Source organism: Streptococcus infantis (assembly GCF_000960085.1).
GTDB lineage: Bacteria > Bacillota > Bacilli > Lactobacillales > Streptococcaceae > Streptococcus > Streptococcus infantis_C.
Genome location: NZ_JYGT01000003.1, coordinates 1 through 57,671 on the forward strand (window position 1 = coordinate 1; position 57,671 = coordinate 57,671).

General features: G+C 37.8%; 45 protein-coding genes, 5 tRNA genes and 3 rRNA genes (1 of these 53 running past the window's edge). 29 read left to right on the plus strand and 24 right to left on the minus strand.

Going from position 1 to position 57,671, the window contains the following annotated elements:
• Position 1: 1 nt before the first annotated feature.
• From rrf to TZ94_RS00760, 20 genes are all read right to left on the minus strand, one after another.
• Positions 2–117, minus strand: a 5S ribosomal RNA gene (gene rrf, locus TZ94_RS00665).
• Positions 118–194: 77 nt separating this feature from the next.
• Positions 195–3,096, minus strand: a 23S ribosomal RNA gene (locus TZ94_RS00670).
• A gap of 125 nt (positions 3,097–3,221) precedes the next feature.
• A tRNA-Ala gene (locus TZ94_RS00675) sits at positions 3,222–3,294 on the minus strand.
• Positions 3,295–3,344: 50 nt separating this feature from the next.
• Positions 3,345–4,892: ribosomal RNA gene (locus TZ94_RS00680) — 16S ribosomal RNA — on the minus strand.
• Together the 16S, 23S and 5S rRNA genes with 2 tRNA genes alongside form the textbook arrangement of a ribosomal RNA operon.
• 229 nt (positions 4,893–5,121) lie before the next feature.
• A tRNA-Glu gene (locus TZ94_RS00685) sits at positions 5,122–5,193 on the minus strand.
• Between the two features lie 163 nt (positions 5,194–5,356).
• Positions 5,357–7,315, minus strand: coding sequence for an ATP-dependent zinc metalloprotease FtsH (gene ftsH, locus TZ94_RS00690; RefSeq protein ID WP_045613234.1), 1,959 nt, complete (start codon positions 7,313–7,315; stop codon positions 5,357–5,359).
• Between the two features lie 16 nt (positions 7,316–7,331).
• On the minus strand, positions 7,332–7,874 hold the full coding sequence (gene hpt / locus TZ94_RS00695) for a hypoxanthine phosphoribosyltransferase (protein WP_006150551.1): 543 nt from the start codon (positions 7,872–7,874) through the stop codon (positions 7,332–7,334).
• Between the two features lie 4 nt (positions 7,875–7,878).
• The gene (tilS, locus tag TZ94_RS00700) at positions 7,879–9,156 is read right to left on the minus strand and encodes a tRNA lysidine(34) synthetase TilS (RefSeq protein WP_045613237.1); all 1,278 of its coding nucleotides are present in this window, start codon (positions 9,154–9,156) and stop codon (positions 7,879–7,881) included.
• Positions 9,153–10,421 (minus strand): serine hydrolase, encoded by a 1,269-nt coding sequence (locus TZ94_RS00705; RefSeq protein WP_045613239.1) that lies wholly within the window; start codon positions 10,419–10,421, stop codon positions 9,153–9,155. The genes tilS and TZ94_RS00705 overlap by 4 nt, the downstream gene beginning before the upstream one ends.
• Complete coding sequence (locus TZ94_RS10110) at positions 10,414–10,536, minus strand: SP_0009 family protein (protein WP_004250924.1); 123 nt, start codon at positions 10,534–10,536, stop codon at positions 10,414–10,416. Before TZ94_RS10110 ends, TZ94_RS00705 begins: the two co-directional genes overlap by 8 nt.
• A 6-nt stretch (positions 10,537–10,542) precedes the next feature.
• Positions 10,543–10,911, minus strand: a complete 369-nt coding sequence (locus tag TZ94_RS00715; protein ID WP_004250925.1) for a septum formation initiator family protein — start codon at positions 10,909–10,911, stop codon at positions 10,543–10,545.
• Positions 10,904–11,170 carry an RNA-binding S4 domain-containing protein gene (locus tag TZ94_RS00720; RefSeq protein ID WP_024053357.1) on the minus strand — a complete coding sequence of 89 codons (267 nt, stop codon included), beginning with the start codon at positions 11,168–11,170 and terminating at the stop codon, positions 10,904–10,906. The genes TZ94_RS00715 and TZ94_RS00720 overlap by 8 nt, the downstream gene beginning before the upstream one ends.
• Before the next feature lie 65 nt (positions 11,171–11,235).
• A complete protein-coding gene (gene mfd / locus TZ94_RS00725) occupies positions 11,236–14,739 on the minus strand; it encodes a transcription-repair coupling factor (RefSeq protein ID WP_080929457.1) in 3,504 nt (1,167 codons plus the stop codon).
• Complete coding sequence (gene pth, locus TZ94_RS00730; protein WP_045613244.1) at positions 14,732–15,301, minus strand: aminoacyl-tRNA hydrolase; 570 nt, start codon at positions 15,299–15,301, stop codon at positions 14,732–14,734. The genes mfd and pth overlap by 8 nt, the downstream gene beginning before the upstream one ends.
• A gap of 72 nt (positions 15,302–15,373) precedes the next feature.
• The gene (gene ychF / locus TZ94_RS00735; RefSeq protein WP_045613246.1) at positions 15,374–16,489 is read right to left on the minus strand and encodes a redox-regulated ATPase YchF; all 1,116 of its coding nucleotides are present in this window, start codon (positions 16,487–16,489) and stop codon (positions 15,374–15,376) included.
• A gap of 84 nt (positions 16,490–16,573) precedes the next feature.
• On the minus strand, positions 16,574–16,768 hold the full coding sequence (locus TZ94_RS00740; protein ID WP_000285188.1) for a DUF951 domain-containing protein: 195 nt from the start codon (positions 16,766–16,768) through the stop codon (positions 16,574–16,576).
• Positions 16,769–16,834: 66 nt separating this feature from the next.
• Positions 16,835–17,971 (minus strand): DNA polymerase III subunit beta, encoded by a 1,137-nt coding sequence (gene dnaN, locus TZ94_RS00745; protein WP_045613248.1) that lies wholly within the window; start codon positions 17,969–17,971, stop codon positions 16,835–16,837.
• Positions 17,972–18,129: 158 nt separating this feature from the next.
• The gene (gene dnaA / locus TZ94_RS00750) at positions 18,130–19,488 is read right to left on the minus strand and encodes a chromosomal replication initiator protein DnaA (RefSeq protein ID WP_045613381.1); all 1,359 of its coding nucleotides are present in this window, start codon (positions 19,486–19,488) and stop codon (positions 18,130–18,132) included.
• Positions 19,489–19,699: 211 nt separating this feature from the next.
• The gene (locus TZ94_RS00755; RefSeq protein ID WP_045613250.1) at positions 19,700–20,461 is read right to left on the minus strand and encodes a ParB/RepB/Spo0J family partition protein; all 762 of its coding nucleotides are present in this window, start codon (positions 20,459–20,461) and stop codon (positions 19,700–19,702) included.
• A 56-nt stretch (positions 20,462–20,517) separates the two neighbouring features.
• Entirely contained in the window at positions 20,518–21,702 is a 1,185-nt protein-coding gene (locus TZ94_RS00760; RefSeq protein ID WP_045613252.1) for a S1C family serine protease, read from the minus strand.
• Positions 21,703–21,886: 184 nt separating this feature from the next.
• Here TZ94_RS00760 and rlmH point away from each other — a divergent pair, with 184 nt between their 5' ends.
• The 6 genes from rlmH to TZ94_RS00790 all read left to right on the plus strand — a co-directional run bounded on the left by rlmH (position 21,887) and on the right by TZ94_RS00790 (position 24,921).
• Entirely contained in the window at positions 21,887–22,366 is a 480-nt protein-coding gene (rlmH, locus tag TZ94_RS00765) for a 23S rRNA (pseudouridine(1915)-N(3))-methyltransferase RlmH (protein ID WP_006150541.1), read from the plus strand.
• Positions 22,367–22,407: 41 nt separating this feature from the next.
• A tRNA-Arg gene (locus tag TZ94_RS00770) sits at positions 22,408–22,481 on the plus strand.
• Between the two features lie 169 nt (positions 22,482–22,650).
• Positions 22,651–23,970, plus strand: coding sequence for a competence system sensor histidine kinase ComD (gene comD, locus TZ94_RS00775; RefSeq protein ID WP_045613254.1), 1,320 nt, complete (start codon positions 22,651–22,653; stop codon positions 23,968–23,970).
• Positions 23,967–24,719, plus strand: coding sequence for a competence system response regulator transcription factor ComE (comE, locus tag TZ94_RS00780; RefSeq protein WP_045613256.1), 753 nt, complete (start codon positions 23,967–23,969; stop codon positions 24,717–24,719). The genes comD and comE overlap by 4 nt, the downstream gene beginning before the upstream one ends.
• A gap of 51 nt (positions 24,720–24,770) precedes the next feature.
• Positions 24,771–24,842: transfer RNA gene (locus tag TZ94_RS00785), tRNA-Glu, on the plus strand.
• Positions 24,843–24,847: 5 nt separating this feature from the next.
• Positions 24,848–24,921: transfer RNA gene (locus tag TZ94_RS00790), tRNA-Asn, on the plus strand.
• Between the two features lie 39 nt (positions 24,922–24,960).
• Here TZ94_RS00790 and TZ94_RS00795 read toward each other — a convergent pair.
• Positions 24,961–25,503, minus strand: coding sequence for a TetR/AcrR family transcriptional regulator (locus TZ94_RS00795; RefSeq protein WP_045613258.1), 543 nt, complete (start codon positions 25,501–25,503; stop codon positions 24,961–24,963).
• Positions 25,504–25,632: 129 nt separating this feature from the next.
• Here TZ94_RS00795 and TZ94_RS00800 point away from each other — a divergent pair, with 129 nt between their 5' ends.
• A complete protein-coding gene (locus TZ94_RS00800; protein ID WP_045613261.1) occupies positions 25,633–28,275 on the plus strand; it encodes a YhgE/Pip domain-containing protein in 2,643 nt (880 codons plus the stop codon).
• Positions 28,276–28,364: 89 nt separating this feature from the next.
• On the opposite strand, the gene TZ94_RS00805 is transcribed toward TZ94_RS00800, so the two are convergent.
• On the minus strand, positions 28,365–29,987 hold the full coding sequence (locus TZ94_RS00805) for an ATP-binding cassette domain-containing protein (RefSeq protein WP_045613263.1): 1,623 nt from the start codon (positions 29,985–29,987) through the stop codon (positions 28,365–28,367).
• A gap of 205 nt (positions 29,988–30,192) precedes the next feature.
• On the opposite strand from TZ94_RS00805, the gene trpS reads away from it, so the two are divergent.
• On the plus strand, positions 30,193–31,218 hold the full coding sequence (trpS, locus tag TZ94_RS00810) for a tryptophan--tRNA ligase (protein ID WP_045613266.1): 1,026 nt from the start codon (positions 30,193–30,195) through the stop codon (positions 31,216–31,218).
• Between the two features lie 163 nt (positions 31,219–31,381).
• Positions 31,382–32,860: an IMP dehydrogenase gene (gene guaB, locus TZ94_RS00815; RefSeq protein WP_006154819.1), complete on the plus strand. Its 1,479-nt coding sequence runs from the start codon at positions 31,382–31,384 to the stop codon at positions 32,858–32,860.
• A gap of 54 nt (positions 32,861–32,914) precedes the next feature.
• Here guaB and recF read toward each other — a convergent pair whose 3' ends face one another.
• Together recF and yaaA are read right to left on the minus strand one after the other, a co-directional pair.
• A complete protein-coding gene (recF, locus tag TZ94_RS00820; protein WP_045613268.1) occupies positions 32,915–34,006 on the minus strand; it encodes a DNA replication/repair protein RecF in 1,092 nt (363 codons plus the stop codon).
• A gap of 2 nt (positions 34,007–34,008) precedes the next feature.
• A complete protein-coding gene (gene yaaA / locus TZ94_RS00825; protein WP_045613270.1) occupies positions 34,009–34,377 on the minus strand; it encodes a S4 domain-containing protein YaaA in 369 nt (122 codons plus the stop codon).
• Between the two features lie 159 nt (positions 34,378–34,536).
• On the opposite strand from yaaA, the gene yfmF reads away from it, so the two are divergent.
• The 20 genes from yfmF to purD all read left to right on the plus strand — a co-directional run.
• Complete coding sequence (gene yfmF, locus TZ94_RS00830; RefSeq protein ID WP_045613273.1) at positions 34,537–35,787, plus strand: EF-P 5-aminopentanol modification-associated protein YfmF; 1,251 nt, start codon at positions 34,537–34,539, stop codon at positions 35,785–35,787.
• Positions 35,784–37,064, plus strand: a complete 1,281-nt coding sequence (yfmH, locus tag TZ94_RS00835) for an EF-P 5-aminopentanol modification-associated protein YfmH (protein ID WP_045613275.1) — start codon at positions 35,784–35,786, stop codon at positions 37,062–37,064. Before yfmF ends, yfmH begins: the two co-directional genes overlap by 4 nt.
• Positions 37,065–37,104: 40 nt before the next feature.
• Complete coding sequence (gene rodZ / locus TZ94_RS00840) at positions 37,105–37,929, plus strand: cytoskeleton protein RodZ (protein WP_080929459.1); 825 nt, start codon at positions 37,105–37,107, stop codon at positions 37,927–37,929.
• An 11-nt stretch (positions 37,930–37,940) separates the two neighbouring features.
• Positions 37,941–38,480, plus strand: a complete 540-nt coding sequence (gene pgsA, locus TZ94_RS00845; protein WP_045613279.1) for a CDP-diacylglycerol--glycerol-3-phosphate 3-phosphatidyltransferase — start codon at positions 37,941–37,943, stop codon at positions 38,478–38,480.
• Positions 38,481–38,482: 2 nt separating this feature from the next.
• Positions 38,483–39,310, plus strand: coding sequence for an energy-coupling factor ABC transporter ATP-binding protein (locus tag TZ94_RS00850; protein ID WP_045613282.1), 828 nt, complete (start codon positions 38,483–38,485; stop codon positions 39,308–39,310).
• Positions 39,295–40,134 (plus strand): energy-coupling factor transporter ATPase, encoded by an 840-nt coding sequence (locus tag TZ94_RS00855; protein WP_045613284.1) that lies wholly within the window; start codon positions 39,295–39,297, stop codon positions 40,132–40,134. Before TZ94_RS00850 ends, TZ94_RS00855 begins: the two co-directional genes overlap by 16 nt.
• Entirely contained in the window at positions 40,127–40,921 is a 795-nt protein-coding gene (locus TZ94_RS00860; protein ID WP_045613286.1) for an energy-coupling factor transporter transmembrane component T family protein, read from the plus strand. Before TZ94_RS00855 ends, TZ94_RS00860 begins: the two co-directional genes overlap by 8 nt.
• Before the next feature lie 31 nt (positions 40,922–40,952).
• A complete protein-coding gene (gene mreC / locus TZ94_RS00865) occupies positions 40,953–41,774 on the plus strand; it encodes a rod shape-determining protein MreC (RefSeq protein ID WP_045613289.1) in 822 nt (273 codons plus the stop codon).
• A complete protein-coding gene (gene mreD / locus TZ94_RS00870) occupies positions 41,771–42,265 on the plus strand; it encodes a rod shape-determining protein MreD (protein ID WP_045613291.1) in 495 nt (164 codons plus the stop codon). The genes mreC and mreD overlap by 4 nt, the downstream gene beginning before the upstream one ends.
• Positions 42,266–42,358: 93 nt before the next feature.
• Entirely contained in the window at positions 42,359–43,576 is a 1,218-nt protein-coding gene (pcsB, locus tag TZ94_RS00875; RefSeq protein WP_045613293.1) for a peptidoglycan hydrolase PcsB, read from the plus strand.
• A 212-nt stretch (positions 43,577–43,788) separates the two neighbouring features.
• The gene (locus tag TZ94_RS00880) at positions 43,789–45,000 is read left to right on the plus strand and encodes an aminoacyltransferase (RefSeq protein WP_045613296.1); all 1,212 of its coding nucleotides are present in this window, start codon (positions 43,789–43,791) and stop codon (positions 44,998–45,000) included.
• A 269-nt stretch (positions 45,001–45,269) separates the two neighbouring features.
• Positions 45,270–46,052, plus strand: a complete 783-nt coding sequence (gene rpsB / locus TZ94_RS00885) for a 30S ribosomal protein S2 (RefSeq protein WP_045613298.1) — start codon at positions 45,270–45,272, stop codon at positions 46,050–46,052.
• A 78-nt stretch (positions 46,053–46,130) separates the two neighbouring features.
• On the plus strand, positions 46,131–47,171 hold the full coding sequence (tsf, locus tag TZ94_RS00890; protein ID WP_045613302.1) for a translation elongation factor Ts: 1,041 nt from the start codon (positions 46,131–46,133) through the stop codon (positions 47,169–47,171).
• Between the two features lie 448 nt (positions 47,172–47,619).
• A complete protein-coding gene (purC, locus tag TZ94_RS00895; protein WP_045613304.1) occupies positions 47,620–48,327 on the plus strand; it encodes a phosphoribosylaminoimidazolesuccinocarboxamide synthase in 708 nt (235 codons plus the stop codon).
• Positions 48,328–48,393: 66 nt separating this feature from the next.
• Positions 48,394–52,119, plus strand: coding sequence for a phosphoribosylformylglycinamidine synthase (locus tag TZ94_RS00900; protein WP_045613305.1), 3,726 nt, complete (start codon positions 48,394–48,396; stop codon positions 52,117–52,119).
• Positions 52,120–52,287: 168 nt separating this feature from the next.
• Positions 52,288–53,730 carry an amidophosphoribosyltransferase gene (gene purF / locus TZ94_RS00905; RefSeq protein WP_045613307.1) on the plus strand — a complete coding sequence of 481 codons (1,443 nt, stop codon included), beginning with the start codon at positions 52,288–52,290 and terminating at the stop codon, positions 53,728–53,730.
• A 218-nt stretch (positions 53,731–53,948) separates the two neighbouring features.
• Complete coding sequence (purM, locus tag TZ94_RS00910; RefSeq protein WP_045613309.1) at positions 53,949–54,971, plus strand: phosphoribosylformylglycinamidine cyclo-ligase; 1,023 nt, start codon at positions 53,949–53,951, stop codon at positions 54,969–54,971.
• The gene (gene purN / locus TZ94_RS00915) at positions 54,971–55,525 is read left to right on the plus strand and encodes a phosphoribosylglycinamide formyltransferase (RefSeq protein WP_045613311.1); all 555 of its coding nucleotides are present in this window, start codon (positions 54,971–54,973) and stop codon (positions 55,523–55,525) included. The genes purM and purN overlap by 1 nt, the downstream gene beginning before the upstream one ends.
• A 70-nt stretch (positions 55,526–55,595) precedes the next feature.
• Positions 55,596–57,143, plus strand: a complete 1,548-nt coding sequence (gene purH, locus TZ94_RS00920) for a bifunctional phosphoribosylaminoimidazolecarboxamide formyltransferase/IMP cyclohydrolase (protein WP_045613313.1) — start codon at positions 55,596–55,598, stop codon at positions 57,141–57,143.
• Positions 57,144–57,264: 121 nt separating this feature from the next.
• Positions 57,265–57,671 carry the beginning of a phosphoribosylamine--glycine ligase gene (gene purD / locus TZ94_RS00925; protein ID WP_045613315.1) on the plus strand. 859 nt of this gene lie beyond the right edge of the window, so only the first 407 of its 1,266 coding nucleotides appear in the window; its start codon is at positions 57,265–57,267; its stop codon lies off the right edge, out of view.

Sequence of the window (57,671 nt, forward strand, 5' to 3'; positions counted from 1 at the left end):
AGCTAAGCGACTTCCATATCTCACAGGGGGCAACCCCCAACTACTTCCGGCGTTCTAGGGCTTAACTTCTGTGTTCGGCATGGGTACAGGTGTATCTCCTAGGCTATCGTCACTTAACTCTGAGTAATACCTACTCAAAATTGAATATCTATCAAATTCCAAGAAAACCTTACGCTTTCATATTCTCAGTTACTTTGGATAAGTCCTCGAGCTATTAGTATTAGTCCGCTACATGTGTCGCCACACTTCCACTTCTAACCTATCTACCTGATCATCTCTCAGGGCTCTTACTGATATAAAATCATGGGAAATCTCATCTTGAGGTGGGTTTCACACTTAGATGCTTTCAGCGTTTATCCCTTCCCTACATAGCTACCCAGCGATGCCTTTGGCAAGACAACTGGTACACCAGCGGTAAGTCCACTCTGGTCCTCTCGTACTAGGAGCAGATCCTCTCAAATTTCCTACGCCCGCGACGGATAGGGACCGAACTGTCTCACGACGTTCTGAACCCAGCTCGCGTGCCGCTTTAATGGGCGAACAGCCCAACCCTTGGGACCGACTACAGCCCCAGGATGCGACGAGCCGACATCGAGGTGCCAAACCTCCCCGTCGATGTGAACTCTTGGGGGAGATAAGCCTGTTATCCCCAGGGTAGCTTTTATCCGTTGAGCGATGGCCCTTCCATACGGAACCACCGGATCACTAAGCCCGACTTTCGTCCCTGCTCGAGTTGTAGCTCTCGCAGTCAAGCTCCCTTATACCTTTACACTCTGCGAATGATTTCCAACCATTCTGAGGGAACCTTTGGGCGCCTCCGTTACCTTTTAGGAGGCGACCGCCCCAGTCAAACTGCCCGTCAGACACTGTCTCCGATAGGGATCACCTATCCGGGTTAGAGTGGCCATAACACAAGGGTAGTATCCCAACAACGTCTCCTTCGAAACTGGCGTCCCGATCTCATAGACTCCTACCTATCCTGTACATGTGGTACAGACACTCAATATCAAACTGCAGTAAAGCTCCATGGGGTCTTTCCGTCCTGTCGCGGGTAACCTGCATCTTCACAGGTACTAAAATTTCACCGAGTCTCTCGTTGAGACAGTGCCCAAATCATTACGCCTTTCGTGCGGGTCGGAACTTACCCGACAAGGAATTTCGCTACCTTAGGACCGTTATAGTTACGGCCGCCGTTTACTGGGGCTTCAATTCATACCTTCGCGTTACCGCTAAGCACTCCTCTTAACCTTCCAGCACCGGGCAGGCGTCACCCCCTATACATCATCTTACGATTTAGCAGAGAGCTGTGTTTTTGATAAACAGTTGCTTGGGCCTATTCACTGCGGCTGACGTAAAGTCAGCACCCCTTCTCCCGAAGTTACGGGGTCATTTTGCCGAGTTCCTTAACGAGAGTTCTCTCGCTCACCTGAGGCTACTCGCCTCGACTACCTGTGTCGGTTTGCGGTACGGGTAGAGTATGTTTAACGCTAGAAGCTTTTCTTGGCAGTGTGACGTCACTAACTTCGCTACTAAACTTCGCTCCCCATCACAGCTCAATGTTATAGAACTAAGCATTTGACTCAGTTCACACCTCACTGCTTAGACAGACACTTCCAATCGTCTGCTTTAGTTAGCCTACTGCGTCCCTCCATCACTACATACTCTAGTACAGGAATATCAACCTGTTGTCCATCGGATACACCTTTCGGTCTCTCCTTAGGTCCCGACTAACCCAGGGCGGACGAGCCTTCCCCTGGAAACCTTAGTCTTACGGTGGACAGGATTCTCACCTGTCTTTCGCTACTCATACCGGCATTCTCACTTCTATGCGTTCCAGCGCTCCTCACGGTACACCTTCGCCACACATAGAACGCTCTCCTACCATACCTATAAAGGTATCCACAGCTTCGGTAAATTGTTTTAGCCCCGGTACATTTTCGGCGCAGGGTCACTCGACTAGTGAGCTATTACGCACTCTTTGAATGAATAGCTGCTTCTAAGCTAACATCCTAGTTGTCTGTGCAACCCCACATCCTTTTCCACTTAACAATTATTTTGGGACCTTAGCTGGTGGTCTGGGCTGTTTCCCTTTCGACTACGGATCTTAGCACTCGCAGTCTGACTGCCGACCATAATTCATTGGCATTCGGAGTTTATCTGAGATTGGTAATCCGGGATGGACCCCTCACCCAAACAGTGCTCTACCTCCAAGAATCTTTATGTCGACGCTAGCCCTAAAGCTATTTCGGAGAGAACCAGCTATCTCCAAGTTCGTTTGGAATTTCTCCGCTACCCACAAGTCATCCAAGCACTTTTCAACGTGCCCTGGTTCGGTCCTCCAGTGCGTCTTACCGCACCTTCAACCTGCTCATGGGTAGGTCACATGGTTTCGGGTCTACGACATGATACTAAAGCGCCCTATTCAGACTCGGTTTCCCTACGGCTCCGTCTCTTCAACTTAACCTCGCATCATATCGTAACTCGCCGGTTCATTCTACAAAAGGCACGCTCTCACCCATTAACGGGCTCGAACTTGTTGTAGGCACACGGTTTCAGGTTCTATTTCACTCCCCTCCCGGGGTGCTTTTCACCTTTCCCTCACGGTACTGGTTCACTATCGGTCACTAGGGAGTATTTAGGGTTGGGAGATGGTCCTCCCAGATTCCGACGGGATTTCACGTGTCCCGCCGTACTCAGGATACTGCTAGGTACAAAGACTATTTTGAATACGAGGCTCTCACTCTCTTTGGCTGATCTTCCCATATCATTCTTCTATAATCTTTGAGTCCACATTGCAGTCCTACAACCCCGAAGAGTAAACTCTTCGGTTTGCCCTCCTGCCGTTTCGCTCGCCGCTACTAAGGCAATCGCTTTTGCTTTCTCTTCCTGCAGCTACTTAGATGTTTCAGTTCACTGCGTCTTCCTCCTCATATCCTTAACAGATATGGGTAACAGGTAGTACCTGTTGGGTTCCCCCATTCGGAAATCCCTGGATCATCGCTTACTTACAGCTACCCAAGGCATATCGTCGTTTGTCACGTCCTTCTTCGGCTCCTAGTGCCAAGGCATCCACCGTGCGCCCTTATTAACTTAACCTTACTTTTTTGACCTTTCAGTCATAAACTCTTATTAATACTACAGCGTTTTCGGTTTATTTTCTTGTTACTATTTGATATAGATATTCAATTTTCAATGTGCATTACTTGGTGATCTCTCACCAATGGAGCCTAGCGGGATCGAACCGCTGACCTCCTGCGTGCAAAGCAGGCGCTCTCCCAGCTGAGCTAAGGCCCCACAAGACCTCTCAAGACTAAACAAGACCAATGTGCATTCCTTATCCTTAGAAAGGAGGTGATCCAGCCGCACCTTCCGATACGGCTACCTTGTTACGACTTCACCCCAATCATCTATCCCACCTTAGGCGGCTGGCTCCAAATGGTTACCTCACCGACTTCGGGTGTTACAAACTCTCGTGGTGTGACGGGCGGTGTGTACAAGGCCCGGGAACGTATTCACCGCGGCGTGCTGATCCGCGATTACTAGCGATTCCGACTTCATGTAGGCGAGTTGCAGCCTACAATCCGAACTGAGACTGGCTTTAAGAGATTAGCTTGCCGTCACCGACTTGCGACTCGTTGTACCAGCCATTGTAGCACGTGTGTAGCCCAGGTCATAAGGGGCATGATGATTTGACGTCATCCCCACCTTCCTCCGGTTTATTACCGGCAGTCTCGCTAGAGTGCCCAACTGAATGATGGCAACTAACAATAGGGGTTGCGCTCGTTGCGGGACTTAACCCAACATCTCACGACACGAGCTGACGACAACCATGCACCACCTGTCACCTCTGTCCCGAAGGAAAACTCTATCTCTAGAGCGGTCAGAGGGATGTCAAGACCTGGTAAGGTTCTTCGCGTTGCTTCGAATTAAACCACATGCTCCACCGCTTGTGCGGGCCCCCGTCAATTCCTTTGAGTTTCAACCTTGCGGTCGTACTCCCCAGGCGGAGTGCTTAATGCGTTAGCTACGGCACTAAACCCCGGAAAGGGTCTAACACCTAGCACTCATCGTTTACGGCGTGGACTACCAGGGTATCTAATCCTGTTTGCTCCCCACGCTTTCGAGCCTCAGCGTCAGTTACAAGCCAGAGAGCCGCTTTCGCCACCGGTGTTCCTCCATATATCTACGCATTTCACCGCTACACATGGAATTCCACTCTCCCCTCTTGCACTCAAGTTAAACAGTTTCCAAAGCGTACTATGGTTAAGCCACAGCCTTTAACTTCAGACTTATCTAACCGCCTGCGCTCGCTTTACGCCCAATAAATCCGGATAACGCTCGGGACCTACGTATTACCGCGGCTGCTGGCACGTAGTTAGCCGTCCCTTTCTGGTAAGATACCGTCACAGTGTGAACTTTCCACTCTCACACTCGTTCTTCTCTTACAACAGAGCTTTACGATCCGAAAACCTTCTTCACTCACGCGGCGTTGCTCGGTCAGACTTCCGTCCATTGCCGAAGATTCCCTACTGCTGCCTCCCGTAGGAGTCTGGGCCGTGTCTCAGTCCCAGTGTGGCCGATCACCCTCTCAGGTCGGCTATGTATCGTCGCCTTGGTGAGCCGTTACCCCACCAACTAGCTAATACAACGCAGGTCCATCTGGTAGTGGAGCAATTGCCCCTTTTAAACAGCTATCATGCAATAACTGTTGTCATGCGGTATTAGCTATCGTTTCCAATAGTTATCCCCCGCTACCAGGCAGGTTACCTACGCGTTACTCACCCGTTCGCAACTCATCCGCTCGGTGCAAGCACCAAGCTTCAGCGTTCTACTTGCATGTATTAGGCACGCCGCCAGCGTTCATCCTGAGCCAGGATCAAACTCTCATTAAAAGTTTGAGTTCTCACTCATTTCTGTCACTGACAGATTTATTGTTTTTTCATTGTTCAGTACTATAACCTTCAGTTATAGTGCCCTGCACATTGGTTCGTCTTGTTCAGTTTTCAAAGGTCTTTGTCGCGCTTGCGACAACTATATTAGTATATCACAGTCAGTTTTCTCTGTCAACAGGTTTTTTTTAACTTTTTTTATATCCTATTCCCATCAACCGCGATACACCCATAGTCCGTACGGGATTCGAACCCGTGTTACCGCCGTGAAAAGGCGGTGTCTTAACCCCTTGACCAACGGACCCTGAGCTTTTCAACTCTTTCTATTATACCCACTTTTTGGCGCTTGTCAAGAACTTGAGATTATTTTTTTCTGAAATTTTTTACTATCTTTTCATAGATTGATTTTTATAATAAGAAAGAGAGGATATAATGTTACCCTCTCTTGTATCTAGTCTACTAATATTTTAGTTTTCTTCAGCCATTTTTGATTTGACTTCATCATATGATAGAGCACGTGATTCCTCCTCTACTGATTCAGGCATTTTCCCTGTTTCATAAAGAGATTTGATTTGTGTACTATCCAATGTTTCATATTTCAATAAGGCTTCCGCAATAAGTTTGTGTGTTTCTCGATTTGATTGAATAATTTCAGCAGCTTTATTGCGTGCCTCATTCAACAATGCACGAACTTCTTCATCAATTTCATAAGCTGTACGCTCTGAAATAGATTTTTGTGGAGATTGAGCACCAAACATTGCATGATTGCCCTCATATTGAACAGGTCCAAGCTTTTCACTCATACCATACTCAGTAACCATAGCACGCGCCATCTGTGTAGCTTGTTCAAAGTCGTTTGATGCACCTGTTGTTTGTACATTAAAGATAATTTCTTCAGCAACACGTCCACCCATCAAACCAGCTAATTGTTCTTTCATATCTTCTTTGGATAGTAGCATTTGATCTTCTTTTGGAAGAGCAATCATGTAACCACCCGCACGACCACGAGGAACGATTGTCACTTTATGCACTACACGTGCGTTTGATAGGACCAAACCAACAATAGTATGTCCCGCTTCGTGGTAGGCAACCATTTCACGTTCTTTTTGTGAAACAGTTTTATCTTTCTTAGATGGTCCAGCGATAACACGATCTTCTGCCTCATCAATATCAGAAGCATCAATCACTGATTTATTGCGACGAGCTGCAACTAAAGCTGCTTCGTTCAACACATTTTCCAAATCAGCCCCAACAAAGCCTGGAGTTTGTTGCGCCACCAACTTCAAGTCTACATCTTCTGCTAACGGTTTATTTCTAGCGTGGACTTTCAGAATCGCTTCGCGTCCCTTAACATCTGGACGACCTACTAACACTTTTCTGTCAAATCGTCCTGGACGGAGAAGGGCTGGATCAAGAACATCTGAACGGTTTGTTGCCGCAATAACGATAATTCCTTCATTTCCTTCAAAACCATCCATCTCAATCAAGAGTTGGTTCAAAGTTTGTTCACGTTCATCATTACCCCCACCAAGACCGACACCACGTTGGCGACCAACGGCATCGATTTCATCGATAAAGATAATAGCTGGTGCTGCTTTTTTAGCATCCTCAAAAAGTGAACGTACACGGCTTGCACCGACACCGACGAACATTTCTACGAAGTCAGAACCTGAAATACTAAAGAATGGTACGCCAGCTTCTCCTGCCACTGCTTTAGCTAGCAATGTTTTACCAGTTCCCGGAGGTCCTTCTAAGAGAACACCAGCCGGGATACGGGCACCTAATTTTGTAAAGCGTTTTGGATCTTTCAAAAATTCAACAACTTCAACAAGTTCTTGTTTTTCTTCTTCTGCTCCGGCTACATCTGAAAAGCGTACTTTGATATCTTCTTTATTAGCAGCCTTAGCTTTATTGCGTCCAAAGCTCATCGGATTACGTCCGCTATTTCCTCCCATATTTCCCATCATAGAAAATAGGAAGAAGAATAAAATGGCAAATGGTACTACTGAAACTAGGATATTGATCCACATACCACTTGAGCTTTCATGTTTCACTTCAATTTGTGTTTGGTGTTCCCCAGCTAATTTTTGCAAATCTGCTACAGTAGTATCCGATGGAAGAATAATACTTGTAAATTTTTCTACTTTTGTTGCAGATGGTGTGAAAAACTGAATACCTGTTTCCGGTTTTTCTGTTTTAGCAGTTTTATAGACACCAGACACTTCGATAACACTACCACTTGGTTGGTAGGTCATTTCTTTTACATTGTCATTAGTGATTTCCTGCACCAATTCTGAGTATTTAATTTGTTGACTATGTCCTGCAGCCCTTCCAGCAAAGAAGTACTGGAATCCCGTCACTAGCAAGAAAATCATCAACAAATAAAGAAATGGATTTTTTATAAAACCATTATTTTGCTTTTGCATTCAACAACTTACCCTTCTATTTTGAGTAAACTTCCTCTTTCAATACACCTACATAAGGAAGGTTACGATAATTTTCATTATAGTCTAAACCGTAGCCTACAACAAATTCATTTGGAATAGTAAAACATGTGTAGTCTGCTTCGATTTCTACAGTACGGCCTTCTGGTTTATCAAGCATTGTAACAATCTTAACAGATGCCGCTTCTCTAGCAGTAAACATATCTCTCAAACTTTTCAAAGTTTGACCAGTGTCGATAATATCTTCAACAAAAACAACATGTCTACCTTTAATATCTTGAGTTACATCTTGTTTGATATTGATAACACCGCTACTTACAGTACCTCCATGGTAACTGGAAACCATCATAAAATCCATTTCAAGATGAGTGTCGATATATTTAACTAATTCTGCCATGAAAGGAATAGATCCTTTTAGAATTCCAACTAAAATTGGATTTTTCCCTTCATAATCTTTTGTTAATTGAGCACCTAATTTCTTAGCAGCTTCTGTAATTTCATCTTGTGAAATCAAAATCTTCTTGATATCTTGTTCTAACATGATTTTACCTATCTATTTTTTCTATATAAAGTATAGTGTTCATTATATCATTTTTCATTTTTATACTCAAATCACTGAGTTCAATTCCTAAAATTGAACAAATTTGTCCGAATTGCTCAACGATAATAGCATTTCCCCGTTTTTCTGTAGGAATTTTTAAATCAATAAAAAGTCGTCTTAATTTTTTTCGATGACCATTTTTTATCAAATAATCACCTGGTTGTCGATGACGTAAAATCAATGATGTTTCACGAGAAACATTGATTTTTTGAATATTTTTACCTTCTAGAGGAATTCCAAATGAAAACAGATAACCTTCAAAATGAACTTGATTTTGATAGTCTAACACACAGTTACTACTTTTTTCATCAGACTTTGGTCTGATTTTACAAATTTGAAAGTGTTGATATTCTTTTACAAGTTCATAACCATTTTTTAAATGATGATGATATTGACTTCTGGTCCTTAAAATATGATGGATTTCTTGAAACTGTTCTCTTGTAATATTTAAATCTGGAAAATGACTAAGATATTGTTGTAGTAAAACTCGCTGTATTGCTTCTGAAAACGATAGAAATTGGGTTAAATCTTCTACATCAATCGTTTGAGAAAATTCAGCCAGAGCAATCTGATAATCTGATACTTCTTTCCCAAACTCTAAAAATGCTCTCTTTACCTGAACATTTTCTTTTTCTAATTGTGGTAGATAAAGGTTGCGAACACGGTTACGAAAATAGGAATTTTCTTTGTTTGTCCTGTCTTCAAAATGCTCAATTTCAGGAAAATCTTTCTTATAAAAAGATAGCAAAGGACGAATTAACTCTCCCTTATCAAACTCTTGTCTTTCTTTAATAGCTGATAAGTGTTGTAATCTAACACCCCTAATTATTCTCATAAAAATCGTCTCAGCCTGATCATCTGCATGATGAGCTGTTACAAGAGCTGTAGATGACGTTTTCGCCATTACCTCTCTAAAAAATTCATAGCGAAATTGACGAGCATTTGCTTCTGAAAAATCTCCCGTAAAACCAGCTACATAAATTGGAACTCCAACTTCTTCTGCCAGTTTTCTTAATTCATTTTCTTCAATATCTGATTCTGGTCGTTGTTTATGATTCACATGAGCTAAAAATAATTCAATCCCGAGTTCTTTTTGATAGTTTGAAAGAAGATGAAAGAGAAACATCGAATCCAATCCACCAGACAAGGCTAGCACAACGCTTGAATGATTTTTAAAATAACCTTTTTCTAGAAAATGATTTAAAAAATCTCGGTCTCTCATTTTAGGACCTCGTAGACATCCTTAGCAATTTTAGAAATAGTATCATAATCAGAATTTTTGGTAAAGATTGAAATCACGAAAGGAGAATCTGTATAGACTACTGCCACATCATGTTTAAATTCATCTGCATCCCCAATTTTATGGGCTACCTTAGCAGAAATATTTTTAGCAATCCGCTGATTATCAAATGAAGTCTGAGATAGGGACTCTAAAACAAAACCATTTTGATTGTAAATAGATTCCATAACTTGACCAGCCATTTTAGCCGAAGCTAACTTATCGTTTACATCCCATTCATTACCAGCAATCGTAGTCATCTCTTTTTTGAAGACATCATCTGATTTATTGGTAATATAATAACCAAGAATATTATGAGCTACATTGTCAGATTCTTTTGCAGTTTTTGTGATTAAATCTTTGATTGTGTATTCTTTATTGTCCGCTGTTTTAGGGAGACTTCCGCTTCCTTCCGGTTTATAAGAACCAGGGAAATCATTAACTTCAGAAACATACTTCAATTTCGTGTCAAGTTGGTAATCACCTTGATTGATTTTTTCCTGAACAGAATAAAGATAAGGTAATTTCATAACACTAGCAGCGTACATTTTTTGATTTTCATTAATGCCAGCTTCCTTACCTGTACTCAATTGTTTAATATAAATAGAGAACTGTTCATTTTGATAATTTGCAGATAGCAACTCTTGTACTTTCTGAATACGATTATCATCATCAGAAATATAATCCGTCGAAACCCAACCAGCTTGTTTGATATGTAAGAATTCACGACCTTCAGCAAAAACAGACATGTCTGCTTCAACCTCTTGATAAGGTACTAACGTAGACTTTAATTCTTGTTGATTATAAGGACTATTATAAACGACAAATCCTGGTTCTAACCATACTCGTTTAGAAAAATCGTTTACGATGGAACTATCGTATAAAAGTCGTTTATCAGCCATTACAAATTGATTATTTGACAATTTAAAGACAGGCTGTCCTTGTTTATTTAATCGCCATTCTAAAACGGTTAATTTTGTTTCTGCATTTACTTTACCCGATTCATTAATCAGGTCTTCTGTAGAATAAACAGGCGTCTCACCATAAAATTTTGGAGATTCTATAATATCTTGATAATAAAAATGATATGGAGTATGAGTTAAAGAATAAACTTCTTGTTTTGGAATGATAACTGGATTCTCAGTGCTTACTACTTGAACGCTTTTTAGGAAAATAGGAAGTAGTAATATCACTAAAAATTTACGCATTCTTTTTCCCCTCTTCTTCTTGTAGTCGTAACAGATGATTCTTTTGAGCTAACTCATCTAATTTTTCATCTGACTGACTTAAAAATTTTTCGATAATATCTAATAAATTTTCCATTTCGCATTACCTAGGAAGTAAGTCCGGAATTGTATAAACTTCCTCCCATGTTTTTGAATAATAATATTTTGCACGGGAATATTTAGCCGCATAGGATTCATCTTTTAGCTTAGTTGCTAAACTAGCTTCTTTATCCTTTTCATCGCTCAAGTCCTGATATTGTTTTTTCAAATCAGCTAGTTGCTGGCGACGTGTTAGTAATTGTTGGTAACTTTGTGCTAAATTGTAAGTTGGTAAGATGAATAGCAACATAATCAAAATCAAAACCCAACCCATAAAACGATTACGTTTTTGACGTTCTTCCATCATGTACTTACGTCGTTGGTGTTCATTTTGAATAAATGAATTATTCATTTGGACTATTTTTTTATACATCGTCTTCTACCCTTGTTTCACTGATAATTTCATACATTCCAGCTGCATCTTCTTTTTTTGTGCTATCTTTCATTTCGAGCACCTTTACAAGCAACATTTTATTTCCAAAACGAATTTCAACCTGATCATTGATTTTTAAATCAGTTGAACTTTTAGCAAGGATACCATTTACCTTGATTCGCCCTTTATCTGCAACTTCCTTAGCTACCGTACGGCGTTTAATAATTCGTGATACTTTTAAATATTTATCTAATCTCATCTTATAATACCTCAAATTATTATTGTACCATTTTTATCCCTTTTATAGAAGAAAAAAGGTAATCCCTAATGTGACTCTTTTAAGTCTTTTATCTTCGCTAACGATTCTCCAAAGGTTAAGAGTCCTTCTAAAATCTCATAGTCTTTTTTATTTCGAATATCAAAAACAACTTCGATTAAACCTTGATTTTCAGAAATATTAGCCTTCAAATTTGTCTGAGAAAGAGCCTGGAAATAATCTTGTGTTAAAAATAGTTGTTGCGATATTTTTTCAAATTGAATGACAAGCTTATTATTTCTTCTTTCAACTCGATTGACAAATACTTTATCTAGATAAGCTTTAGCTAATCCAATTTCTAAGAGGTAGGCAACTACATCTGGATACTCTCCAAATCGGTCTATCAACTCATCTTGTAATTCTTCGTAGTTGACACGGTTGTCAATTTGACGAATTCTCTTGTAAATCTCAATTTTATGTCGTTCATCCGAAATATACTCATCTGGAAGATAGGCATCAATTTGTAGAATTAACTCAGCATTTCCTTTTCCACGTTTCTTGTCAGTTCCATTTTTCTTAGCAATTGCTTCTTCCAGTAACTGAGAATAGAGTTCAAAACCAACTGAATCGATAAAACCGGACTGCGAACTTCCTAAAAGATTACCCGCTCCACGAATAGATAAATCGCGCATAGCAATTTTGAAACCAGAACCCAATTCGGTAAATCCCTTGATAGCTTCTAATCTCTTTTCTGAAACTTCTGTCAAAGATTTGTCAGGTCGATACATAAGATAGGCATAAGCGATTCGATTACTTCGACCAACTCGACCTCTAAGTTGATATAAGGTTGACAATCCCATGTGGTCTGCATTTTCGATAAACAAGGTATTGGCATTTGGAATATCCACTCCTGTTTCAATGATTGTCGTGGTTACTAAAATATCATATTCACCTTCAATAAAGTCAAGTAGTGTGTTCTCCAAACGAATTTCACTCATTTGACCATGAACAAAACCAATAGAAGCTTCTGGAATCAGTTCTTGTAACTCTGAAACCTTCTTTTCAATTGTGTCAACTTTATTGTAAAGATAGTAAACCTGACCACCACGATCAATTTCTCTTAATACAGCATCTCGAATGACACGATCATTCTGTTCAAGGACATAGGTTTGTACAGGATATCGATTTGTTGGAGGGGTTTCAATGACAGATAAATCTCGGATACCTAGCATAGACATATGAAGCGTTCGAGGAATTGGTGTAGCTGTCAAGGTTAAAACATCAACCTTCTTTTTTAATTCCTTGAGTGCTTCTTTATGCTTGACACCAAAACGTTGTTCTTCATCGATGATAATCAATCCTAAATCTGCAAATTCAACATCTTTAGACAAAACTCTATGAGTTCCTATCAAGATGTCCACTTGACCTTTTTTCAATTTTTCAAGTGTTTCAGTCTGTTCTTTTTTACTTCTAAAGCGACTCAAAACATCTACGTTTACAGCAAATTGCTCAAATCTTTCCTTGAAATTACTGTAATGTTGCTGCGCAAGAACGGTAGTTGGTACTAAAACGACCACCTGTTTATGATCATTGACAGCTTTAAATGCAGCTCGCATGGCTACTTCTGTCTTACCAAACCCAACATCTCCAACTAAGAGTCGATCCATTGGTTGAGGTGCTCGCATATCTTTTTTGATTTCTTCTATACTTCGAAGTTGATCTTCTGTTTCAACATAGGGAAAAGCCTCATCAAAAGCAACCTGATTTTCGTCATCTTTTGAAAATGCATATCCTTTCAGTTGGCTCCTCTCAGCATACAGTTTAATTAAGTCATCCGCAATATCTTCAACTTGATTTTTAACTTTTTGCTTAGCTTTTTTAAAATGTCCATCATTTAACTTATTTAGCTTTGGAGCTTTTCCATCACTTGAAACATACTTAGATAAGGTTTGGATTTGTTCTACAGGAATAGAAATTCGATCTCCATTTTGATATTGGATACTCACATAATCTCGATGAATTCCTTTGATTTCAATCGTTTCGATTCCTAAATACTGCCCAATACCATGAATTTGATGAACGACGTAGTCTCCTTTTTGTAGCTCATTATAATCCTTTAACCGCTCAGCATTACTGATATTTTGTCTTCTATATTTACGCTTAATCTTCTTCTTAAAAATTTCATATTCAGTGATAAATACAAGATTTTCATCTACAAAATGAAAGCCATGACGAAGATTTCCTTCAATAAGATTGACAGTTCCTTTACAGATTTCACTTCCATTACTATTATCAACCTGAATTTCGTATTCGTCTAAAATTGTTGACAGTTTTTTGAGTTCAGTTTTACTACTTGACTGAAGAACAATTGTATATTTTAATTTTTTATAACGTTCAATTTCTTCTTTCAAAAAAGAAAATTGATTGAAGAACTCTTGCATTGGATACTGATTAAATTGATAAAGATGGTCAAACTTTAGATTACCAAGCCCCTTTTGGAAATTTGAAAAGAAACTGGCTGGTACGTATTTTTTAATTTGACTTTCTACATCAGCAAAATATTGTAAACTTGATACAGCTTTACTATTGTGTAAATCCTCTGTAAAGTAGTTAGCTGTCTCCTTATCAAAAATATCATACTGATTCATGATTTTTTGAAAATCGTCAAATATAGCAGGAACTTGATTCAAATAGTCTATCAAGGTCCACTGTTTTTTATAAAATACAGACAAAAACTTGCGAATATCTGCATGAAGAACTTGCTCTTTCGTACAACTAAAAACTTCTTCTAGGTAAGACTTTAAAGTTGGAGAAAGTGCCTTATCAATCTCATGTTCTAAAAATTTCTGACCACGATGATAATCTTCATTCGTTAACAAAATATCACTAGCTGGATAGATTAGTACTTGAGTTTTACTATCTTTTGATAATTGAGTTTCAGTATCAAATTCTCTAATGCCATCAATCTCATCACCGAAAAATTCAATCCGATAAGGACAAATTTGAGAGGTTTCAAATATATCTAGAATATCTCCACGAAGGCTAAATTCTCCCTGACTTTGAACTTGTGTAACTTTCTTATAACCAAGAGAAATCAAGTGATTTTTTAATTCTCTTTGTTCGCATTCTTGCCCCACTTGAAGTTCTAAGATACTATCATCAAAAACTTGAGGATTCGGCAAGAATACTCGACTAGCTGCGACGTTACAAACTAAAATCCCTCTTTGAGATTCATCTCTTAGAAAACGCAAAGCTTCAACCCGAGAAAAAATCTTTTCCTGAGATGATACCAAAAATTCAACCATTGGTGAATCATCTACTAGAAATGGATAAACCAGATCAGAACCTAATATGGAGATTAGATCATTAATCAGACGCTCAGCTTCTCCATATGTGGAAGTCATCACTAAAACCTTATCCTGACTCTTCAGACTACTAGCAATCGCTAACGATTTTGCTGAGCCAGAAAGACCTAGTAATAATTGTCTTTGTTTCTGTGGTAAGTTCTCATGCCAAGATAGGATTTGTTTATTCTCTAAAAAGAAATCGATTAATGCCATTCCCTTACCCATTATATTTCTGCATTGTTTTTTCAAAGTTTTTCTCTTGTAAATAATAATTTACAGCATCGTCAACCTTGTCAATTGACTGTAAAATACCAATATAATCTTCTTGATCAAACTTACTCAAAACATGGTGAACAACAGACATTCCTTTTTTAGGTCTACCAATACCAATCTTTACACGATTGAAAACCTGTGTACCAATATGTTGAATAATCGACTTGATTCCATTATGACCACCAGCTGATCCTTTAGCTCGAAGACGAATTTTCCCAACTTCCATATCCAGATCATCGTAAATGATTAGTAAATCTTCAATATCCAAACCATAGTAAGTTAATAAGGCATGTACAGCTTTTCCACTCTCGTTCATAAATGTTGTTGGTTTCACAAGATAAATTTTTTCCCCATTAAGAAAAAATGAGGCTAATTCAGCTTGGAATATCTTATCGTGTGTAAAAGTGACATTCTGTTTTTTAGCCAATTGGTCAATCAACATAAAACCAACATTATGCTTTGTCTCAAAATATTTATCTCCTGGATTTCCCAATCCTACAAGTAATTTTGTCATTTATTTTTCCTTTCAAAAGCCAAAAGGGTTGGAATTTTTTTCCAACCTGATTGACACTATTAAAAATGTTGATCATACGTTAAAGCGGAATTCCATGATATCGCCATCTTGAACGACATATTCTTTTCCTTCTTCACGTAAACGTCCAGCTTCTTTTACAGCCTTTTCAGATCCGTATTTCACCAAATCGTCATAAGACATGGTCACTGCACGAATAAATCCTTTTTCAAAGTCTGAGTGGATAATTCCAGCTGCTTGAGGAGCTTTCATACCACGTTTAAAGGTCCAAGCACGAACTTCTTTTTCACCAGCTGTGAAGTAAGTTCCAAGTCCAAGTAAATGGTAAGCTGCACGCGTCAACTTATCCACACCTGATTCTGTCAAACCAATGGCTTCAAGAAACTCCTTTTTATCTTCATCATCTAACTCAGAGATTTCTTCTTCAGCACGCGCAGAAATCACAACCACCTCTGCATTTTCTGTTTCTGCGAATTCACGAATTTGCTTCACATAATCAATAGAGTCTGGGTCTCCAACAACATCCTCATCCACATTCGCTACATAAAGAACTGGTTTTGTCGTCAAGAGGAAAAGACCTTTAACAACTTTTTGTTCTTCATCTGTGAATTCAATGGTACGAGCTGATTTACCGTCTTCAAGAACTGGTTTAATCTTTTGGAGAACGTTAAATTCTGCAACTGATTCTTTATCTTTTTGAGTACGTGCCATCTTTTCCACACGCGCATAGCGTTTATTCACAGATTCTAAGTCTGCCAAAATCAACTCTAGGTTAATGGTATCAATATCTGCAAGTGGATCTACAAAGGCATCTTCACGACCTTGCTCACGCATGACATTTTCATCATCAAAAGCACGAACTACGTGAACAATAGCATCCACTTCACGGATATTGGCCAAGAATTTATTACCAAGACCTTCACCTTTTGACGCACCTTTAACAATCCCTGCAATATCTGTAAATTCAAAGGTTGTTGGAACTGTCTTCTTAGGAGTAATCATTTCCGTCAATTTTTGGAGGCGTTCATCTGGAACTTCTACCATCCCAACATTTGGATCAATCGTCGCAAATGGATAGTTTGCAGCTTCTGCTCCTGCTTTTGTAATTGCATTAAATAGGGTTGATTTACCAACGTTTGGCAAACCCACGATACCTGCTGTTAAAGCCATAGTTTCTCATTCTCCGTTCACATTTCAATCTTCAATATTATAACACAAAAAGGGAAAACTTGCTAACCCTCCAAGTGAGTGTCTCTAATCAATGATTTTGTTCATTTTTCTTTCAAAATCATAGCGACTCATCATGACCACATGATCACAATTACTACATTTTATCTTAATATCTGCCCCTACACGTGTAATCTCCCAACGATTAGCTTTTTTACCAGTTGATTTGATTGTACAAGCGTGTGGTTTTTTCATTTCAACAAAATTTCCAACTTGATACATAGCTAGTCTCCTTTTCTATTTTCGATTATATCATAAAAGAGGCGAGCTAAGCTCAACCTCTTTCCATTAATTTGTACGAACTGGTGTAATCAGCTGTATGAAATCTTCATCTGTATCAGCTGGTACCAGAGTAAATGGACGAACTGATGAGATAAAGCTGATTGTAACCTTTTCGCTGTTCAAGGCTTTTAGTGCTTCAATCAAGTAAGTTGGGTTAAAGCTAATCGTCAAATCTTCACCAGATACAGCAATTGTATCGATTTCTTCGTTTACTTTACCAACTTCTGGAGAATTTACATGTGCTGTAACCACTCCTTGTTTGATTTCTAATTTTACAGTACCATTTTGGGTTGCACTTGATAAGAGACGAGCACGTTCCATAGATTGACGTAGATTCACAACGTCAAAAGTCACTGTCGTATTAAAATCTGTTGGAATCAAACGATCGGTATCTGGATAATTACCTTCTAAGAGACGTGTATAGAAACTAATATTTTCGCTTCTAAAAAGAATTTGGTTATTTGCAAAGAAAATCTCTACTGTTTCGATATCATCTGTAAAAACAGCTGAAAATTCGCGTAGAGAGCGACTTGGGATGACAACATCAAAATCATCACTATTTTTCTCAAGCGTCAATTTCTTCTGACTGAGACGGTGAGAATCTGTCGCAACTGTTTTTAATTCTTGATGATTACTCAAGACAAAATGTACACCAGTCAAGATTGGACGACTTTCTTGAACACTAGCTGCAAAGGCAGTTTCGTTGATAATCTTTTTAAGAAGCTTTGTTTCAAGAACTAAAGGATTACTTGCTGCAATTTCCTGGATACGTGGATACTGCTCGCTATCTTTTCCTTTTAGCGTGATCTCTGATTTTCCACTTGTTAATACAATTTGATTTTGTTCAATTTCTTTGAAATCAAGAGTCACATCTGGAAGACTAGATACAACATTGATAAAGAATGAAGCTTCTAAAAGGATAGAACCTAAAGAGTTAATCAAAAGACCTGCATTTTCATCTTTTTGAGAAATAAAGTTCTCGATTGAAATTTGACCATTTGATCCAATCAATGTAATTCCTTCGTTAGTAACATCGATTTTGATAGTTGATAAAACAGGAATAGCATTTTTTGAACTAATAGCACGTTTAGTAATATTTAATGATTGCAGGAATAAATTTTTATTAATAGAAAAATGAATCATGGAATCTCCTTTATTTATTTTTATTATTAGAAGGATAATAGTAATAATAGTCTGTGTGAAATCTGTGGAAAACGAAGTTTAGCTTAGAAAAATCAAGAAGTTATACTTGTTTAAAAAATGTGAATAAATCAGTAACATTTTAAATACTTATCCACAAGTTATTTAATTTTCTTTTTGATGGTTTCGATTTCTATACGTAATTTATCATCAGTTTCAATCATAGATTTGATTTTTGCATGAGCATGAATGACGGTTGTATGATCTTTACCACCAAATTCTTTTCCAATTTTTGGAAGACTGTTATCAGTTAATTCTCTAGCTAGGTACATAGCAACTTGACGAGCTAGAACAATATTCTGAACACGTCTAGTTCCTTTCATCTCCTTGACGCTGACGTCATAAAAGTTACCGACTTCCTCTTGGATTTTTTCAATCGGAATAACGATCATGGTGCTGACGCTTTGTTTTCGAGCACGGATAGCTTCTGATGCAATATCCACAGTTATAGTGTTGATTTGTTTAATTTTAGCCATGAGACTAATATCTTTAAGGGCACCTTCTAATTCACGTACGTTTGAATCAAACTGGCCAGCCAAATATTCGATTGTGTCAGGTTGAAAATGATAATCTAAATCCTCTGTTTTACTGTTTAAGATAGCGATACGAGTTTCAAAATCCGGAGGTGTAATATCTGTCGTTAGACCCCATGAGAAGCGCGTGACAAGACGTTCAGGTAGGTTTTCTAGTTGTTCAGGTCTACGGTCACTAGTCAAAACGATTTGTTTATTATTATTGTGTAGAGCATTGAAAGTATTAAAAAATTCATCTTGAGTTTGCACTTTTCTTCCACTAAGTGATTGGATATCATCAATAAGAAGGAGATCTAGGCTTCGATAGGTTTTTTTAAAATTATCCATATCGCTGAGTCTTAGATGCTCTAAAAATTCATTAATAAAAGTTTCGGCAGGGATGTATTTTACACGCGCGTTAGGATTTTTTTTGAGAATTTCATTCCCTAAAGCATTGAGTAAGTGCGTTTTTCCAAGACCAGGTCCCCCATATATAAAAAGTGGATTATAAGTTAGTCCAGGATCTTCTGATACAGCTAAAGCAGCGGATTTAGCCCAAATATTTCCATCACCTTGGATAAAATTATCAAATGTATAGATATCTCTTAATCCTGTTTCTGAATAAGGAATAGATTTTATAGTTTGTTCTTGTTGAAGATTAGAATTCTCAACAGTTGTTGTTATTTCGGAGGTACTAGAATCTTCCTTGGTCAATACATATTGTGCTTTTATTTCAGTGTCATAGATTTGGAAACCGACAGCTACAATAATATCATTGAGTTTTGTACTCCAAACCATTTCCATTTCAGATCTTGGCAAAAATATGGTAGCTACATTTCCCTCGACCTTTATTAATTCAGCAGGTGTTGCGTAGAAATCAAACATTGATCGTGTCAATCTCTCTTTAGCTAATTCTAAAATCTGATTCCAAAATTGTTTTTCTTTCAACAACAAACTCCTCCTTTTCTAAAAGGTATAATCTTACACCTATTTTATCATATAGCAAGCATTTTTTCCACAACTTGTGAAAAACAATCCACAATGTTTAAAAGATTTATCCACAACTTGTGGATAAAAGGTTTTATTTGTGATTTTATCGGTTTTATTCATACTAATTTAGTGGATAAGTCTGTGATTTGAGAAAAATAAAATAACAGCCTTATTTCAGGCTGTTAATAAAACGTTGGTACTCTTCTTGATTATGAAAAGAGATAGTTATTTTTCCTGCCTCTTTTTTTTGAAGGACGATTTGGACATCTAATCCCAACAATTTTTTTAAATTTTCTTCTTCTTCTTTGATAAAGTGATCTTTCTCTTTGCTTTTCTTCTTCTTTTTTTTCTCTTGAAGTAGAAGTTCTACTTGCCGAACTGATAAATCTTCCGTCTGAATACGATAGAGTAATTTTCTTTGTTCTTCAACAGGTAGTTGGATTAGAAGTCTAGCATGTGCTTGAGATAATTTTCCAGTTTCTACTTCAATTTGAATAAAATCAGGCAACGTTAGCAATCGAACAAGATTGGTAATATAGGGACGTGATTTCCCCATTTTATCAGCAATTTCTGCATGAGTATACCCTTTATCAATTAAAGATTGATAAGCTTTTGCTTCTTCAATCGGATTTAAGTCTTCACGTTGCAAATTTTCAATGATTGAGTGAATCATCATATCTTGATCAGATAGTTTTTTGATGATTACGGGAACTTCTGTTAGCCCAGCTGCTATTGATGCACGATATCGTCTTTCTCCAGCTAGGATTTCATATCCGATAACTGGAGATTGACGAACGATAATCGGTTGAATCAGACCATTCTCTTTAATAGATTGAGCGAGTTCTTTTACTTTTTCTTCTGAAAATTCTTTACGTGGTTGATAGGGATTTTTTTGAATATCACTGATGCGAATGAGTTTAAATTCTTCCATATTTCTACAGTATCACAACTTTGATATTCTGTAAAGTAAGTTTACAAATATGTAAACTATTGATTTAAATCACTAGTACTCTTGTCCAACTTGATTTTAGTTGTTTCTTCTTTACCATTACGGTAATAAGTTACAGTCATTTCATCTCCAATAGAGTGACTATATAGAGCGTTTTGTAATTCAGTTGTAGATGAAATCTTAGTATCATCTACTTTTGTGATGACATCATATTGTTGTAGATGTCCATTGGCAGGCATATTCTTCTGAACAGATCGAACAGCTACACCAGAAGTAACATTATCAGGAAGTTTTAATTTTTGAAGGTCAGCTGTGCTGAGGTTTGTTAAGTTAACCATGTGGATACCAAGCGCTGGTCGAGTTACTTTTCCATCTTTTTCTAATTGTTTAATAATATTAATAACATCATTTGCAGGAATAGCAAAACCAAGGCCTTCTACAGATGTTCCACCATTTGAGGCAATTTTACTTGATGTAATACCGATAACTTGTCCCTGGATATTAATCAAAGGACCTCCAGAGTTACCAGGGTTAATAGCTGTATCTGTTTGGATAGCATTCGTTGAAATGGCTTGACCATCTTCAGCTTTCAAAGAAACATGTCTGTTCAAGCTTGATACAATCCCTTGAGTAACTGTATTTGCATATTCTGAACCTAAAGGACTACCGATTGCGATAGCTGTTTCTCCAACAGCTAATTGACTTGAATCACCAAACTCAGCAACTGTAGAAACTTTTTCTGAAGAGATTTTAACTACTGCAATATCAGAATAGGTATCAGAACCAACAATTTCACCTGGGACTTTTGTTCCATCAGTCAAACGAACGTCAACTTTTTTAGCACCATTAATAACGTGAGTATTAGTAACTAAATAGGCAGATTCACCTTCTTTTTTATAAATAACACCAGAACCTTCACTGTTAACTTGCTCAGTATTTGAATCTATATCAGTATCATCAGTTCCAATAAAACTATTTTGAGAGTTTCCTGAATAAGTGATAATAGAGACAACAGCATCTTTAACTTTATCAACAGCTTGAGTAGTAGAATTTTCATTTTTTACAGCTGTTTGAGTGATTCCTGTACTATTTTGTTTTGTGATTTCTTGTTTTTGGTTGAATTGAAGAATTACCAGACTACCTAAAATACCACTAAAAAAACCAACAAGAACAATGAGTAAAAGTTTCCCAATCTTTTTCGAAAAATTATGTAAGTGTTTCATACAATCCTCCATATTTTATTAAGTTAGTAAAAGTATAAAATTACTAACTTAATTTATGCTTAAAATTATTTAGTTTTCAACAATCTGTGGAAAACTGTTAAAAACTTGTGAATTTATTGCTACTTTCTTCGCTTTTATTTGTGAATAAGATGTGAATAGAATACGATTATGATAAAATAGAAACATGAAAATTAAAATTGTAACGGTTGGAAAACTAAAAGAAAAGTATCTCAAAGATGGAATTGCTGAATATTCTAAAAGAATTTCTCGTTTTGCTACTGTAGAAATGGTTGAATTAGCTGATGAGAAGACACCAGATCGTGCTAGTGATTCTGAAAATGAAAAAATCTTGGATTTAGAAGGAAATCGAATTCTTTCAAAAATTGGAGATAGAGAATTTGTTGTCGTTTTAGCTATTGAAGGGAAAACCTTGTCTTCTGAAGAATTCAGTAAACAGTTAGAACAAGCATCTATTAATGGTTTTTCAACCTTAACTTTTGTTATTGGTGGAAGTTTAGGATTATCCAATGAAGTGAAAAAACGAGCTAACCTATCAGTAAGTTTTGGTCGTTTAACTCTCCCACATCAATTAATGCGTCTCGTATTAACAGAGCAGATATACCGAGCTTTTACCATTCAACAAGGTTCTCCTTATCATAAATAGGATTGACTATTCTCGATTATTTTGATAAGATAAACTAGTTAGGTCTCATAGCTCAGCTGGATAGAGCATTCGCCTTCTAAGCGAACGGTCGCAGGTTCGAATCCTGCTGGGATCATATACTAGATTTAACGCTGGGGAAACCCAGCGTTTTTTGTAAAAAAATGACAGTTCAGGTACAAAAATGTGCAGTTGAGAATGATTACTTATAATATAAATCACATTTTGTATAATAGGTTTGTAAGTTCATTTATAAGGAAAAAGAGAACACATTATAGGGAGATATAATGGATTTATTGAAAATACTCATAGTTATTCTTCATATTCTTATTCTAACAAATAGCTATGAACTCATTTGTAAGGCAACAAAAAAAGAAAGATATCTGTTTATTTCTTGGGTATTTATATTACAGTCTATTGTTGAAATTTTATTCTATTTAACTTCTTTACATGGATTAGGAATGGAAAAAATTTCATTTACCTGTATTATCTTTGCTTATTTAATAGGATTTAAAAAATATAATAAGTTCAAAGCTATTTTTATTAGTTTATTATTGTCTTTATTATATCAAAGTACTCATACATTTATAGCAGTAATCATATCCTCTATAACAGGTGATTCTTTCTTAATAAAATATGAAGATTTATTTTTTGTAGTGGTTTTGATGCTGACGTATTTTATCACTAAAAAAATTATTATTTATTTTCATCTTGAACTTACTTATTTTGATAAAGATTACCTTTATCCATTTTTTAAAAAGGTCATCTTTGCTTTCTTTGCTCTACATATTCTATTATTCATTTCAGATATGTTGAATATTCATGAACATTTTAATAGTTTTAGTAGTATTTTAGCAACAATTGTCTTTATTTGTTTATTACTAATCTTCTTTGCAATGAATGCCAAGAAGGTCCAAGTTGAAAGAGAAATTGCTCTAAATCAGAAAAAATTTGAACAAGAACATTTACAGACTTACACAGATGAAATTGTGGCTTTGTATAACGAAATCCGTGGTTTTCGTCATGATTATGCAGGGATGCTTGTCAGTATGCAAATGGCGATTGACAGTAAAGATTTACAGGAAATTGACAGGATTTACAATCAAGTTCTAGTCAAAGCTAATCAAAAATTACGTTCAGATAAGTATACATACTTTGATTTAAATAATATAGAAGATTCAGCTTTACGAAGTTTAATTGCACAATCCATTGTATATGCAAGAAATAAGGACGTAGAGTTTACACTAGAAGTAAAGGATATTATCACAAGATTGTCAATCGATTTACTTGATCTTGTGCGTATTATGAGCGTATTATTGAACAATGCCGTTGAGGGTGCTGCAGAAAGTTCCTCAAAACAAATGGAGGTTGCAGTGATTAAGATGGATTTAGAAACAGTTATCGTGATTCAAAATTCGTGTAAAATTACTATGACACCTTCAGAAGACTTATTTGAACTAGGTTTTTCTACTAAGGGTAGAAATAGAGGAATTGGCCTTAATAATGTCAAAGAGATTTTGGATAAGTATGAAAATATCATTTTAGAAACAGAGATGGAAGATAGTACGTTTAGACAGATTATTAGATTTAAGAGAGAGTTTGAATGAAAGTATTAATTTTAGAAGATGTAATTCAACATCAGGTCAGATTAGAAAGAACCCTAGATGAAATTTCAAAGGAATTAAATATTCCTATTTCTTATAAAACAACAGGTAAAGAACGAGAATTTAAGGAATACATCGAAAATGATGAAGTAAACCAGCTTTATTTTCTAGATATTGATATTCATGGAATTGAGAAAAAAGGATTTGAGGTAGCACAGTTTATTCGTCGCCACAATCCTTATGCAATTATCGTATTTATCACTAGTAGATCAGAATTTGCTACCTTAACTTACAAATATCAAGTATCAGCCTTGGATTTTGTTGATAAAGATATCAATGATGAATTATTTAAAAAACGTATCGAACAGAGTATCTTATATACCAAAAGTATGCTGCTTGAAAATAAAGATGTTGTGGATTATTTTGACTATAATTACAAGGGAAATGATTTGAAAATTCCCTACCATGATATTTTATATATTGAAACAACAGGAGTATCTCATAAATTAAGGATTATTGGTAAGAATTTTGCCAAAGAATTTTATGGTACTATGGCGGATATTCAAGAAAAAGATAAAGATACTCAAAGATTTTATTCTGCTCATAAATCATTTCTTGTCAATGTAGGAAATATTAGGGAAATTGATCGAAAAAATTTAGAAGTGGTTTTTTATGAGGATCATCGTTGTCCAATTACTCGTCTAAAGGTACGGAAATTAAGAGATATTCTGGAGAAAAAATCTAAAAAGTGATTGACAATTAGTAAGAAATTGATATAATGGTTATATCTGCTACAGATAGATGGTCCGTTGGTCAAGGGGTTAAGACACCGCCTTTTCACGGCGGTAACACGGGTTCGAATCCCGTACGGACTATATTATCCGCCATAGCTCAGTTGGTAGTAGCGCATGACTGTTAATCATGATGTCGTAGGTTCGAGTCCTACTGGCGGAGTTAAACAAAAAGAACACCATTGGTGTTCTTTTTTTGTCTCTAATTTGCATCTCCCAACATTTTCATAAGAAAGTTTGTCATTTCTTGTGGACTTTCTTTTTTTCCATGAGCAATCCAGGTTTGACATACACCAAATAGTGCGTTTGTTAGATAAATGCTACTATACTCTAACTCAGTATTGTTTAAATTTAATTGCATAAAGCGTTTTTGGAGGTCAGTGCTAAGCATAATGTGAAGTTTATTTCTCAAGAAGTTTTGTATCTCTTTTGTACCATTTTCAGATAGAAGAGCAGCTAGTAATGGTTCAGACTCTAGGTACTCAAATACTTCTAAAATAGCATCCCTTTTATGATGAGCATGTTTTTGGAAAATATACTCAAAGGTATGAAAAAGCTTACTTTGATAATGCTCAATCATATCATACTTATCTTTGTAATGAGTATAAAAACTAGAGCGACTAATTCCAGCTTTCTCAGCTAGTTTAACAGTAGAAATTTGATCAAATGGTTGTTCCATTAATAATTGAACCATAGCATTCTCAATAGTACGTTTTGTTTTTAAGCGTTTGTTACTCTCTGTCATAGTTTCTCCTTGTGAACAAAAATAGACGTAGTGTCAAAAAAATGAATTTTTACCTTGTATTTTGGATTTTTTAATGTATAATCTATTATATCAAAATTTTAGACAATATGTGTAAAAAAAGGAGACAATATGTTTAAAGAATGGAAAGCAATTTTTAAAAAACCAACCTTTATCATTGTAATGATAGGGATTTCTCTTATTCCTGCCTTATACAACATCATATTTTTATCATCTATGTGGGATCCATATGGCCAATTATCTGAGTTGCCTGTAGCGGTCGTTAATAATGATAAAGAAGCGTCTTACAATGGAAATACAATGAGCATTGGAAAAGACATGGTGTCTAATTTAGAAAACAATAAATCCTTGGATTTTCATTTTGTAAATGAGGAAGAAGGAAAAAAAGGACTAGAGAATGGCGATTACTATATGGTAGTGACTTTGCCAAGTGATTTGTCTGAAAAGGCTGCTTCTATTTTAACAGATCACCCAGAACAAATGAACATTGACTATCAAACTTCTAGTGGACATAGCTTCATTGCAAGTAAGATGAGTGATTCTGCTATGACACAGTTAAAACAGAATGTTTCTGCTAATGTAACCGAATCCTATACGAAAGCTTTATTTCAAAAGATGGGTGATTTAAAATCCGGTTTAACGAAGGCAGCCGATGGGAGTGAACAATTGGCTAACGGGGCCAGTCAGTTAGCTGTAGGAAGTCAGACATTGACTACTAACCTACACTCTTTAGCAGATTCAAGTTTAACATTTTCAAATGGAACGGAGCAGTTTACTAAAGGATTATCCTCTTATGTTTCTGGTGTTGAACAACTTCATCTTGGCTTAGGGACTTTTAATAGTGGTTTAGTTACATATACTGGTGCAGTAAGTAAATTAGATAGCGGATTAGGTCAATTAGCTTCTAAAAGTCCTGAATTAGTAGGAGGAATCAATCAATTATATACTGGTGTAGAGGCCTATACTGGTGGTGTTTCTCAGCTCAATACTGGTCTTAATCAATTTTCATCTGGTGTTAGTGCCTATACAAATGGAGTGGAAAATCTTGCAACAGGTGCAAATCAGTTATCTAGTCAATCAGCTACACTTCGAATGGGTGTGGAGCAATTAAGTGAAGGGATTCAACAACTTTCTAGCAAGTTAGATACTTCGTCTGAGCAAAAAGATCAAATTAATCAATTATCTTCTGGTCTAAATCAGTTAAATCAAGCCATTCAAAATATTGATGTTGGAGATACAAAACAATTATCTTCTGTTTTATCAAGTATAGTTTCTCTTTCTAATCAAATGCTAGCAAGTGCTCAGTCTGAAAAAGCAACTACATTAGCCAATATTCAATCGACAGCAGCTTATCAATCATTGACAAGTGAGCAACAAGCTGAGATAAGCGCTTCTGTATCTCAAAATTCGACTGATAGTATTCAATCGGCTCAGTCAATTATAGCTTTAGTACAAGGTTTACAGGGAAGTTTAGAAAACTTACAAAATCAATCTTCAAATCTTTCGACATTAAAAAATCAAGCCAATCAAGTATTACCGCTTGCTTCTACTTCTTTGACAGGATTGTCAAGTGGATTAACAGAAATGCAGGGAGCAGTGACGAGTAAATTAGTTCCTGCTAGTCAGTCGATTGCATCAGGTGTAAATGCATATACTGCAGGTGTTGATAAAATTTCTCAGGGCGCAAGTCAACTAAGTGAAAAAAATTCCACCTTGACAGGTAGTTTGGATCAACTAGTTTCAGGCTCAACTACCTTGACACAAAAATCTTCTAGCTTGACAGCAGGAGTTGGTCAATTAGTTGAAAAAACTCCAGAATTGGTATCTGGTATTGAAAAATTATCAACTGGCTCTAACCAATTGAATCAAAAGAGTCAAGAATTAATGGCAGGAGTTGATAAATTACAATCAGGATCTGGTCAATTAGCAGACAAATCCAGTCAGTTACTTTCAGGTGCTTCTCAATTAGGAAATGGAGCAGCAAAAATTGCAGATGGTGCTGGAAAATTAGCTGAAGGTGGAGCAACTTTAACTGCTGGTATTGAAAGTTTACAAGTAGGAACTACTGATCTAGGACAAGGATTAAGTAACGCAAGCAATCAATTAAAATCAGCATCAACAGAGTCAAAAAATGCAGAAACATTAGCGGAACCCTTAAGTCTTTCAAAGACAGATAATGATCAGGTTCCTGTAAATGGGATTGCAATGGCTCCTTACATGATATCAGTTGCACTTTTTGTTGCAGCATTATCAACAAATATGATTTTTGCTAAATTACCTTCAGGTCGTCATCCTGAAAGTCGCTGGGCGTGGTTTAAGTCTCGCTTCGAGATAAATGGAGTTATAGCTGTTTTAGCCGCTGTCTTAGTCTATGGTGGCGTTCATCTTATTGGTCTAACAGCAAATCATGAAATGAGAACCTTGTTCTTAATTATTATCGCAAGCTTAACATTTATGTCTATGGTAACTGCATTAACAACATGGAATAGTCGTTTGGGTGCTTTCTTCTCTCTAATATTGCTATTATTACAATTAGCTTCGAGTGCAGGAACATATCCACTTGCTTTGACAAATGATTTCTTTAAAGCTGTTAATCCTTGGTTACCAATGAGTTATTCAGTTTCAGGATTGAGACAAACCATTTCTATGACAGGAAATATTCATCATCAGGTAATTTTCCTTCTCGTAACTTTAGTTCTATTCATAGGATTAGGTATGCTAGCTTATCAACCTAAAAAAATGGATGAAGATTAAAAAAGTTTCACGTGAAACAATGAATGATTTACAAGTAATTAATAAAAAAACTCAGTTGGTTAAATCAACTGAGTTTTTTAAAGTTATTCCTAATCTTTCCAAAGTTCTTTGACTTTAGCTTGAACTTCTTCATTTTCAAGAAATTCATCGTAGGTTTCATCGATACGGTCGATTACACCGTTTTTAGATAAGACAATGATATGGTTAGCCAAAGTTTGAATAAACTCATGGTCGTGACTGGCAAAGATGATAGATTCTTTGAAGTTTTTCAATCCATCGTTCAAGCTTGAAATAGATTCCAAATCCAAGTGATTTGTAGGATCGTCAAGTACAAGAACGTTTGATTTCAAAAGCATGAGTTTTGAAAGCATCACGCGCACCTTTTCCCCCCCTGACAGGACATTTACAGGCTTGTTAACCTCGTCTCCAGAAAAGAGCATGCGTCCGAGGAATCCACGAAGGAAGGTATTGTCATCTTCTTCTTTACTTGCAAATTGACGGAGCCAGTCAAGAATCGACTCGCCATCTGCAAAATCAGCAGAATTGTCTTTTGGTAAGTAAGAGCGACTAGTTGTAACTCCCCACTTGACAGTTCCTTCATAGTCGATATCACCCATAATCGCACGAATCAAGGCAGTTGTTTGGATGTCGTTTTGCCCAATAAGAGCTGTCTTATCCCCTGGACGCAAGATGAAGCTGATGTTGTCAAGAATAGTTTCGCCATCAATCTTGACAGATAGATTTTCGACTGTCAATAGATCATTACCAATTTCTCGTTCAGCTTTAAAGTTGATAAATGGATATTTACGGCTAGAAGGTACAATTTCTTCAAGTTCAATCTTGTCAAGCATTTTCTTACGTGAAGTCGCTTGCCTTGATTTAGAAGCATTGGCAGAGAATCGAGCAACGAATTCTTGAAGTTGTTTGATCTTTTCTTCTGCTTTTGCATTACGGTCAGCTTGTAATTTAGCAGCTAGTTCAGAAGATTCTTTCCAGAAATCGTAGTTACCTACGTAGAGTTTGATTTTTCCAAAGTCAAGGTCGGCCATGTGTGTACATACTTTGTTCAAGAAGTGACGGTCATGGGATACGACAATAACTGTGTTATCAAAATCAATCAAGAAATCTTCTAACCAGGTAATAGATTGAATATCAAGACCGTTGGTAGGCTCATCCAAAAGAAGGACATCTGGTTTACCAAATAGAGCTTTAGCAAGGAGCACCTTCACTTTGTCACCATTTGCAAGTTCACTCATATTTTGATAATGAAGATCCTCTGGGATATTCAAATTTTGTAAAAGTTGTGAAGCTTCACTCTCAGCTTCCCAACCACCTAGTTCAGCAAATTCTCCTTCAAGTTCAGCAGCACGAACACCATCTTCGTCTGAAAAATCTTCCTTCATATAAATGGCGTCTTTTTCTTTCATGATGTTGTAAAGTTTTTCATTTCCCATGATGACAACATCAATAACACGTTCGTCCTCATAGTCAAAATGATTTTGACGAAGAACTGAAAGACGTTCGTCTGGTCCTAGAGAGACATGACCAGTTGTTGGTTCAATATCTCCAGCTAGAATTTTCAAAAAGGTTGACTTTCCGGCACCATTAGCACCAATCAAACCATAGGTATTTCCTTCTGTAAATTTAATGTTGACATCATCAAAAAGTTTGCGGTCACTAAAGCGTAGTGAGACATCAGATACTGTTAGCAATGTTTTTCTCCTATTATATGTAATACTCTAATTCTACTAGAAAATTAGTAAATATTCAAATTTTTATTTGTCAATTTTTTGTAAAGTAAGTTGACAGTTTCTTTACGGTTTTATAGCTAGAAAACTATTGTTTGATTAAAAAAATTATCTGTCTTTTTATCAAAAAAATGCTATAATTGAAAGGACCATATCAAAGGAGAATATTATGAGTAAACCCATTATTTTAACAGGAGATCGTCCAACGGGGAAATTACATATTGGACACTATGTAGGTAGCTTAAAAAACCGTGTTTTACTACAGGAAGAAGATAAATATGACATGTTTGTTTTTTTAGCTGACCAGCAAGCCTTAACTGACCATGCAAAAGATCCACAAACTATTGTAGAGTCTATTGGAAATGTTGCATTGGACTATCTTGCAGTGGGATTAGATCCTAATAAAGCAACGATTTTCATTCAAAGTCAGATTCCAGAATTGGCAGAGCTGTCTATGTACTATATGAACCTAGTTTCATTAGCTCGTTTGGAACGAAATCCAACCGTAAAGACTGAAATTGCTCAAAAAGGCTTTGGAGAAAGTATTCCAACTGGATTTTTAGTTTATCCAGTTGCGCAAGCAGCAGATATTACAGCATTTAAGGCTAACTTAGTTCCAGTAGGGAATGATCAAAAGCCGATGATTGAACAAACACGTGAAATTGTTCGTTCTTTCAACCATTCCTATAACTGTGATGTTTTAGTAGAACCAGAAGGAATTTATCCTGAGCATGAAGGTGCGGGACGTTTACCAGGTCTTGATGGTAATGCCAAAATGTCGAAATCACTTAATAATGGAATTTACCTAGCTGATGATGCAGATACTTTGCGTAAAAAAGTGATGAGTATGTATACAGATCCAGACCATATTCGTGTTGAGGATCCAGGTAAGATTGAAGGAAATATGGTTTTCCATTACTTAGACGTATTTGGTCGCCCTGAGGATGCTCAAGAAATTGCTGAAATGAAGGAACATTATCAACGTGGAGGCCTTGGGGATGTTAAGACCAAACGTTACCTACTTGAAATCCTAGAACGTGAACTTGGTCCAATCCGTGAACGTCGCCTAGAATATGCTAAAGATATGGGTGAGGTTTATAATATGCTCCAAAAAGGTAGTGAAAAAGCTCGAGAAGTTGCTGGCCAAACATTATCAGAAGTAAAAGCTGCAATGGGTCTAAATTACTTTCACTAATGGGTAAAATTTGAACTACAAAACTATCTCTTCTTTAAAATAAGAGGGATAGTTTTTTTATTTATTCTCTTATAAATTTAATTGACAAATTTTCATAGAATGGTATGATAGATACAATACAAAAAGCGTTTTGCTCAATAAAGAAAGAAAAGAGGAAACTTCAATGTCTAATTGGGACACTAAATTTTTGAAAAAAGGTTTTACCTTTGATGATGTATTGCTCATTCCAGCAGAGAGTCATGTGTTGCCTAATGATGCGGATTTAACAACAAAATTGGCAGATAATTTGACTTTAAATATCCCAATTATTACAGCTGCAATGGACACTGTAACAGAAAGCCAAATGGCCATTGCAATCGCGCGTGCAGGTGGACTTGGAGTTATCCATAAAAACATGTCTATTGAGCAACAAGCTGACGAAGTTCGTAAGGTAAAACGTTCTGAAAATGGTGTTATCATTGATCCATTCTTCTTGACTCCTGAACATACAATCGCTGAAGCAGATGAACTCATGGGCCGTTACCGTATCAGTGGTGTCCCAGTGGTTGAAACTCTTGAAAACCGTAAGTTAATTGGTATTTTGACAAACCGAGATCTACGTTTCATTTCTGACTACAATCAACCAATTTCAAAACACATGACTAGTGAAAACCTAGTTACTGCTCCGGTTGGTACAGACTTAAAAACTGCAGAGAGTATTCTTCAAGAACACCGTATTGAGAAATTACCTTTAGTTGACGAAGAGGGTCGTCTTTCTGGTTTAATCACCATTAAAGATATTGAAAAAGTGATTGAGTTCCCAAATGCTGCAAAAGATGAATTCGGTCGTCTTCTAGTTGCTGGTGCGGTAGGAGTTACTTCTGACACATTTGAACGTGCAGAAGCCCTCTTTGAAGCAGGAGCTGATGCTATTGTTATCGATACTGCCCATGGTCACTCAGCGGGTGTACTTCGTAAAATCGCTGAAATTCGTGCTCATTTCCCAGACCGTACACTGATTGCTGGGAACATCGCTACTGCTGAAGGTGCGCGTGCTCTTTATGATGCAGGTGTTGACGTTGTTAAAGTCGGTATTGGCCCAGGTTCAATCTGTACAACTCGTGTAATCGCAGGTGTTGGAGTTCCTCAAGTTACAGCTATTTACGATGCTGCAGCAGTGGCGCGTGAATATGGTAAAACAATCATTGCTGATGGTGGAATCAAGTATTCTGGAGATATTGTTAAAGCTCTTGCTGCTGGTGGAAATGCAGTAATGCTTGGATCAATGTTTGCAGGAACAGATGAAGCTCCAGGTGAAACTGAAATCTTCCAAGGACGTAAGTTTAAGACTTACCGTGGTATGGGTTCAATCGCCGCAATGAAGAAAGGTTCAAGCGACCGTTACTTCCAAGGTTCTGTTAATGAAGCGAACAAACTTGTTCCAGAAGGAATTGAAGGACGTGTTGCTTATAAAGGAGCTGCTGCTGATATCGTCTTCCAAATGATTGGTGGTATCCGTTCTGGTATGGGATATTGTGGTGCAGCTAATCTTAAAGAATTGCATGACAATGCTCAATTTATCGAAATGTCTGGTGCGGGTCTAAAAGAAAGCCATCCACACGATGTGCAAATCACTAATGAAGCTCCAAACTACTCAATGTAATAAAAAAATCTCCTGTTTGACAGGAGATTTTTTGTTTTGATAAAACTGTAAACTTTAATTTACAACTATTTGACCATTATTTACTGTAAATACACTAAGGGTATCAGGCAAGTTTTGAAGATGGTCTAAACTAGTAGTTGTAATAAAGGTTTGGATATTATGAGAAATTGTTTCTAACAATTTAAGTTGACGACTATTGTCAAGTTCACTCATAACATCGTCAAGTAAAAGAATTGGAGATTCCTTGGTGATGCTTTCCATCAATTCGATTTCAGCAAGTTTTACAGAAAGAACTAGACTACGATGCTGTCCTTGACTACCAAAACTTGCGTCTATTCCATTGATTAAGAAAGTCATATCATCCCGATGAGGGCCAACTCCCGTATTCTTCTTAAATAAATCTCTAGATCTACTTTTTTGGAGTGCTACATGGAAAGAATCAGCTAAATATTCTTTGTCAACGAAGTTTACAGAAGGTTGATAGAAAATTGACAACTCTTCTGACTGGTCTGAGATATCAAAGTGTTTCCTCTTTCCAAAGTGATCCATTTTTTGTAAGAAGTCAGCTCTATGAATCATTACACGACATCCGTACTCTACAAGTTGGTCATCAAGGACAGATAAAAAAGTGTCATCAATATTTTGTGTAGATTTTAGATAGCTATTTCTCTGTTTAAGGATGTGGTTATAACTTGACAGGTCTGACAAGTAAATCGGTTTGATTTGCCCTAATTCTATGTCAATGAACTTACGACGAATGGCCGGAGCACCTTTGACAAGCTGTAAATCTTCTGGAGCAAATAAGACAACGTTCATATGTCCGATATAATCAGAAAGACGAGCTTGCTTTAAGTGGTTTACTTTTGTAATTCGACCTTTTTGTGTGAGGTCTATTTCAAGTGGTATAGTTGCCGTTTTTTTCTGCAAGATTCCAGAAACTTGTAGTTGCTCTTCTTCAAATTGAATTAAATTTTTGTCAGTCTTTGTTCTGTGACTTCTTGTTAGAGCTAAAAAATAAATACTTTCAAGAAGATTTGTTTTTCCTTGAGCGTTCCGACCAACAAATACATTTAATTTTGGGTTAAAATCAATTTCTGTATCTCGATAGTTACGAAATTGTTTAATGGATAAGTTTTTCAGCCACATATTTACCTACCTGGGAAACGTGGTGCACTTTTTGCTTTTGGTGGCTGGTTCTTTTTGATTGACTTTTTTTGAACCTTTTTATTCATTTCTTTAACAAGTTTAGCTACACGCTCTTTCTCGATTTTATCTTGTTTAAATTCCTCAAGTTCTTCAGGATTTGGTTGAACTAAAACAATTTGAGTTTTTAAATCAGGAATGTCAATAGTATCGCCGATTCTAATTTTTTTGCCGCGACGATTTTCTAATTCTCCATTAAAATATACAAGATGGTCCGCTAAAAATGATTTAATAGCGCCACCACTTTGGATGATTCCAAGATCTTTCAAAAGAGCTTGGAGCGTAATAAATTCTTCAAATAATTTGTATTCCATAGTTCACCTCAATCTTTGGTATTATACCATATTTTACTTAAAATAGTGGAAGGAAAACCTAAGATATGAAAACGATTTTAATTTCAAAAGCGTCAAAGAGAACAAGAAAATTTTTCGTTTTCATGGTATAATAGAACTCTATGTAAAAGGAGGTAAAAGATGGAGTTATTCCCTGGAATTGCAGTGCATTTTATCCATTCTAAAAAGTTTAAGACAAATAAAATAACCATGCGATTCACAGCTTCATTATCTCTGGATTTGATTTCTGGTCGCATGTTAAGTGCCAGTATGCTTGAAACAGCAAATAAAAGTTATCCAATAGCTCAAATTCTTAGGAAACATCTGGCAGCTCTGTATGGGGCAGATCTATCAACTCATGCTTATCGAAGAGGACAAAGTCACCTTGTAGATGTTAGTCTTACATATGTTCGAGATGAATTTTTAAGTAAGAAAAATATATTGACTGCGCAGATTTTAGAATTATTGCATCAAGTTTTATTTAATCCTTTGTTGGATGATGATGGATTTGAGAAAAATACTTTTGAAATTGAGAAAAAACAATTGTTGGCGAGACTAGAATCAGAATTAGAGGATCCTTTCTTCTTTGCACATAAAGAATTAGACCAGTTGTTTTTCCAAGATGAATCAATGCAGTTAGTTCCTAAAGATTTGATTGCCAGAATTTCCGAAGAGACTTCTAAATCTTGCTATTCAAGTTTTCAAAAAATGCTGAAAGAAGATAGGATTGATTTATTCTTTTTAGGAGACTTTAATGAAATTGAAGTTCTAGAAAGCCTGAAGAAATATAAGTTGACAGGTCGTAAAAAAACTGTAAACATTCAATATCGACAAGAGTATTCAAATGTTCTTAGAGAAGGAATTATCAGGAGAAACCTAGGTCAGTCCATTTTAGAGATGGGTTACCATAGCACGATTGGTTATGGGGATGATCAAAAAATGGCTTTACTTCTTGTAAATGGTCTACTTGGGGCTTTTCCACACTCTAAATTGTTTACTCAAGTAAGGGAAAAGGAAGGCTTGGCTTATACAGTATCTAGTCATTTAGATCTTTTTAGTGGTTTTTTGCGACTCTTTGCTGGTATTAACCGTCAAGACCGAAATCGAGTACGGAAACTGATGAATGATCAATTATCCGATATCAAAAATGGTCGATTTACAGATGCAGAAATCAATCAAACTAAGGAAATGATTCGCAGAAATATGTTGTTAAGTCAAGATAACCAAGACTCGATTATAGATAGAGAATACTTAACTATCTTTTTTGGTAAGTCAGTTTTAGACCTAGAGACTTTGATAGAAAAACTAGAACAAGTTGACAAGGATGCGATTTGTAAAGCTGCATCTAGTCTAAAATTGCAGGCTATCTATTTTATGGAAGGAGCAGAATGACTAGAGTAACTTTTCAAGAGAAATTTTATCCTGCTGTAAAGGAAACTCTTTATCAAGCGAAATTAGAAAGCGGATTGACAGTTACTTTACTTCCGAAAAATGACTTTAATGAAGTTTACGGGGTAGTCACTGTCCAAGTTGGTTCGGTTGACATAGAGTTTACAGTTAGAGATGGGAGAAAGAAAACATATCCTAGTGGGATTGCTCATTTTTTAGAACACAAACTCTTTGAAAGAGAAAATGCTGAAGACATTATGGCTGCTTTTACTGAACTAGGAGCAGAAAGCAATGCCTTTACAAGCTTTACAAACACAAGCTATCTTTTTTCAACTTCTGACAATGTTACTGAGTGTTTAGACTTGCTTGACGATCTTGTTACTAGCTTTAATGTTACTGAAGAATCTGTTGAACGTGAAAAGGATATCATTCAACAAGAACGCGAAATGTATCAGGACGATCCTGATTCTTGCTTGTTCTTTAAAACACTTGCAAATCTATATCCGAAAACTCAACTAGCTTCAGATATTGTTGGGACTGAAGATTCGATAGAAGATATTCGTTTAGAGGATTTACGAGATAATTTTGATGAGTTTTACACACCTGTCAACAGCCATGTTTTTCTCGTTGGGAACTTTGATTTAGGATTAATACAAAATTATTTTTCTAATAGACATACTGGAAATCAGATAACTAAAACCGCTAGAGAAAAGATAGCTTTACACCCTGTAAAGAAGGTAGAGAGCATTCGTATGGATGTGGCTTCTCCTAAATTAGCAATTGGAGTTCGAACAAATGCTGAGATGGAGAATAAAGACTGCTATCGATACGGTGTATTGTTGAAGGCCTTGTTTTCGATGATGTTTGGATGGACCTCAAAAAGATTTCAAAGTTTATATGAAACTGGGAAACTAGATTCTTCATTATCTATGGAGGTTGAAATCAATCATCGTTTTAATTTTTTGATGCTGACAATGGATACAAAAGAACCTGTTGCCATTTCACACCAATTTCGAAAGGCAATTAAGAATTTTGTAACTGATCCGGATGTGTCAGAGGAACATCTTGATTTAATAAAAAGCGAAATTTATGGAGAGTTTCTCCATAATCTGAATTCTTTAGAATTTATTGCGACTCAATATCAGTCGCACGTTGATGAATCAACCTTGTTTGATTTGCCAAAGATTATACAGGAAATGACCTTAGAAGATGTTCTTGAGGTAGGACATCATTTTATCGATAATAGTGAGATGGTTGAGTTTACAATTTTTCCACTATAAGAATCGAAAATAAATAGACTAGAAAGAAGGAATGATAAGTATGAGGAAAAAAACAATCGGTGAAGTTTTACGTTTAGCAAGAGTAAACCAGGGGTTGAGTTTAGAGGAGTTGCAGCGCAAGACAGATATTCAACTGCATATGCTAGAAGCTTTAGAGTCAGATGATTTTGATAAATTACCTAGTCCCTTTTATGTTCGCTCTTTTTTGAGAAAGTATGCTTGGGCAGTTGAGTTAGACGAAAGTATAGTTTTAGATGCTTATGATTCGGGAAGTATGATTACCTATGAAGAAGTTGATGTTGATGAGATAGAATTATCTGGTCGTAGACGTTCTAATCGTAAGAAACGTTCCCTGCTTCCGCTTTTTTACTTCGTCTTATTCTCCTTATCAATTTTAATTTTCGTTACCTACTATGTTTGGAATTATATTCAAACACAACCAACAGAAACAACTTCAGCTAACTATAATGTTGTAACTACTACAAATACAACAACTAGTGAAACAACAACTAGCAACCAAACCACTAGTCCATCAAGTTCGAGTGAAGCATCAACTGTGACTGTTTCAGGTCAGGGAGATGTTATATCAGTAGAGTATAAAACTTCTAAAGATACTGCTGAACTTCAATTATCTGTGACGGATGCAACAAGTTGGATTAGTGTATCAGATACGGATCTAGCTGGAGGAACTACTCTCGAGCCAAATAACAAAACAGCTAAAACAACAATTTCTAAAGGCTCTCCGGTAACAATCACATTAGGCGTTGTAAAAGGCGTTAAAATTAAAATCGATAATCAAGAAATTGACACTGCAAAATTAACTGGTCAAACTGGTTGGATTAGACTAACAGTGAGTTCAAACTAAGGAAGGATACTATGAAAAAAGAAAATATTCCTAACATACTTACGCTTGGTAGAATTTTATTTATTCCGATTTTTGTTCTCCTTCTATCATTTGGACAGTCTCCTATGTTACATAAAATAGCAGCAATTATTTTTGCCATCGCAAGTATCACTGACTACCTAGACGGCTATTTAGCTAGAAAGTGGCAAGTAGTTAGCAATTTTGGGAAATTCGCTGATCCAATGGCTGATAAGTTGTTGGTTATGTCGGCCTTTATTATGCTAGTTGGTCTTGATATGGCTCCTGCTTGGGTAGTGGCTGTTATCATTTGTCGTGAACTTGCAGTTACTGGTTTGCGCTTGCTTTTAGTTGAAACCGGAGGGACTGTTTTAGCTGCAGCAATGCCAGGAAAAATCAAGACATTTAGCCAGATGTTCGCGATTATCTTCTTGTTATTCCATTGGAATTTACTCGGTCAGATAACTCTTTATATTGCCTTGTTCTTCACAGTTTATTCTGGTTATGATTACTTCAAGGGAAGCGCATATTTATTTAAAGGAACCTTTCGCTAGATATGGAATCGATTATTGAAATTAGGGATCTGTCATTTCGATACCAGGCAGATCAAGAACATTATGATGTTCATAACATTTCGTTTCACGTGAAACGTGGAGAATGGTTGTCAATCGTTGGTCACAACGGGAGTGGGAAATCAACGACAGTTCGCTTGATTGATGGCTTACTCGAGGCTGAATCTGGAGAAATTTGGATAGATGGTGATTGCCTAACACCGGAAAATGTCTGGGAGAAAAGACGTAAGATTGGTATGGTATTTCAAAATCCCGATAATCAGTTCGTGGGAGCAACTGTTGAAGATGACGTTGCTTTTGGCCTAGAAAACCAAGGTATTCCGCTTGAAGAGATGAAGAAACGAGTCTCTGAAGCTCTGTCATTAGTTGGGATGGCGGAATTTACAAAAAAAGAACCAGCTCGCTTGTCTGGAGGTCAGAAACAGAGAGTGGCAATTGCAGGAGTTGTAGCTCTGCGACCAGATATTTTAATCTTGGATGAGGCTACAAGTATGTTGGATCCAGAAGGACGACTAGAGTTGATTAAGATAGTCCAGAAGATTCGCCAAGACCACCAGATGACAGTTATCTCCATTACGCATGATTTAGATGAGGTTGCTATGAGTGACCGTGTTTTAGTAATGAAAAAAGGGAAAGTCGAGTCAACAAGCACTCCTAGAGAATTATTTTCTAGGTCAGATTTAGATCAAATTGGCTTAGATCAACCCTTTGTCAACCAATTGAAAGAATCATTACGTACTAGTGGTTTGAATTTGCCAGAGTTCTATCTTACAGAAGAGGAACTTGAGGAGGCTTTATGGGAATTATTCTAGACAATGTTAGTTATACGTATCAAGAAGGAACGCCGTTTGCCTCAGCTGCCTTGTCTGATGTCAGTTTGACAATAGAGGATGGCTCTTATACTGCGATTATTGGGCATACAGGAAGCGGAAAGTCTACAATCCTTCAACTTTTGAATGGTTTGCTAGTTCCTACAGAGGGAAGTGTTCGTGTCTTTGATACATTGATTACATCAACATCTGTCAATAAGCAAATTCGTCAAATCCGCAAACAAGTAGGCTTGGTTTTTCAGTTTGCTGAAAATCAAATTTTTGAGGAAACAGTCTTAAAAGATGTGGCTTTTGGTCCTCAAAATTTTGGAGTTTCTGTAGAAGAGGCAGAAGCTATCGCGCGTGAAAAATTAGCTTTAGTGGGAATTGACGAGTCACTTTTTGAACGTAGTCCATTTGAACTCTCAGGAGGACAAATGAGAAGGGTTGCTATTGCTGGGATTTTAGCAATGGAACCTAAGATCTTGGTTTTAGATGAGCCAACCGCAGGCTTGGACCCAATTGGCCGAAAAGAGTTGATGACCTTGTTTAAAAAGTTTCATCAAGATGGTATCACGATTGTTTTGGTGACTCACCTTATGGATGATGTAGCAGAATTTGCTGACCAAGTTTACGTAATGGAAAAAGGAAAGTTAGTCAAGAGTGGGAAGCCAAGTCTTGTTTTTCAAAATGTCGAATTTATGGAAAAAATCCAATTGGGTGTTCCTAAAATCACACGATTTGCTCAAAGATTAGCTGACAGAGGACTTTCTTTCAAACAATTGCCGATAACGATAGAGGAGTTTAAGGAGTTCATCAATGGATAACATGATTTTAGGTCGTTACATACCAGGAAATTCGATTGTTCATCGTTTGGATCCTCGTAGTAAGTTAGTGGCAATGATTTTATTAATTTTGATTGTTTTTTGGGCCAATAATCCAATAACAAATTTGATCCTTTTCGTTGCAACTGGCATTTTTGTAGCTTTATCAGAAGTTCCCTTATCTTTTTTCATAAAAGGTTTGCGGTCTATGTTTTTTCTGATTGCTTTTACAACCCTTTTTCAACTGTTCTTTATCTCAGATGGAGATGTCTTGTTCGAGATTGGATTTATAAAAATCACAAGTCATGGAATTGAACAGGCTGGGATTATTTTTTGTCGCTTTGTGTTGATTATCTTTTTCTCAACCTTACTTACTTTGACGACCATGCCACTAAGTTTGGCAACAGCAGTAGAGTCCTTGCTTGGACCTTTGAAAAGACTCAAGGTTCCTGTTCATGAAATTGGGCTTATGTTGTCTATGAGTTTGCGCTTTGTACCAACCTTAATGGATGATACGATTCGCATTATGAATGCTCAAAAGGCGCGTGGTGTTGATTTTGGAGAAGGGAATGTAATCCAAAAAGTTAAGGCTATGATACCTATTTTGATACCTTTGTTCGCTACCAGTTTGAAACGAGCAGATTCTCTTGCTACAGCTATGGAAGCTAGAGGGTATCAAGGCGGGAATGGACGTAGTCAGTATCGACAGTTGAAATGGATGAATAAAGATAGTGTAGCTCTATTACTTATTTGTGTCTTGGGTGGTATTCTATTTTTGTTAAAATCCTAGAGTGAAGTATAGAATGAGATAGGGTAGAGGTATGAACCGTTTTAAAAAATCAAAATATATCATTGTTCTATTTGTCGTCGTATTGATAGTTTCAGTTTTTTTAGTGATGACGAAATCAAGTGCGGTTGTGACAAAAGTTGGAGATGGCATTTCTCTGATAGATAGAATTGTTCAAAAGCCATTTCAATGGTTAGAATCTACAAAGTCTGATTTAGGAAATTTGACGAGAGCTTATAATGAGAATGAAACTCTTAAAAAAGAACTCTATCAAATGGAAAAAGAAACGAATGAAGCAAACAGTCTGAAGGAAGAAAATGAGCAATTACGTCAGTTATTAGATATGAAGTCCAAATTAAATGTGACCAAGTTAATTGCTGCGGATGTCATCATGAGAACTCCATCAACCTGGAAACAAGAATTAACAGTTAACGTTGGTTCTCAACAAGGAGCAACGACAAACATGCTTGTTGTTGCTGGTGGAGGATTGGTTGGAAGTGTTGAAAAAGTAGAAGACAACTCAACTGTGGTCAATTTATTGACAAACGCTGAGAATACAGAGAAGATTTCCGTTAAAATCCAGCACGGTTCTAGTAGCATTTATGGTATTATTATCGGTTATGATAAGGAAAAAGAACTTTTGAAAATCAGCCAGCTCAATAGCAATGGCGACATTAGCCAAGGCGACAAAGTGGTGACTGGAGGTTTGGGAAACTTTAATGCTACAGATATCCCTGTAGGAGAAGTCGTATCAGTGACACATAGTACTGACTATCTAACTAGAGAAGTTATGGTTAAACTACACGCTGATCCAATGAATCTTAAGGTTGTAGAGTTAGTGGGGAATGCGTCATGAGACTTTTTAGGCAGATAGGAATGTTTGTACTATTGCCCTTGATTATCTTGATCGATAGCCATTTAGGGCAGTTTGTAAATAGTTTTTTCCCACATATACAAATTGTTAGCCACTTTATTTTTATCTTCTTATTATTTGAAACGATAGAAGTATCTGAGTATCTGTTTTTAGCTTATTGCCTAGTTGTAGGACTTGTATACGATATTTACTTCTTCCATTTGATTGGAATAGCAAGTCTCCTTTTTGTGATTATTGGAGCAATTGTTTATAAAAGTAACTCTGTCATTTTGTTAAATAGATGGACCAGATTGCTTGCTGTCTTAATGATGACCTTCATTTTTGAGTTTGGTAGCTTTATGTTGGCAGGGGTGGTCGGACTAACTGCTGAAAATCTATCCGTTTTTATGGTTTATAGTCTTGTGCCTACTCTAATATTGAACTGTTTATGGATGTTGGTTTTCCAATATATTTTTGAAAAAATATATCTATAAGAAAGAAACAAAACTGTAATAAAGGCGTAATATTTATTAGGCCTTTTTTTGATATACTAGTATTGTCTTTTTAAAGAAGGAGTATTTACACTTATGAAGAAAAAAATTCTAGCATCACTTTTATTAAGTACAGTATTAGTTTCACAAGGAGCTGTTCTTTCAAGTGTTCAAGCCAATACAACAGATGAAAAAATTGCTGCTCAAGATAGTAAAATTAGTAACTTGACAGCTCAACAGAAAGAAGCTCAAAAACAAGTAGATGAAATTCAAACTAAAGTTTCAGCTATTCAATCAGAACAAGAAAAATTACAATCTGAAAACGAAAAACTTCAAGAAGAATCTAAAAAACTTGAAGGTGAAATTGCAGAGCTTTCAAAAAATATCGTAGCACGTAATGAATCACTTGAAAACCAAGCTCGTAGTGCACAAACAAACGGAACTGCTACAAGTTACATCAATACGATTATTAACTCTGACTCAATCACAGAAGCTATTTCTCGTGTTGCAGCCATGAGTGAAATCGTATCAGCAAACAATAAAATGTTGCAGCAACAAAAAGAAGATAAGAAAGCTATCTCTGAAAAACAAGTTGCAAACAACGAAGCAATCAATACAGTCATTGCTAACCAACAAACGCTTGCTGACGATGCTCAAGCTTTGACAACAAAACAAGCTGAATTGAAAGTAGCTGAGTTGAATCTTGCAGCTGAAAAAGCATCAGCAGAGAGCGAAAAAGCTACTTTGTTAGAACAAAAAGCAGCAGCAGAAGCTGAAGCAAAAGCAGCAGCAGAAGCTGAGGCGGCTTATAAAGCTAAACAAGCAAGTCAACAACAAACACTGATTGCTTCTGCGAAAACAACTTTTACAGAACAAGTACAAGCAACTTCTACTTCAACATCTTCATCATCATCAGATGATGATTCAAGCTACACACCTGCAGTAACTACGGTAAGTCAACGACCAACTTATAGTTCAAATGCTTCAAGTTATCCTGTAGGTCAATGTACATGGGGAGCTAAAACTTTAGCACCATGGGCTGGCGATTACTGGGGTAATGGTGGTCAGTGGGCAGCTAGTGCAGCAGCAGCTGGATTCCGTACAGGTTCTACACCACAAGTTGGTGCAATTGCTTCATGGGATGATGGAGGATATGGACACGTAGCAGTTGTTACGGCTGTGGAGTCTCCAACTCGCATTCAAGTTTCAGAATGTAACTATGATGGTAGCGGAACTCAACCAATCGGAAATTATCGTGGATGGTTTAATCCTACAGCATCACGTGGTACGGTAAGATACATTTATCCAAACTAATATACTGATTATTACTAAATTTAGGGTGAGGTTTTATTAATCTCACCCTTTGTATAGTGCTGAAAAATAAATTTCATTATATAATTACTTGAACTTATTTTGTATTCTATTCTTAATAATTATTTAGTTAAAGTTAGATGAAATTTAGAGATTTAGTACGAGTGTAGCTTGTTAATAAAAAATGGTTTCTAAAGGGAATTGGTACTGGAATTATGTTTACTTATAAAACGAATGTTGATGTCAAAGAGTGGGATTTATTTTTACAAAATCATCCTCAAGGAAATTTATTGCAGAGTAGTGATTGGTCCAAGATAAAGGATACTTGGGGGAATGAGAGAGTTGGATTTTATAAAGAAAATCAACTAGTTGGAGTAGCGAACATCTTAATTCAGCCTCTTCCATTAGGATTTTCCATGTTCTATATTCCAAGAGGCCCAGTTATTAATTATGAAGATAAAGAACTTCTGAAATTTGTGCTTTTAACATTGAAAAAACTTGCTAAAAAAAGCCATGCAATAATGGTTAAATTTGATCCAAGTTTGTTTATCAGTCGAAGTCTTATCGACCAAGAAACTATTCAAAATTCTAAAACTTTTGAAATTGTTGAGGAATTGCAAAAAAACAAAGTTCATTGGACAGGTTTGACAAAGGATATGGCAGAAAACATACAACCTCGTTTTCAAGCTAATATTCATAAAGAAAACTTCTCGTTGGATCAACTATCCAAGTCTACTAGACAGGCAATCCGAACTGCAAGAAATAAAGGATTGGAAGTAAAATTCGGTGGACTCGACTTATTAGATGAATTTTCATTTTTAATGAAGAAAACAGAGTCTCGTAAGAATATCAGTTTACGAGGCAAAGATTATTATCAGAAGTTACTGACTACTTATCCTGATCACTCTTTTATCACACTGAGCTATTTAGATTTACCTAATAGACTGAAAGAAGTTGAGCAGCAACTCGAAAAGAATCTTAAAATAGCGCAGAAATTTACTGATAAAACGAAAGAAGGCAAAATAAAAGAGAATCAGCAAGAGAGAAAACGATTAGAGGAAGAAATTTCTTTTCTTAAGAGCCATATTGATAGAGGAGACAGTGTCGTTCCATTGTCTGGAACTTTAACCATTGAATTTGGGAAAACTTCTGAAAACTTATATGCTGGAATGAATGAGGAATTTAGACATTATCAACCTGCTATTCCTACATGGTTTGAGACTGCTCAGCATTCATTTGAACGTGGAGCAGAGACTCATAATATGGGTGGAATTGAAAATAATTTAGAGGGTGGGTTATTTAATTTTAAATCTAAGTTTAATCCCACTATTGAGGAGTTTGCTGGTGAGTTTAACTATCCAACTAGTTCGTTATATTTCTTGTTTAATCTAGCTTATAAGATTCGTAAGAAACTTCGAAGTAGATAGCATAAACACCACTACATTAAATTAAAAAAATTAGCTATTAGAACATCTCAGCAGTGTATGTTGAGATGTTTTAAATTTAGAGCTTTTAACTGGTAATTTAATAAGGAGAAAATAACAAAATTACTTGAAATAAAGCTCCAATTATGATAGAATGAAACTTGTCGTGTGAACGATAATACTCATTCTTGATGAATTGTGAAATTGTTGCCTTTGGGTTGTTTTGCAAGCTGAAATCAAGAAGAGGAAAAAACAAAAAAGGAGAAATACTCATGGCAGTAATTTCAATGAAACAACTTCTTGAGGCTGGTGTACACTTTGGTCACCAAACTCGTCGCTGGAACCCTAAGATGGCTAAGTACATCTTCACTGAACGTAACGGAATCCACGTTATCGACTTGCAACAAACTGTAAAATACGCTGACCAAGCATACGACTTTATGCGTGATGCAGCAGCTAACGATGCAGTTGTATTGTTTGTTGGTACTAAGAAACAAGCTGCTGACGCTGTTAAAGAAGAAGCAGAACGTTCAGGTCAATACTTCATCAACCACCGTTGGTTGGGTGGTACCCTTACTAACTGGGGAACAATCCAAAAACGTATCGCTCGTTTGAAAGAAATTAAACGTATGGAAGAAGAAGGAATCTTCGACGTTCTTCCTAAGAAAGAAGTTGCACTTCTTAACAAACAACGCGCTCGTCTTGAAAAATTCTTGGGTGGTATCGAAGACATGCCTCGCATCCCAGATGTAATGTACGTAGTTGACCCACATAAAGAGCAAATCGCTGTTAAAGAAGCTAAAAAATTGGGAATCCCAGTTGTAGCGATGGTTGACACAAACACTGATCCAGATGATATCGATGTAATCATCCCAGCTAACGATGACGCTATCCGCGCAGTTAAGTTGATCACAGCTAAATTGGCAGACGCTATCATCGAAGGTCGCCAAGGTGAAGATGCTGTAGCAGCAGTTGAAGCAGAATTTGCAGCTTCAGAAGCTCAAGCAGACTCAATCGAAGAAATCGTTGAAGTTGTTGAAGGCGACAACGCTTAATTCGTATAAATAGTAATTACCTAGGAGGGCGGGGCTTAGCCCGGCTCTCCTATTTTTAAAAAATATAGGAGAATCAAAATGGCAGAAATTACAGCTAAACTTGTTAAAGAGTTGCGTGAAAAATCTGGTGCTGGTGTTATGGACGCTAAGAAAGCATTGGTTGAAGTTGAAGGTGATATCGAAAAAGCGATCGAATTGCTTCGCGAAAAAGGTATGGCTAAGGCAGCTAAGAAAGCTGACCGTGTTGCAGCTGAAGGTTTGACTGGTGTATTTGTTAACGGTAACGTTGCAGCAGTAGTTGAAGTAAATGCTGAAACTGACTTCGTTGCGAAAAACGCTCAATTCGTTGAGTTGGTAAATGCTACAGCTAAAGTAATCGCTGAAGGTAAACCAGCTAACAACGAAGAAGCACTTGCTTTGACAATGCCTTCAGGTGAAACTCTTGAAGCTGCATATGTATCTGCAACAGCTACAATCGGTGAAAAAATCTCATTCCGTCGTTTTGCTTTGCTTGAAAAAACAGATGCACAACACTTCGGAGCATACCAACACAATGGTGGACGTATCGGTGTTATCTCTGTAATCGAAGGTGGAGACGAAGCGCTTGCTAAACAAATCTCAATGCACATCGCTGCTATGAAACCAACAGTTCTTTCATACAAAGAATTGGATGAGCAATTTGTTAAAGATGAGTTGGCACAATTGAACCACGTTATCGATCAAGATAACGAAAGCCGTGCAATGGTTGGTAAACCAGCTCTTCCACACCTTAAATATGGTTCTAAAGCTCAATTGACTGATGAAGTCATCGCTCAAGCTGAAGAAGATATTAAAGCTGAATTGGCTGCAGAAGGTAAACCAGAAAAAATCTGGGATAAAATCATTCCTGGTAAAATGGATCGCTTCATGCTTGACAACACTAAAGTTGACCAAGCATACACACTTCTTGCACAAGTTTACATCATGGATGACAGCAAGACAGTTGAAGCTTACCTTGAATCAGTTAACGCTTCAGTAGTTGAGTTCGCTCGCTTTGAAGTTGGTGAAGGTATCGAAAAAGCTGCAAACGACTTTGAAGCAGAAGTTGCAGCTACAATGGCAGCAGCCTTGAATAACTAATAATAAAAAATTAAATAATGAATTGCACTCTAAATATTAGATTTTTGTATCTAACTTTTGGAGTGCAGTTTTTATTAGCTCCTTACTTGATTAAGACAAATTGATTAGTAGTAATAATTTGATTCAATTAATACTTTGGTAGTGTGTAATAGTGAGATTGACATACCCTACCGAAATGAATGTATGAGAATTTAGCAGTAGAATGAAAAATAGTTTAAGATATTTTTTAATATCCACTTTGTGATTCTGAATACTTATTTTTCCTTTTGGAACAAGAATAAAGTTCTCATTTTAACTCAAATCAATCTTAGAAAATCGCAAATGAAAATTCGTTTGCGATTTTTCTGTACTTTTCAGATATGATATCAAATATAGTTCGTGAAATATTTGATTTTTGGCGTCTGTTGTGTTAGAATGATGTAAAGTAATACGAAAGGCGAACAAGAAAATGTCCAGTAAACTTATTTATACGGGAAAAGCTAAAGATATCTATACTACAGAAGACGAAAATGTGATTAAGTCGGTCTACAAGGACCAGGCCACTATGCTGAATGGAGCTCGCAAGGAGACTATTAAAGGTAAAGGTGTGCTAAATAATCAGATTTCGTCTCTTATTTTTGAAAAATTGAATGCTGCGGCTGTTGCGACGCACTTTATAAAACGTATCTCTGATACCGAACAATTGAATAAGAAGGTTAAAATCATTCCTTTGGAGGTTGTCCTTCGTAACGTGACTGCCGGTTCTTTTTCTAAACGTTTTGGCGTTGAAGAAGGTTTGGATTTGGAAACTCCAATCGTTGAATTTTACTATAAAAATGATGAATTGGATGATCCATTTATCAATGATGAGCATGTCAAGTTCTTGGATATTGCTAACGATGAGCAAATTGCTTATATCAAGGAAGAAACGCGTCGGATCAATGAATTGCTGAAAGATTGGTTTGCACAAATTGGTCTTCGTTTGATTGACTTCAAATTGGAATTTGGTTTTGATAAGGATGGCAAGATTATCTTGGCAGATGAATTTTCACCAGATAACTGTCGCCTTTGGGATGCGGAAGGTCATCACATGGATAAGGATGTTTTCCGTCGTGATCTTGGTAGCTTGACAGATGTTTATGAAGTTGTATTGGAAAAATTGCAAGGATTGAAGTAGCCTTTTACAAATAGAATACTTGGTCTTCACTACAATCTTTAAGTAGAAATAGATAAAGGAAATAAAATGGATAAACGTATTTTCGTTGAGAAAAAAGCTGATTTTCGTGTAAAATCTCAGTCTTTAGTAAAAGAATTGCAGCATAATCTTCAGTTGAAAACGTTGAAGGATCTTAGGATTGTTCAGGTTTACGATGTCTTTGGTTTGGCAGAGTACTTGTTTGCGCGTGCGGAAAAACATATTTTCTCTGAGCAAGTGACAGATACTGTTTTGGATGAAGCTACGGTTAAGGCTGATCTTGAGAAGTATGCTTTCTTTGCGATCGAAAGTTTGCCTGGTCAATTTGACCAACGTGCGGCATCTTCACAAGAAGCTTTGCTTTTGCTTGGTAGTTCAAATGATGTAACAGTGAACACAGCACAACTTTACTTGGTTAACAAGGATATTGATGCAAATGAGTTGGAAGCTGTCAAAAACTACCTTTTGAACCCAGTGGATTCTCGTTTCAAAGATATCACTGTTGGCATTGCGAAACAGGATTTCTCTGAGTCTGACAAGACCATTCCAAGCTTGGATTTCTTTGAAACTTATACGGCAGAAGATTTTGCACAGTATAAGGCGGAGCAAGGATTGGCCATGGAAGTGGATGATCTTCTCTTCATTCAAGATTACTTCAAATCCATTGGACGTGTACCAACTGAGACTGAGTTGAAGGTTTTGGATACTTACTGGTCTGACCACTGCCGTCATACAACTTTCGAAACTGAGTTGAAAAACATCGACTTTTCAGCTTCTAAATTTGAAAAACAATTGCAAGCGACTTATGACAAGTATATTGCCATGCGTGATGAGTTGGGACGTACAGGAAAACCTCAAACCTTGATGGATATGGCCACTATTTTTGGCCGTTATGAGCGTGCTAATGGTCGTTTGGATGACATGGAAGTGTCTGATGAAATCAATGCCTGCTCTGTTGAAATTGAAGTGGATGTTAATGGTATCAAAGAACCATGGCTCCTCATGTTCAAAAACGAAACTCATAACCACCCAACTGAAATTGAACCATTTGGTGGGGCAGCTACTTGTATCGGTGGTGCCATTCGTGACCCATTGTCAGGACGTTCATACGTTTACCAAGCCATGCGTATCTCAGGTGCTGGTGATATCACAGCTCCAATTTCAGAAACACGTGCTGGTAAATTGCCACAACAAGTGATTTCTAAAACAGCGGCTCACGGTTATTCTTCATACGGTAACCAAATTGGTCTTGCAACAACTTATGTTCGTGAATACTTCCACCCAGGTTTCGTTGCTAAGCGTATGGAGCTAGGTGCAGTTGTCGGTGCGGCTCCTAAGGAAAATGTTGTCCGTGAAAAACCTGAAGCAGGTGATGTGATTATCTTGCTCGGTGGTAAGACTGGACGTGACGGTGTCGGTGGTGCGACAGGTTCTTCTAAAGTTCAAACAGTTGAATCTGTTGAAACAGCTGGTGCTGAGGTTCAAAAAGGGAATGCCATCGAAGAACGTAAGATTCAACGTCTTTTCCGTAATGGGGATGTGACCCGTCTGATTAAGAAATCAAATGACTTTGGTGCTGGTGGTGTCTGTGTGGCTATCGGTGAATTGGCTGATGGTCTTGAAATTGATCTAGACAAAGTGCCATTGAAATACCAAGGTTTGAACGGTACAGAAATTGCTATCTCTGAATCTCAGGAACGTATGGCCGTAGTGGTTCGTCCAGAAGATGTAGATGCTTTCGTTGCTGAATGTAACAAAGAAAATATTGATGCTGTTGTCGTTGCGACGGTGACTGAGAAACCAAACCTTGTCATGCACTGGAATGGTGAAACCATTGTTGATTTGGAACGTCGTTTCCTTGATACAAACGGTGTACGTGTGGTTGTAGATGCTAAGGTGGTTGACAAGGATGTCAAGCTTCCAGAAGAACGTCAAACATCTGCTGAAACCCTCGAAGCTGATACTCTTGAAGTCTTGGCTGACCTTAACCATGCCAGTCAAAAAGGATTACAAACCATCTTTGATAGCTCAGTTGGTCGTTCAACAGTCAATCACCCACTTGGTGGTCGTTACCAAATCACACCAACGGAAGCTTCTGTACAGAAATTGCCAGTCCAACATGGTGTGACCACAACTGCTTCTGTCATGGCGCAAGGATTCAACCCTTATGTAGCAGAATGGTCTCCATACCATGGCGCTGCTTATGCGGTTATCGAAGCAACTGCTCGTTTGGTTGCTGCTGGTGCAAACTGGTCTAAGACTCGCTTCTCTTACCAAGAGTACTTCGAGCGTATGGATAAACAAGCAGAGCGTTTTGGTCAACCAGTAGCTGCTCTCCTTGGATCCATTGAAGCTCAGATTCAACTTGGTTTGCCATCTATCGGTGGTAAAGACTCTATGTCTGGTACCTTTGAAGAATTGACCGTACCACCAACATTGGTTGCTTTTGGGGTAACAACTGCAGATAGCCGTAAGGTTCTTTCTCCAGAATTCAAAGCTGCTGTTGAAAATATTTACTACATTCCTGGTCAAGCTTTGGCACAAGAAATTGACTTCAATCTTATCAAGTCTAACTTTGCTCAATTTGAAGCCATCCAAGCTGACCATAAAGTCACATCTGCATCAGCTGTCAAATATGGTGGTGTGGTTGAAGCTCTTGCCCTTGCAACATTTGGTAACCATATTGGTGCCACTGTAACCCTTGAAAATCTTGAGACTGCCTTGACAGCTCAATTAGGTGGGTTCGTCTTCACATCTCCGGAAGAAATTTCAGGTGTTGCCAAGATTGGACAAACAGCAGCTGACTTTACACTTACTGTCAATGGTGTAACGCTTGATGGACACAAACTTGACAGTGCCTTTCAAGGTAAATTGGAAGAGGTTTACCCAACGGAATTTGCACAAGCAACTGAGTTGGAAGAAGTACCTGCAGTGGCATCAGATGCTGTGATCAAAGCCAAAGAAACAGTTGAGATACCAGTGGTTTACCTCCCGGTATTCCCAGGTACTAACTCTGAGTACGATTCAGCTAAGGCCTTTGAAAAAGAAGGTGCAAAAGTCAACTTGGTACCATTTGTCACATTGAATGAAGAGGCGATTGTCAAGTCTGTTGACACTATGGTTGACAATATCGAAAAAGCAAATATTATTTTCTTTGCAGGTGGCTTCTCAGCAGCGGATGAACCAGATGGATCAGCTAAATTTATCGTTAACATCTTGCTCAATGAAAAAGTACGTGCAGCTATTGATAGCTTCATCGAACGTGGTGGTTTGATTATTGGTATCTGTAACGGATTCCAAGCCCTTGTTAAATCAGGTCTTCTTCCATACGGTAACTTTGAAGATGCAAGCAGCACGAGTCCAACACTCTTCTACAATGATGCCAACCAACACGTGGCTAAGATGGTTGAAACACGTATTGCCAACACGAACTCACCATGGCTTGCTGGAGTAGAAGTTGGTGACATCCATGCCATCCCAGTATCACACGGTGAAGGTAAATTTGTCGTGACAGCTGAGGAATTTGCAGAGCTTCGTGACAATGGTCAAATCTTTACCCAATATGTTGACTTCGAAGGTAAACCAAGCATGGATTCTAAATACAATCCTAACGGATCTGTCAATGCGATCGAAGGTATCACAAGCAAGAACGGTCAAATTATTGGTAAGATGGGTCACTCAGAACGTTTCGAAGACGGTCTCTTCCAAAATATTCCAGGGAATAAAGACCAACACCTCTTTGCGTCAGCAGTTAAATACTTTACTGGGAAATAGGCTTTGCAGATTTTCTAATAGATAACCATCAGTGAATGTAAAATCAAGTAGATGTAACTTGCGATAATTGTAAATGATTTGTTGTTGTGAGTGAAACGAGCTTCTACCGTATCATTCCGCTGTAGTATTGTTAAGGAATGATACACAAATAAAAATTAGGTATATAAAATGACATACGAAGTAAAATCTCTTAATGAAGAATGTGGTGTTTTTGGTATCTGGGGCCACCCAGACGCTGCCAAATTAACCTATTTTGGACTCCATAGTCTTCAGCACCGTGGTCAGGAGGGGGCAGGAATCCTCTCCAATGATCATGGACAATTGAAGCGTCATCGTGATATGGGGCTTTTATCAGAAGTCTTCAAAAATCCTGCTAATTTGGATAAATTGACAGGAACTGGAGCGATTGGACACGTGCGTTATGCGACTGCGGGAGAAGCTTCTGTAGACAATATCCAACCTTTCCTCTTCCGCTTTCACGATATGCAGTTTGGTTTGGCTCATAACGGGAATCTGACCAATGCAGAATCTCTCAAGCAAGAATTGGAACAAAGAGGGGCAATCTTTAGCTCGACTTCTGATTCAGAAATCTTGGCTCACTTGATTCGTCGTAGCCACAATCCAAACCTGATGGGTAAAATCAAGGAAGCGCTCAGTCTAGTTAAAGGTGGTTTTGCTTATCTCTTGATGTTTGAAGATAAGTTAATTGCAGCGCTTGATCCAAATGGTTTCCGTCCTCTGTCAATTGGGAAAATGGCGAATGGAGCAGTAGTGGTTTCATCTGAGACCTGTGCCTTTGAAGTGATCGGTGCTGAGTGGATTCGCGACGTGAAACCAGGTGAGATTGTCATTATTGATGACAATGGCATCCAGTATGACAGCTATACAAACGATACTCAGCTGGCAATCTGTTCCATGGAGTACATTTACTTTGCCCGTCCTGACTCCAATATCCATGGTGTCAATGTCCATACGGCTCGTAAGCGAATGGGAGCTCAATTAGCACGTGAGTTCAAGCATGAAGCTGACATTGTGGTAGGTGTGCCAAACTCCTCACTCAGTGCAGCTATGGGCTTTGCGGAAGAATCAGGTCTGCCAAATGAAATGGGGCTCATCAAGAACCAATATACGCAACGAACCTTTATCCAGCCGACTCAAGAATTGCGCGAGCAAGGAGTTCGAATGAAATTGTCTGCCGTTTCTGGTGTCGTTAAAGGAAAACGTGTGGTCATGATTGATGACTCTATCGTGCGAGGAACAACATCTCGTCGTATTGTCCAACTCTTGAAAGAAGCGGGGGCATCAGAAGTTCACGTTGCCATTGGGAGTCCTGCTCTTGCCTATCCATGTTTCTACGGAATTGATATCCAGACACGTCAGGAGTTGATTGCGGCTAATCATACCGTTGAGGAAACTTGCCAAATCATTGGTGCGGATAGTCTGACTTATCTTTCGATTGATGGCTTGATTGACTCTATTGGGATTGAAACAGATGCGCCAAATGGCGGTCTCTGTGTGGCTTACTTTGATGGGAAATATCCAACTCCTCTCTATGACTATGAAGAAGAATATCGTAGAAGTTTGGAAGAAAAAACGAGTTTTTACAAATAAAATTCCCCATTGAAGGAAAGGAAAAGGTATAAACAAATGACAAATAAGAATGCATACGCTCCACGTCTCACTACTGACTAAAAGCTAAAGCATTTGTCAGTAGACGCTTTCTCCTATGGGACCAAAGCTAGAGACCTGACTAGTATTTTTAGATAAAATAATTGTTTATCTAAAAATACGTCACAGTCTTTCTCAAAAAAAGAAAAGGAATGAATAAAATGACGAATAAAAATGCTTATGCGCAGTCTGGTGTGGACGTTGAAGCGGGTTATGAAGTTGTTGAACGGATCAAAAAACACGTGGCACGTACGGAGCGTGCAGGTGTTATGGGAGCTCTTGGTGGTTTCGGTGGCATGTTTGACCTTTCAAAAACAGGTGTCAAAGAACCTGTTTTGATTTCAGGTACAGATGGTGTCGGAACTAAACTCATGCTGGCTATCAAGTACGACAAACACGATACTATCGGACAAGACTGTGTGGCTATGTGTGTCAATGATATCATCGCTGCAGGTGCTGAGCCCCTTTACTTCCTCGACTATATCGCAACTGGTAAAAATGAACCAGCTAAACTAGAACAAGTTGTTGCTGGTGTGGCTGAAGGTTGTGTGCAAGCTGGTGCAGCCCTTATCGGTGGGGAAACAGCTGAAATGCCTGGTATGTACGGTGAAGATGACTATGACTTGGCTGGTTTTGCTGTTGGTGTTGCAGAAAAATCTCAAATCATCGATGGTTCAAAAGTAGCTGAAGGCGATGTGATTCTGGGGCTTGCTTCAAGCGGTATCCACTCAAATGGTTACTCACTTGTTCGTCGTGTCTTTGCTGATTACACAGGGGAAGAAGTTCTCCCAGAGTTGGAAGGTAAGAAACTCAAGGAAGTCCTACTCGAACCAACTCGTATCTACGTCAAAGCAGCTTTGCCACTCATCAAAGAAGAATTGGTGAATGGGATTGCCCACATCACGGGTGGTGGTTTCATCGAAAATGTACCACGTATGTTCTCAGATGATTTGGCTGCTGAAATTGATGAAAGCAAGGTTCCTGTTCTTCCAATTTTCAAAGCCCTTGAAAAATATGGCCAAATCAAACACGAAGAAATGTTTGAAATCTTCAACATGGGTATCGGTCTCATGCTTGCGGTTAAACCAGAGAATGTGGAACGTGTCAAAGAACTTCTTGACGAACCTATTTATGAAATTGGTCGTATTGTGAAGAAGACAGATGCAAGTGTGGTGATTAAATAATGGCTAAAAAAATTGCTGTTTTTGCCTCTGGAAACGGCTCAAACTTTCAGGAGATTGCGGAACAATTTCCAGTAGAATTTGTTTTTTCAGATCACCGGGATGCCTATGTCTTAGAGCGTGCCGAAAAGCTTGGGGTATTATCCTACGCTTTTGAACTCAAGGAATTTGAAAACAAGGCAGACTATGAAGGAGCCATTGTCGAACTTTTGGATGAACACAAGATTGACTTGGTTTGTCTCGCAGGCTACATGAAAATCGTCGGCCCTATCTTGCTAGCAGCTTATGAAGGTCGTATCATCAATATTCATCCGGCTTATCTCCCTGAATTTCCAGGAGCTCATGGTATTGAGGATGCTTGGAATGCAGGAGTTGACCAGTCTGGCGTTACTATTCACTGGGTGGACTCTGGTGTTGATACCGGTAAGGTCATCAAACAAGTCCGTGTGCCACGTCTTGAAGGTGATACCCTTGATACTTTCGAAACTCGCATCCACGAAACAGAGTACAAGCTCTATCCAGAAGTATTGGAACGTTTGGGAGTTGCACGCAAATAAGGAAGTGCTAGAGCTGAAAGAAAATTTTCGACTGTAGTAGCTGAAGAACTTTTTAAAAAGGAAGAGAAAAATGACTAAACGAGCACTTATTTCAGTCTCAGACAAAGCGGGCATTGTTGAATTTGCCCAAGAACTCAAAAAACTTGGTTGGGATATCATCTCGACAGGTGGGACCAAGGTTGCCCTTGACAATGCTGGGGTGGAAACCATTGCTATTGACGATGTGACTGGTTTCCCAGAAATGATGGACGGTCGTGTTAAGACTCTCCACCCAAATATCCACGGTGGTCTCCTCGCTCGTCGTGACCTCGATAGTCACCTAGAGGCTGCTAAGGACAATAAGATCGAATTGATTGACCTTGTTGTGGTTAATCTTTATCCATTTAAAGAAACCATCCTTAAACCAGATGTGACTTACGCTGACGCGGTGGAGAACATTGATATCGGTGGACCATCCATGCTTCGTTCAGCAGCGAAAAACCACGCTAGCGTAACGGTTGTGGTAGACCCTGCTGACTATGCTGTTGTGCTTGACGAATTGGCAGCAAACGGCGAAACAAGTTACGAAACTCGCCAACGTTTGGCAGCCAAAGTATTCCGTCACACAGCAGCCTATGATGCCTTAATCGCAGAATACTTCACAGCTCAAGTGGGTGAAACAAAACCTGAAAAACTTACTTTGACTTACGACCTTAAGCAACCAATGCGTTACGGTGAAAACCCTCAACAAGATGCAGACTTCTACCAAAAAGGTTTACCAACGGCTTACTCCATTGCTTCAGCTAAACAACTTAACGGTAAAGAATTGTCCTTTAACAATATCCGTGATGCTGATGCCGCTATCCGTATCATCCGTGACTTCAAAGATCGTCCAACCGTGGTGGCTCTCAAACACATGAACCCATGTGGGATCGGTCAAGCTGATGATATCGAAACCGCTTGGGACTACGCTTATGAATCTGACCCAGTATCTATCTTTGGTGGTATTGTCGTTCTCAACCGTGAAGTTGACGCTGCGACAGCTGAGAAGATGCATGGTGTTTTCCTCGAAATCATCATTGCACCAAGCTATACGGATGAAGCGCTAGCCATTTTGACCAACAAAAAGAAAAATTTGCGTATCCTTGCCTTGCCATTCGACGCTCAAGACGCCAGTGAAGTGGAAGCAGAATATACAGGTGTTGTCGGTGGACTCCTCGTTCAAAACCAAGACGTGGTGAAAGAAAGTCCTGCTGACTGGCAAGTAGTGACTAAACGCCAACCAACTGAGACAGAAGCGACAGCCCTTGAGTTTGCTTGGAAAGCTATCAAATACGTCAAATCAAACGGTATCATCGTGACCAATGATCACATGACACTTGGTGTTGGCCCTGGTCAAACCAACCGTGTAGCTTCAGTCCGTATTGCTATTGACCAAGCTAAAGACAGTCTTGACGGCGCTGTTCTTGCTTCAGATGCCTTCTTCCCATTTGCGGATAACGTGGAAGAAATCGCCAAAGCAGGTATTAAGGCCATCATCCAACCAGGTGGATCAGTCCGTGACCAAGAGTCAATCGAAGCGGCTGATAAATACGGCTTGACCATGGTCTTTACAGGCGTGAGACATTTTAGACATTAAGAAAATAAAAGGGAAGAAAACAGTTTCTTTCCTTTTTTGTTTAAAAAAACTTAACGAAACAAGATTAAAACGAACGTTTATGATATAATATTAGTAAATAATTCGCAAAAGAGGTTGAGAGATGAAACTGTTAGTTGTTGGCTCAGGTGGTCGTGAGCACGCGATTGCCAAAAAGTTGTTGGAGTCTAAAGACGTTGAGCAAGTTTTCGTGGCGCCTGGAAATGATGGGATGACCTTAGATGGACTTGATTTGGTAAATATCTCTATTTCCGAACATTCTAAACTGATTGACTTTGCAAAAGAGAACGATATTGCTTGGACCTTTATTGGACCGGATGATGCCCTTGCAGCTGGTATCGTAAATGATTTCAATGCAGCTGGACTCAAAGCATTTGGTCCGACCAAGGCTGCGGCTGAGCTGGAGTGGTCTAAGGATTTTGCTAAGGAAATCATGGTCAAATACGATGTTCCGACAGCAGCCTATGGGACATTTTCAGATTTTGAGGAAGCCAAGGCTTATATCGAGGA

Coding starts and splice junctions, on each gene's coding strand:
- ychF (WP_045613246.1), bottom strand. CDS start 16,489: ATGGCTTTAACAGCAGGTATCGTGGGTTTGCCAAACGTTGGTAAATCA.
- purF (WP_045613307.1), top strand. CDS start 52,288: ATGACATACGAAGTAAAATCTCTTAATGAAGAATGTGGTGTTTTTGGT.
- TZ94_RS00850 (WP_045613282.1), top strand. CDS start 38,483: ATGGAATCGATTATTGAAATTAGGGATCTGTCATTTCGATACCAGGCA.
- rpsB (WP_045613298.1), top strand. CDS start 45,270: ATGGCAGTAATTTCAATGAAACAACTTCTTGAGGCTGGTGTACACTTT.
- TZ94_RS00795 (WP_045613258.1), bottom strand. CDS start 25,503: ATGACAGAGAGTAACAAACGCTTAAAAACAAAACGTACTATTGAGAAT.
- TZ94_RS10110 (WP_004250924.1), bottom strand. CDS start 10,536: ATGGAAAATTTATTAGATATTATCGAAAAATTTTTAAGTCAGTCAGAT.
- TZ94_RS00855 (WP_045613284.1), top strand. CDS start 39,295: ATGGGAATTATTCTAGACAATGTTAGTTATACGTATCAAGAAGGAACG.
- guaB (WP_006154819.1), top strand. CDS start 31,382: ATGTCTAATTGGGACACTAAATTTTTGAAAAAAGGTTTTACCTTTGAT.
- ftsH (WP_045613234.1), bottom strand. CDS start 7,315: ATGCAAAAGCAAAATAATGGTTTTATAAAAAATCCATTTCTTTATTTG.
- mreC (WP_045613289.1), top strand. CDS start 40,953: ATGAACCGTTTTAAAAAATCAAAATATATCATTGTTCTATTTGTCGTC.
- rodZ (WP_080929459.1), top strand. CDS start 37,105: ATGAGGAAAAAAACAATCGGTGAAGTTTTACGTTTAGCAAGAGTAAAC.
- TZ94_RS00800 (WP_045613261.1), top strand. CDS start 25,633: ATGTTTAAAGAATGGAAAGCAATTTTTAAAAAACCAACCTTTATCATT.
- yfmH (WP_045613275.1), top strand. CDS start 35,784: ATGACTAGAGTAACTTTTCAAGAGAAATTTTATCCTGCTGTAAAGGAA.
- TZ94_RS00860 (WP_045613286.1), top strand. CDS start 40,127: ATGGATAACATGATTTTAGGTCGTTACATACCAGGAAATTCGATTGTT.
- tsf (WP_045613302.1), top strand. CDS start 46,131: ATGGCAGAAATTACAGCTAAACTTGTTAAAGAGTTGCGTGAAAAATCT.
- pgsA (WP_045613279.1), top strand. CDS start 37,941: ATGAAAAAAGAAAATATTCCTAACATACTTACGCTTGGTAGAATTTTA.
- pcsB (WP_045613293.1), top strand. CDS start 42,359: ATGAAGAAAAAAATTCTAGCATCACTTTTATTAAGTACAGTATTAGTT.
- mfd (WP_080929457.1), bottom strand. CDS start 14,739: ATGGGTAAGGGAATGGCATTAATCGATTTCTTTTTAGAGAATAAACAA.
- TZ94_RS00740 (WP_000285188.1), bottom strand. CDS start 16,768: ATGTATCAAGTTGGAAATTTTGTTGAAATGAAAAAACCACACGCTTGT.
- TZ94_RS00880 (WP_045613296.1), top strand. CDS start 43,789: ATGTTTACTTATAAAACGAATGTTGATGTCAAAGAGTGGGATTTATTT.
- trpS (WP_045613266.1), top strand. CDS start 30,193: ATGAGTAAACCCATTATTTTAACAGGAGATCGTCCAACGGGGAAATTA.
- purN (WP_045613311.1), top strand. CDS start 54,971: ATGGCTAAAAAAATTGCTGTTTTTGCCTCTGGAAACGGCTCAAACTTT.
- purC (WP_045613304.1), top strand. CDS start 47,620: ATGTCCAGTAAACTTATTTATACGGGAAAAGCTAAAGATATCTATACT.
- TZ94_RS00705 (WP_045613239.1), bottom strand. CDS start 10,421: ATGCGTAAATTTTTAGTGATATTACTACTTCCTATTTTCCTAAAAAGC.
- recF (WP_045613268.1), bottom strand. CDS start 34,006: ATGTGGCTGAAAAACTTATCCATTAAACAATTTCGTAACTATCGAGAT.
- comE (WP_045613256.1), top strand. CDS start 23,967: ATGAAAGTATTAATTTTAGAAGATGTAATTCAACATCAGGTCAGATTA.
- TZ94_RS00900 (WP_045613305.1), top strand. CDS start 48,394: ATGGATAAACGTATTTTCGTTGAGAAAAAAGCTGATTTTCGTGTAAAA.
- TZ94_RS00715 (WP_004250925.1), bottom strand. CDS start 10,911: ATGTATAAAAAAATAGTCCAAATGAATAATTCATTTATTCAAAATGAA.
- purH (WP_045613313.1), top strand. CDS start 55,596: ATGACTAAACGAGCACTTATTTCAGTCTCAGACAAAGCGGGCATTGTT.
- hpt (WP_006150551.1), bottom strand. CDS start 7,874: ATGTTAGAACAAGATATCAAGAAGATTTTGATTTCACAAGATGAAATT.
- TZ94_RS00760 (WP_045613252.1), bottom strand. CDS start 21,702: ATGAAACACTTACATAATTTTTCGAAAAAGATTGGGAAACTTTTACTC.
- comD (WP_045613254.1), top strand. CDS start 22,651: ATGGATTTATTGAAAATACTCATAGTTATTCTTCATATTCTTATTCTA.
- TZ94_RS00720 (WP_024053357.1), bottom strand. CDS start 11,170: ATGAGATTAGATAAATATTTAAAAGTATCACGAATTATTAAACGCCGT.
- yaaA (WP_045613270.1), bottom strand. CDS start 34,377: ATGGAATACAAATTATTTGAAGAATTTATTACGCTCCAAGCTCTTTTG.
- tilS (WP_045613237.1), bottom strand. CDS start 9,156: ATGAGAGACCGAGATTTTTTAAATCATTTTCTAGAAAAAGGTTATTTT.
- purM (WP_045613309.1), top strand. CDS start 53,949: ATGACGAATAAAAATGCTTATGCGCAGTCTGGTGTGGACGTTGAAGCG.
- yfmF (WP_045613273.1), top strand. CDS start 34,537: ATGGAGTTATTCCCTGGAATTGCAGTGCATTTTATCCATTCTAAAAAG.
- mreD (WP_045613291.1), top strand. CDS start 41,771: ATGAGACTTTTTAGGCAGATAGGAATGTTTGTACTATTGCCCTTGATT.
- rlmH (WP_006150541.1), top strand. CDS start 21,887: ATGAAAATTAAAATTGTAACGGTTGGAAAACTAAAAGAAAAGTATCTC.
- pth (WP_045613244.1), bottom strand. CDS start 15,301: ATGACAAAATTACTTGTAGGATTGGGAAATCCAGGAGATAAATATTTT.
- TZ94_RS00755 (WP_045613250.1), bottom strand. CDS start 20,461: ATGGAAGAATTTAAACTCATTCGCATCAGTGATATTCAAAAAAATCCC.
- dnaN (WP_045613248.1), bottom strand. CDS start 17,971: ATGATTCATTTTTCTATTAATAAAAATTTATTCCTGCAATCATTAAAT.